The organism is Bosea sp. RAC05, assembly GCF_001713455.1.
Classification (GTDB): domain Bacteria; phylum Pseudomonadota; class Alphaproteobacteria; order Rhizobiales; family Beijerinckiaceae; genus Allobosea.
In genome coordinates this window covers 1350001-1405359 of record NZ_CP016464.1, presented here as the reverse complement: position 1 = coordinate 1405359, position 55359 = coordinate 1350001, and the positions used below count along the sequence as shown (strand labels likewise).

At 68.2% G+C, this 55359-nt stretch carries 53 protein-coding genes, 1 tRNA gene and 1 pseudogene (2 of these 55 cut by a window edge); 25 read left to right on the top strand and 30 right to left on the bottom strand.

All coding sequences use genetic code 11. The annotated features are described in order from the left end of the window. A protein-coding gene (locus tag BSY19_RS10130; RefSeq protein ID WP_067996465.1) for a response regulator crosses the window boundary here: on the bottom strand, positions 1–596 show its 5' portion. Its footprint begins 85 nt before the window's first position; 596 of the gene's 681 nt are visible here — the first part of the coding sequence; its start codon is at positions 594–596; the stop codon falls past the left edge of the window. Positions 597–712: 116 nt separating this feature from the next. Further along, positions 713–2350, bottom strand: coding sequence for a cisplatin damage response ATP-dependent DNA ligase (locus BSY19_RS10125; protein WP_069054061.1), 1638 nt, complete (start codon positions 2348–2350; stop codon positions 713–715). Between the two features lie 122 nt (positions 2351–2472). Here BSY19_RS10125 and BSY19_RS10120 point away from each other — a divergent pair, with 122 nt between their 5' ends. Further along, the gene (locus BSY19_RS10120; RefSeq protein WP_069054060.1) at positions 2473–3240 is read left to right on the top strand and encodes an SGNH/GDSL hydrolase family protein; all 768 of its coding nucleotides are present in this window, start codon (positions 2473–2475) and stop codon (positions 3238–3240) included. 10 nt (positions 3241–3250) lie between these two features. On the opposite strand, the gene BSY19_RS10115 is transcribed toward BSY19_RS10120, so the two are convergent. Continuing rightward, positions 3251–4327 carry a ligase-associated DNA damage response exonuclease gene (locus BSY19_RS10115; protein ID WP_236840504.1) on the bottom strand — a complete coding sequence of 359 codons (1077 nt, stop codon included), beginning with the start codon at positions 4325–4327 and terminating at the stop codon, positions 3251–3253. Between the two features lie 23 nt (positions 4328–4350). Here BSY19_RS10115 and BSY19_RS10110 point away from each other — a divergent pair, with 23 nt between their 5' ends. Beyond that, complete coding sequence (locus BSY19_RS10110; protein WP_069054059.1) at positions 4351–5310, top strand: class I SAM-dependent DNA methyltransferase; 960 nt, start codon at positions 4351–4353, stop codon at positions 5308–5310. 76 nt (positions 5311–5386) lie between these two features. Then, entirely contained in the window at positions 5387–5722 is a 336-nt protein-coding gene (locus BSY19_RS10105; protein ID WP_069054058.1) for a hypothetical protein, read from the top strand. Between the two features lie 23 nt (positions 5723–5745). Here the strand turns inward: BSY19_RS10105 and BSY19_RS10100 are convergent, their stop codons facing one another. Then, positions 5746–6162 carry a hypothetical protein gene (locus BSY19_RS10100; RefSeq protein WP_171905119.1) on the bottom strand — a complete coding sequence of 139 codons (417 nt, stop codon included), beginning with the start codon at positions 6160–6162 and terminating at the stop codon, positions 5746–5748. A 192-nt stretch (positions 6163–6354) separates the two neighbouring features. On the opposite strand from BSY19_RS10100, the gene BSY19_RS10095 reads away from it, so the two are divergent. The 3 genes from BSY19_RS10095 to BSY19_RS10085 all read left to right on the top strand — a co-directional run bounded on the left by BSY19_RS10095 (position 6355) and on the right by BSY19_RS10085 (position 9800). Next, a complete protein-coding gene (locus BSY19_RS10095) occupies positions 6355–8841 on the top strand; it encodes a ligase-associated DNA damage response DEXH box helicase (protein ID WP_069054056.1) in 2487 nt (828 codons plus the stop codon). Then, on the top strand, positions 8838–9548 hold the full coding sequence (gene pdeM, locus BSY19_RS10090) for a ligase-associated DNA damage response endonuclease PdeM (RefSeq protein ID WP_236840503.1): 711 nt from the start codon (positions 8838–8840) through the stop codon (positions 9546–9548). The genes BSY19_RS10095 and pdeM overlap by 4 nt, the downstream gene beginning before the upstream one ends. A gap of 177 nt (positions 9549–9725) precedes the next feature. After that, a tRNA-Thr gene (locus BSY19_RS10085) sits at positions 9726–9800 on the top strand. Positions 9801–9837: 37 nt separating this feature from the next. Here BSY19_RS10085 and BSY19_RS10080 read toward each other — a convergent pair. Genes BSY19_RS10080 through BSY19_RS10050 form a run of 8 tightly spaced genes read right to left on the bottom strand, consistent with a single transcriptional unit; the run spans position 9838 to position 18268 of the window. Continuing rightward, on the bottom strand, positions 9838–10548 hold the full coding sequence (locus tag BSY19_RS10080) for a response regulator (protein ID WP_069054054.1): 711 nt from the start codon (positions 10546–10548) through the stop codon (positions 9838–9840). Beyond that, positions 10545–13262: a sensor histidine kinase gene (locus BSY19_RS10075; RefSeq protein ID WP_069054053.1), complete on the bottom strand. Its 2718-nt coding sequence runs from the start codon at positions 13260–13262 to the stop codon at positions 10545–10547. Before BSY19_RS10075 ends, BSY19_RS10080 begins: the two co-directional genes overlap by 4 nt. Before the next feature lie 18 nt (positions 13263–13280). Beyond that, positions 13281–13871: a potassium-transporting ATPase subunit KdpC gene (gene kdpC, locus BSY19_RS10070; protein WP_069054052.1), complete on the bottom strand. Its 591-nt coding sequence runs from the start codon at positions 13869–13871 to the stop codon at positions 13281–13283. Between the two features lie 11 nt (positions 13872–13882). Further along, positions 13883–15925, bottom strand: a complete 2043-nt coding sequence (gene kdpB, locus BSY19_RS10065; protein WP_069054051.1) for a potassium-transporting ATPase subunit KdpB — start codon at positions 15923–15925, stop codon at positions 13883–13885. An 8-nt stretch (positions 15926–15933) separates the two neighbouring features. Further along, positions 15934–17625 carry a potassium-transporting ATPase subunit KdpA gene (gene kdpA, locus BSY19_RS10060; protein ID WP_083247516.1) on the bottom strand — a complete coding sequence of 564 codons (1692 nt, stop codon included), beginning with the start codon at positions 17623–17625 and terminating at the stop codon, positions 15934–15936. Positions 17626–17640: 15 nt separating this feature from the next. Beyond that, complete coding sequence (kdpF, locus tag BSY19_RS10055) at positions 17641–17730, bottom strand: K(+)-transporting ATPase subunit F (RefSeq protein ID WP_069054050.1); 90 nt, start codon at positions 17728–17730, stop codon at positions 17641–17643. Between the two features lie 8 nt (positions 17731–17738). After that, positions 17739–18050, bottom strand: a complete 312-nt coding sequence (locus BSY19_RS27515) for a hypothetical protein (RefSeq protein WP_150129565.1) — start codon at positions 18048–18050, stop codon at positions 17739–17741. Beyond that, positions 18047–18268 (bottom strand): hypothetical protein, encoded by a 222-nt coding sequence (locus tag BSY19_RS10050; protein ID WP_069054049.1) that lies wholly within the window; start codon positions 18266–18268, stop codon positions 18047–18049. The genes BSY19_RS27515 and BSY19_RS10050 overlap by 4 nt, the downstream gene beginning before the upstream one ends. 58 nt (positions 18269–18326) lie before the next feature. Between BSY19_RS10050 and BSY19_RS10045 the strand changes: the two genes are divergently transcribed. Continuing rightward, entirely contained in the window at positions 18327–18581 is a 255-nt protein-coding gene (locus BSY19_RS10045; RefSeq protein WP_069056977.1) for a hypothetical protein, read from the top strand. A 151-nt stretch (positions 18582–18732) separates the two neighbouring features. On the opposite strand, the gene BSY19_RS10040 is transcribed toward BSY19_RS10045, so the two are convergent. Continuing rightward, positions 18733–19515, bottom strand: coding sequence for an IclR family transcriptional regulator (locus tag BSY19_RS10040; RefSeq protein ID WP_069054048.1), 783 nt, complete (start codon positions 19513–19515; stop codon positions 18733–18735). A gap of 152 nt (positions 19516–19667) precedes the next feature. On the opposite strand from BSY19_RS10040, the gene BSY19_RS10035 reads away from it, so the two are divergent. The 6 genes from BSY19_RS10035 to BSY19_RS10010 all read left to right on the top strand — a co-directional run bounded on the left by BSY19_RS10035 (position 19668) and on the right by BSY19_RS10010 (position 24602). Further along, a complete protein-coding gene (locus BSY19_RS10035; protein WP_069054047.1) occupies positions 19668–20330 on the top strand; it encodes an amino acid ABC transporter permease in 663 nt (220 codons plus the stop codon). After that, positions 20327–20977: an amino acid ABC transporter permease gene (locus tag BSY19_RS10030; protein WP_069054046.1), complete on the top strand. Its 651-nt coding sequence runs from the start codon at positions 20327–20329 to the stop codon at positions 20975–20977. The genes BSY19_RS10035 and BSY19_RS10030 overlap by 4 nt, the downstream gene beginning before the upstream one ends. Then, the gene (locus BSY19_RS10025) at positions 20964–21695 is read left to right on the top strand and encodes an amino acid ABC transporter ATP-binding protein (RefSeq protein ID WP_069054045.1); all 732 of its coding nucleotides are present in this window, start codon (positions 20964–20966) and stop codon (positions 21693–21695) included. The genes BSY19_RS10030 and BSY19_RS10025 overlap by 14 nt, the downstream gene beginning before the upstream one ends. A gap of 39 nt (positions 21696–21734) precedes the next feature. Next, complete coding sequence (locus tag BSY19_RS10020; protein WP_069054044.1) at positions 21735–22517, top strand: transporter substrate-binding domain-containing protein; 783 nt, start codon at positions 21735–21737, stop codon at positions 22515–22517. Between the two features lie 106 nt (positions 22518–22623). After that, the gene (locus tag BSY19_RS10015; RefSeq protein ID WP_069054043.1) at positions 22624–23664 is read left to right on the top strand and encodes a succinylglutamate desuccinylase/aspartoacylase family protein; all 1041 of its coding nucleotides are present in this window, start codon (positions 22624–22626) and stop codon (positions 23662–23664) included. Next, complete coding sequence (locus BSY19_RS10010) at positions 23661–24602, top strand: threonine ammonia-lyase (protein WP_069054042.1); 942 nt, start codon at positions 23661–23663, stop codon at positions 24600–24602. Before BSY19_RS10015 ends, BSY19_RS10010 begins: the two co-directional genes overlap by 4 nt. A gap of 35 nt (positions 24603–24637) precedes the next feature. Here the strand turns inward: BSY19_RS10010 and BSY19_RS10005 are convergent, their stop codons facing one another. Genes BSY19_RS10005 through BSY19_RS09985 form a run of 5 tightly spaced genes read right to left on the bottom strand, consistent with a single transcriptional unit; the run spans position 24638 to position 29053 of the window. Then, positions 24638–25525 carry an NAD-dependent epimerase/dehydratase family protein gene (locus BSY19_RS10005; RefSeq protein WP_150129564.1) on the bottom strand — a complete coding sequence of 296 codons (888 nt, stop codon included), beginning with the start codon at positions 25523–25525 and terminating at the stop codon, positions 24638–24640. A gap of 13 nt (positions 25526–25538) precedes the next feature. Next, on the bottom strand, positions 25539–26324 hold the full coding sequence (locus tag BSY19_RS10000) for an ABC transporter ATP-binding protein (protein ID WP_069054040.1): 786 nt from the start codon (positions 26322–26324) through the stop codon (positions 25539–25541). Positions 26325–26331: 7 nt separating this feature from the next. Further along, positions 26332–27324, bottom strand: a complete 993-nt coding sequence (locus BSY19_RS09995; protein WP_069054039.1) for an ABC transporter substrate-binding protein — start codon at positions 27322–27324, stop codon at positions 26332–26334. A gap of 56 nt (positions 27325–27380) precedes the next feature. Beyond that, positions 27381–28205, bottom strand: a complete 825-nt coding sequence (locus BSY19_RS09990; protein ID WP_069054038.1) for an ABC transporter permease — start codon at positions 28203–28205, stop codon at positions 27381–27383. Continuing rightward, the gene (locus BSY19_RS09985; protein ID WP_069054037.1) at positions 28202–29053 is read right to left on the bottom strand and encodes an IclR family transcriptional regulator; all 852 of its coding nucleotides are present in this window, start codon (positions 29051–29053) and stop codon (positions 28202–28204) included. The genes BSY19_RS09990 and BSY19_RS09985 overlap by 4 nt, the downstream gene beginning before the upstream one ends. A gap of 64 nt (positions 29054–29117) precedes the next feature. Between BSY19_RS09985 and BSY19_RS09980 the strand changes: the two genes are divergently transcribed. Beyond that, a complete protein-coding gene (locus BSY19_RS09980; protein WP_210184420.1) occupies positions 29118–29867 on the top strand; it encodes a hypothetical protein in 750 nt (249 codons plus the stop codon). Then, positions 29867–30643 carry an SDR family NAD(P)-dependent oxidoreductase gene (locus BSY19_RS09975; RefSeq protein ID WP_069054035.1) on the top strand — a complete coding sequence of 259 codons (777 nt, stop codon included), beginning with the start codon at positions 29867–29869 and terminating at the stop codon, positions 30641–30643. Before BSY19_RS09980 ends, BSY19_RS09975 begins: the two co-directional genes overlap by 1 nt. Positions 30644–31063: 420 nt before the next feature. Here the strand turns inward: BSY19_RS09975 and BSY19_RS09970 are convergent, their stop codons facing one another. From BSY19_RS09970 to BSY19_RS09935, 8 genes are all read right to left on the bottom strand, one after another. Next, positions 31064–32053 (bottom strand): zinc-dependent alcohol dehydrogenase, encoded by a 990-nt coding sequence (locus BSY19_RS09970; RefSeq protein WP_069054034.1) that lies wholly within the window; start codon positions 32051–32053, stop codon positions 31064–31066. A gap of 13 nt (positions 32054–32066) precedes the next feature. Continuing rightward, entirely contained in the window at positions 32067–32837 is a 771-nt protein-coding gene (locus BSY19_RS09965) for an SDR family NAD(P)-dependent oxidoreductase (protein ID WP_069054033.1), read from the bottom strand. A gap of 3 nt (positions 32838–32840) precedes the next feature. Continuing rightward, positions 32841–34154: a sulfopropanediol 3-dehydrogenase gene (hpsN, locus tag BSY19_RS09960; RefSeq protein WP_069054032.1), complete on the bottom strand. Its 1314-nt coding sequence runs from the start codon at positions 34152–34154 to the stop codon at positions 32841–32843. 86 nt (positions 34155–34240) lie between these two features. Next, positions 34241–35290 carry an ABC transporter substrate-binding protein gene (locus BSY19_RS09955; protein ID WP_069054031.1) on the bottom strand — a complete coding sequence of 350 codons (1050 nt, stop codon included), beginning with the start codon at positions 35288–35290 and terminating at the stop codon, positions 34241–34243. 33 nt (positions 35291–35323) lie between these two features. Then, positions 35324–36580: a DegT/DnrJ/EryC1/StrS family aminotransferase gene (locus BSY19_RS09950; protein ID WP_069054030.1), complete on the bottom strand. Its 1257-nt coding sequence runs from the start codon at positions 36578–36580 to the stop codon at positions 35324–35326. Continuing rightward, on the bottom strand, positions 36570–37367 hold the full coding sequence (locus tag BSY19_RS09945) for an ABC transporter ATP-binding protein (RefSeq protein ID WP_069054029.1): 798 nt from the start codon (positions 37365–37367) through the stop codon (positions 36570–36572). Before BSY19_RS09945 ends, BSY19_RS09950 begins: the two co-directional genes overlap by 11 nt. A 13-nt stretch (positions 37368–37380) precedes the next feature. After that, entirely contained in the window at positions 37381–38169 is a 789-nt protein-coding gene (locus BSY19_RS09940; RefSeq protein ID WP_069054028.1) for an ABC transporter permease, read from the bottom strand. Beyond that, the gene (locus BSY19_RS09935) at positions 38169–38945 is read right to left on the bottom strand and encodes an ABC transporter permease (protein WP_069054027.1); all 777 of its coding nucleotides are present in this window, start codon (positions 38943–38945) and stop codon (positions 38169–38171) included. Before BSY19_RS09935 ends, BSY19_RS09940 begins: the two co-directional genes overlap by 1 nt. Before the next feature lie 153 nt (positions 38946–39098). Between BSY19_RS09935 and BSY19_RS09930 the strand changes: the two genes are divergently transcribed. After that, the gene (locus BSY19_RS09930) at positions 39099–40124 is read left to right on the top strand and encodes a LacI family DNA-binding transcriptional regulator (RefSeq protein ID WP_083247513.1); all 1026 of its coding nucleotides are present in this window, start codon (positions 39099–39101) and stop codon (positions 40122–40124) included. A 28-nt stretch (positions 40125–40152) separates the two neighbouring features. On the opposite strand, the gene BSY19_RS09925 is transcribed toward BSY19_RS09930, so the two are convergent. Continuing rightward, positions 40153–40929: an SDR family oxidoreductase gene (locus BSY19_RS09925; protein ID WP_069054026.1), complete on the bottom strand. Its 777-nt coding sequence runs from the start codon at positions 40927–40929 to the stop codon at positions 40153–40155. A 14-nt stretch (positions 40930–40943) separates the two neighbouring features. Then, entirely contained in the window at positions 40944–41699 is a 756-nt protein-coding gene (locus tag BSY19_RS09920) for a GntR family transcriptional regulator (RefSeq protein ID WP_083247512.1), read from the bottom strand. 107 nt (positions 41700–41806) lie between these two features. Between BSY19_RS09920 and BSY19_RS09915 the strand changes: the two genes are divergently transcribed. The 5 genes and pseudogenes from BSY19_RS09915 to kce all read left to right on the top strand — a co-directional run bounded on the left by BSY19_RS09915 (position 41807) and on the right by kce (position 48769). Further along, complete coding sequence (locus BSY19_RS09915) at positions 41807–43069, top strand: ABC transporter substrate-binding protein (protein ID WP_069054025.1); 1263 nt, start codon at positions 41807–41809, stop codon at positions 43067–43069. A 155-nt stretch (positions 43070–43224) separates the two neighbouring features. Continuing rightward, positions 43225–44100: a branched-chain amino acid ABC transporter permease gene (locus tag BSY19_RS09910; protein WP_069054024.1), complete on the top strand. Its 876-nt coding sequence runs from the start codon at positions 43225–43227 to the stop codon at positions 44098–44100. A gap of 7 nt (positions 44101–44107) precedes the next feature. Next, positions 44108–46633: a branched-chain amino acid ABC transporter ATP-binding protein/permease gene (locus BSY19_RS09905; protein ID WP_069054023.1), complete on the top strand. Its 2526-nt coding sequence runs from the start codon at positions 44108–44110 to the stop codon at positions 46631–46633. Positions 46634–46757: 124 nt separating this feature from the next. Next, positions 46758–47699, top strand: a complete 942-nt coding sequence (locus BSY19_RS09900; protein WP_069054022.1) for a 3-hydroxyacyl-CoA dehydrogenase — start codon at positions 46758–46760, stop codon at positions 47697–47699. A 138-nt stretch (positions 47700–47837) separates the two neighbouring features. Then, a pseudogene (gene kce, locus BSY19_RS09895) lies at positions 47838–48769 on the top strand (3,5-dioxohexanoate:acetyl-CoA acetone transferase). A gap of 152 nt (positions 48770–48921) precedes the next feature. Here the strand turns inward: kce and BSY19_RS09890 are convergent. Next, positions 48922–50838 carry a methyl-accepting chemotaxis protein gene (locus tag BSY19_RS09890; RefSeq protein WP_257785744.1) on the bottom strand — a complete coding sequence of 639 codons (1917 nt, stop codon included), beginning with the start codon at positions 50836–50838 and terminating at the stop codon, positions 48922–48924. A 548-nt stretch (positions 50839–51386) separates the two neighbouring features. Here BSY19_RS09890 and BSY19_RS09885 point away from each other — a divergent pair. The 3 genes from BSY19_RS09885 to BSY19_RS09875 are packed head-to-tail and all read left to right on the top strand — an operon-like array spanning position 51387 to position 53895. Beyond that, positions 51387–52145 carry a 5-oxoprolinase subunit PxpA gene (locus BSY19_RS09885; protein ID WP_069054020.1) on the top strand — a complete coding sequence of 253 codons (759 nt, stop codon included), beginning with the start codon at positions 51387–51389 and terminating at the stop codon, positions 52143–52145. Beyond that, positions 52142–52876 (top strand): 5-oxoprolinase subunit B family protein, encoded by a 735-nt coding sequence (locus BSY19_RS09880; protein WP_236840502.1) that lies wholly within the window; start codon positions 52142–52144, stop codon positions 52874–52876. The genes BSY19_RS09885 and BSY19_RS09880 overlap by 4 nt, the downstream gene beginning before the upstream one ends. After that, a complete protein-coding gene (locus BSY19_RS09875; protein WP_069054019.1) occupies positions 52873–53895 on the top strand; it encodes a 5-oxoprolinase subunit C family protein in 1023 nt (340 codons plus the stop codon). The genes BSY19_RS09880 and BSY19_RS09875 overlap by 4 nt, the downstream gene beginning before the upstream one ends. Before the next feature lie 19 nt (positions 53896–53914). Here BSY19_RS09875 and BSY19_RS09870 read toward each other — a convergent pair whose 3' ends face one another. Next, a complete protein-coding gene (locus BSY19_RS09870; RefSeq protein WP_069054018.1) occupies positions 53915–54529 on the bottom strand; it encodes a helix-turn-helix transcriptional regulator in 615 nt (204 codons plus the stop codon). Between the two features lie 206 nt (positions 54530–54735). Between BSY19_RS09870 and BSY19_RS09865 the strand changes: the two genes are divergently transcribed. Continuing rightward, positions 54736–55359, top strand: the 5' portion of a protein-coding gene (locus BSY19_RS09865; protein ID WP_069054017.1) for a short-chain dehydrogenase/reductase. It continues 144 nt past the right edge of the window; the window shows 624 of its 768 coding nt (coding positions 1–624); its start codon is at positions 54736–54738; its stop codon lies off the right edge, out of view.

Genomic DNA, 55359 nt, shown 5'->3' with positions numbered 1-55359 from the left:
ACGTCGAGCTTGGTCAGGATCGCCGAGACATGGGCTTTCACCGTCGCTTCGGAGACGCCGAGCTCATAGGCGATCTGCTTGTTCAGCAGCCCTTCGGACAGCATCATCAGCACGCGCACCTGCTGCGGCGTCAGCGTCGAGAGGTTGCGCACCATCGTCGCGGTCTCGGCATCGACGGGCGCCGTCAGATCGACCCCCGGCGGCGTCCAGACGCCGCCGTCGAGCACGGCCCGGATCGCTTCGCCCATCTGCTCGACATCGGCCGTCTTGGGCAGGAATCCGAGCGCGCCGAACTCGATGCAGCGGCGGATCACGGCCGGGTCGTCATTGGCGGAGACCACGATGACCGGGATCTCGGGATGGTCGGCCCGCAGGAAGAGCAGGCCGGAAAAGCCCTGCACGCCCGGCATGGTGAGATCGAGCAGGACAAGATCGGCGTCGCCGCCGCTGTCCAGCGCTTCGGTCAGCGCCTCCAGCGAGCCAACCTCGCTGACATCAGCGCCTTCGAGGGCGGTCGAGACCGCCTGCCGGAGCGCGCCACGAAAGAGCGGATGATCATCCGCGATGACGATCCGTGTCGACGGCTGTCGTTTCATGGGATCCCATCCTCATGCCCGGTCCGCATTGTGCCTCAATCGGACACCGGTTCAAGCCATCGGCGCGAGCGGCCGCCGACCCGGCAGGCTGTGAACCATCGCGTGCCGGTGCGCAATCAGCCATTCGGCGGCAGCAGCGCCTCCAGCGCCTCGATCCGGTCGGCCTCGAGCGGGGGCTTGTCCCAGCGAATCCGGCTGATGCGGGGAAAGCGCATGGCGACGCCGGACTTGTGCCGCGTCGAGCGCTGCAGCCCCTCGAAGGCGACCTCGAAGACGAGCCCGCTGTCGCGCGTATGCGTGACCTCGCGCACGGGACCGAAGCGGTTGAGCGTGTGCTTGCGGACATAACGGTCGAGTTCGACGAGTTCCTCGTCGGTGAAGCCGAAATAGGCCTTGCCGACCGGCACCAGCTCGTCCGCCCCGCCTTCACCGGCGCGCCAGACCCCGAAGGTGAAATCCGAATAGAAGGACGAGCGCTTGCCGTGGCCGCGCTGGGCATACATCAGCACGCAGTCGACGAGCCTGGCCTCGCGTTTCCACTTCCACCAATGGCCCTTGGGGCGGCCCGGCAGATAAGGCGAATCGAGGCGCTTGATCATGCAGCCCTCGACGGCTTCCGCATCGGCGCCGGCGCCCGCAGCCGCAGGGTCGGCGCGCGCGGCGGCCAGCGACTCCCAGTCGCTGAAGGCGATCGGCGGGGAGAGGTCGACGACCGGGCTGGCGAGGCGGGCCACGAAAGCCTCCAGCCGCGTCCGGCGCGCCGAGAGCGGCAGCTCGCGCAGATCGTCCTCACCATCGACGAGCAGGTCATAGGCGCGGATATGCGCGGGGTGCTCGAGCAGCATCTTGGACGTCACGCTCTTGCGGTTGAGCCGCTGCTGCAGGCTGTTGAAACTCTGGACTGCCGCCTCGCGCCGCACCAGCAGTTCGCCGTCGAGCGTGCCATCCAGCGTCAGCGCCTCGACCACGTCCGGGAAGGCGGCCGCGATGTCCTCGCCGGTCCGCGAGAACAAACGCGTGACGCGCTCGCCATCGGGCCGCGTACCGGTGACGGCCTGGACGCGGATGCCGTCCCATTTCCACTCGGCCTGGAATTCGGCCGGGTTCATCTTCTCGAAATCGCCGTCCTCGATCGGGTGCGACAGCATCACCGGCCGGAAGGGGGCAGGATCGGTCGCCTCGGGCCGCGGGCCCCTGCCCTCCAGCCAGGCGAAGAGCGTGGCATAGGGCGGCTCCAGCCCGTGCCAGACCTGCTCGACCTCGTCGGCCGGGATGCCGCCGAGGCTGGCGGCCGCCGTCTTCGCGAGGCGCGCGGAGACGCCGATGCGCAGCGAGCCGGTGATCAGCTTCAGCAGCGCCCAGCGGCCGGTCTCGTCGAGCGCGTCGAGCCAGGAGGCGACGAGGCGCGGCAACTCGGTCTTGCCGACGCTACGCAGGCCCTCGACGACGTCCGGCAAATGGGGCACGTCGTTCGCCCCCCGACGCGCCGGCCACATCAGCGCCACCGTCTCCGAGAGATCGCCGACATAGTCGTAGGAGAGTGCAAACAGCACCGGGTCCGTCCGCTCGGCGATCAGCGCCCGGACGAGCCCGGCCTTGGCGTTGGGAAAGACGAGCCCGCCCGTCATCGCCGCCAGGGCGAGACCGCGGTCGGGATCGGGCGTGCTGCGCAGGTAATCCGCGATCAGCGCGAGCTTGGCATTGCGGCGCGGCTCATAGGCCAGCCGGTCGAGGAGCCAGGCGAAACGGTTCACGAGGCCCGCCGCCGGCGCTGTGAGGCCTGTTCGAGAACGCGACGGTCGGTGCGGCGCATCATTCAGTTTCCATTCATGAACGGGGCGGCACGCTGCTCTCCGCTGAGGGGGAACTGCTGCCGATGCGTATCGCCATCCGGGTCACGGGCCTCGCCATCGCCATGGCGACGGCGCTTGCGGGCGCCGCCCAGGCCGGCTCCTTCATCTGCCGCGAAACGCCGATCGTCGCGCCGAACCACAAGCTGACGGCGCTTGCGCCGCGCGTCGCCGTCGGCGGCAAGCTCGAGATTCTCGCGATCGGCTCGTCCTCGACCGAGGGCGTCGGCGCCACCAGCCGCGACAGGAGCTATCCCGCGCGGCTGCAGACCCTGCTGTCGACGGCTTGGCCGCGCATGCAGGTGACGGTCGCCAATGCCGGAATCGGCGGCGAGATCGCCCCCGAGACGCTGGCGCGGCTGAAGAAGGCCCTCACCGAGCGCCGCTACGACCTCGTGATCTGGCAGGTCGGCACCAATGACGCGGTGCGCGGCGGCGACATGGCGGCGTTCCGGGCGATGATCGCCGACGGCATCGCCGTGGTGAAGCAGGCCGGCGTCAGCCTCGCCTTGCTCGACCCGCAGTATTTCCCCGGCATCCGGGAGCCGGCGCGCTACCAGAGCTATGTCGAGGCGATCGCCGAGGTCGCCAAGCGCGAAAGCGTGCCCGTCTTCACGCGCTACGAGACGATGCGGGAATGGCACGAGGCCGATGCCCAGGCCTTCCGGGCCGCGCTCGCGGCGGACAGCTTCCACATGAGCGATGCGGGCTATGACTGCCTCGCCCGCGACATGGCCGCGGGGCTGGTTTCGCTCACGGCGTCGGGCCGCCCTGTCGTCGCGCAGACGAAGTAGGGCCCCGGCCTCAGACGGCGACTGCATCGGCGCCCTCCGCGACGGCATCCACCTCGCCCTCGTCGCCATAGCCCACCAGATGCAGCGGCTTGGCGCGCAGGCCGACGCTCGTGCACCAGTGGACGAGCGCGTCCGCCTCGCCATGGGTGACCCAGATCTCTCCCGCACCGGTCTCGCGGATGGTGGCCTGGAGGTCGTCCCAATCCGCATGATCGGAAACGATCAGAGGCAGCTCGACGCCCTTCTGGCGGGCGCGGGCGCGAATGCGCATCCAGCCGGAGGCGAAGCTCGTGACGGGGTCGGGGAATTTGCGGGCCCAGAGGTCCTGGATCGCGCTCGGCGGGCAGATGACGATCTCGCCGCCCAGCGTCTTGCGCTCCGCGGCGACGACCTTGCGGACCTCGCCCAGCTGCGCGCCCTCCGACAGATAGAACTCGGTCAGCTTCTCCATCGCGCCATGGAGATAGAGCGGGCGGTCGTATCCGGCCTCGCGGATCAGGGCCATGACGCGCTGCGCCTTCCCCAGCGAATAGGCGCCGACGATGTGGGTCCGCTCGGGAAAGACCCGGACCGATTCCAGGAGCTTGCCGACCTCGGCATGGGCCGGCGGGTGGCGGAAGACCGGCAGGCCGAAGGTCGCCTCGGTGATGAAGATGTCGCAGGGGACGGGCTCGAAGCCGGCGCAGGTCGGGTCGCGCTCGCGCTTGTAGTCGCCCGAGGCGACGATCCTCAGGCCGCCGGATTCGACGACGATCTGGGCCGATCCCAGCACATGCCCGGCCGGCACGAAGGTGAAGTTCACCGCGCCGATGCGGATCGTCTCGCCCGGCACGGCCTCCTGCCGCTGGCCGGTGAAGCCCTCGCCGTAGCGCAGCGCCATGATCGCGAGCGTCTCGCGCGTCGCCAGCACGGCGCCATGACCGGCGCGGGCATGGTCGGAATGGCCGTGGGTGATCAGCGCCCGCGCCACCGGCCGCACCGGGTCGATGTAGACATCGGCCGGAGGGCACCAGAGGCCGGCCGGCGTCGGGATCAGCATATCGGAGGGGCGCATCGTCCCCGGCGCGTTGCGTCTGGCCAGCGTCATACTCCTCAGATAGACCCGCGCGCATGATCGAAAAGGCCCCGACCGCGCATTCTGCCAGTTCCGGCGATCCGACGCTGGACCGCCGCTATGGCTGGGCCGAAGCCGCCTTCAAGGAGGGAGACGCGCAGGCCTGTGTCGAGATCCTCGACCAGACCCTGGCGCAAGCCTACCACTTCACCGCCGCCTGGCATCTCTACGGCCTCGCGCAGGAGGCGCTCGGCCACAGGGAAGAGGCGGCGACCGCCTGGCGGCAATGCCTGACGCTGGACCCCAACGACCATTTCGGCGCGCGGCTCGACCTCGCCCGCATCGGCGCGATGCCGGCGGAGGACGCCACCTCCGAGAATTTCTCCGGCACGCTCTTCGACGGCTATGCCGAGCGCTTCGACAGCCACCTCACCCAGGCCCTGCATTACAACGCTCCCGATCTGATGCGGGCCGCGCTGGCTCGCCTCTGCGACAACGCCGGCCGGCCGATGCGGTTCGCGACCGCCTTCGACCTCGGCTGCGGCACGGGGCTGATGGGCGAGGCGATCCGCGACGCCTGCGGTTTTCTCGCGGGCTGCGACGTCTCGCCCCGCATGATCGAGCGGGCGCGGGCCAAGACGAAAGGCGATGGCTCGCCGCTCTACGACAAGCTCGCCGTGGCCGGCCTGACCGCCTTCCTGGCCAGTCGGCCGGATGCCGGCGCCGATCTCGTGCTCGCGGCGGATGTCTTCGTCTATCTCGGCGAACTCGCGCCCGCCTTCGCCCAGAGCGCGCGCGTGCTGAGCGGCGGCGGCCTGTTCGCCTTCACCGTGCAGAGCCATGAGGGCGAGGGCGTCGTCGTCGGGGCGGATCGGCGGTTCGCGCATGCGGAGACCTGGCTGCGGCTGCGGCTCGAGGCGGCCGGCTTCACCGTCCTGGCGACCGAGGCCGTCAGCACACGGCAGGATCGCGGCGTGGCCGTGCCCGGCCTGCTGGTGGTGGCCGAGAAGCGGTGAGGGGGGTCCGCTTGGGGGCGCAAGCGGTACTAGAATAGGTCGTTTGCCGTTGGCCGGCCGGTGGAGAGTGACGATAGTGAGCGAACGGCAGATATTGATCGATCGCGTCAACGCGGTCCTGCGGCGCCACACGGATGTCGCGTCGCTCACCTTCGCCAGGGTCGGAGACAGCATTGATGCCAGATTGAGGCTGAGCGGATCCGGCCTTATCGCCCTGAGAATGCACCGGCTCAGCGCAACGAATTTCGAAGCCTTGAACACCCATCAAATGTCGCTGTTCATAGCTGATGTCCGAGCCGACCAGCATGATCTGGCCAGCTACCAGATAGCCGACCACATTGACGATAGCGTTCTATGGCGCTGCCAATCCATTATCTTGGTCACGAACGGCGAACGGATCGAATTGCTGTGATGTCCGCAAAGGGTCGAAAGCGGTCATGCCGCGCTGGGTGCCTGCGCGTCCAATCGGGCGACAATCTCTGCAATCATCGGTGCTGTTTTAGCTTCAATCGGATCCTCGCCACATGAGGAGAATTCCCCCGCGTCGAACGCGAGGAATACGTCCCAAAGTAGCGGATGCACGGGTACCCCTTCGCTCGCGCGGTCCACCATCGGCCAATGGAGACCATTGGCGATAAAGTCGCCCAACTCGAACTCGATCTCTCCGCGATGAAAGCCGCGAGCCAGGGCGTCGGCGATGCGTCGAAAGAGTTCATCCACGTCGCCGGCAGTGAACGAAGCGCTCCAGCGTTGAACGTCGGCCTCGGACAGAGCGGCTGCAGAGCTATCGATTTCTCCTCGCTCCAACTTGCGCAGTCGAACTCGCATCTCTTCGATCAGAAGCTGCATCATCTTGACCCGGCCCAATGACTTGGCGTCCGGAAATTAGCTACCCGCACCGCATCAATCAAATGCCCGCCTTGGGTCGATCGCGGCCATCTCGACGTCGCCCGGCGATGCCGCTCTCGACTTTGCGACCCATAGCGGGCCCACCCGCCTTATTCCCCTTTCGTTCTCCCTCACCACCCCCTATCTTTGGCCTGCATGGCCACCCTCCCCGCTCTTCCGCCCGCCTTCACGGGCTGGTTCGCCAGCCGCGGCTGGAGCGCGCGACCGCATCAGCTGGCCCTGCTGGGAGAGGCCCGCGCGGGCCGCTCGACGCTGCTGGTGGCGCCGACGGGCGCCGGCAAGACGCTCGCCGGCTTCCTGCCCTCGCTGGTCGAGCTGTCCCAGCGTGAGGGGAAGCGCGAGGGGCTGCACACGCTCTACATCTCGCCGCTGAAGGCACTCGCCGTCGACATCGCGCGTAACCTCGATGCCCCGATCCGCGAGATGGCCTTGCCCATCACGGTCGAGACCCGCACCGGCGACACCTCGGCCGCCAAGCGCACGCGCCAGCTCCGCACGCCGCCGGACATCCTGCTGACGACGCCCGAGCAGCTCGCGCTGCTGGTCTCGCATCGCGACGCCGCGCCGTTCTTCGCCAGCCTGCGCCGGATCGTGCTGGACGAGCTGCATGCGCTGGTCACCTCCAAGCGCGGCGACCTGCTTTCGCTCGATCTGGCGCGGCTGCGCAGCCTCGCCCCGCAGGTCAGCGCGGTCGGGCTCTCCGCCACCGTGCGCGAGCCGGCCGATCTGCAGCGCTTCCTCGGCGGCAGCGAGACGCCGGCCGGGCTGGTGACGGTGAAAGGCGGGGCGGCGGCCCGCATCGGCATCCTGCAGACGCCGACCCGCCTGCCGATGGCCGGCCACACCACCGGCCATGCGATGGGGGCGATCTACGCGGCCATCAAGGCTCACAAGCTGACGCTGGTCTTCGTCAACACGCGCATGCAGGCAGAATTCGCCTTCCAGGCGCTGTGGACGATCAACGACGACAATCTGCCGATCGCGCTGCATCACGGCTCGCTCGACGCCACCCAGCGTCGCAAGGTCGAGGCGGCGATGGCCGAGGGGCGGCTGAAGGCGGTGGTCTGCACGGCGACGCTCGATCTCGGCATCGATTGGGGCGATGTCGACCTCGTCGTCAATGTCGGTGCGCCGAAGGGCGCAAGCCGGCTGATGCAGCGCATCGGCCGCTCCAACCACCGCATGGACGAGCCCTCCCAGGCGCTGCTCGTCCCTTCCAACCGCTTCGAGCTGCTGGAGTGCCGCGCGGCGCTCGACGCCGTGGCGGAGGCCGCGCAGGACACGGCGGATGCCCGCATCGGGGCGCTCGACGTGCTCGCCCAGCATGTTCTCGGCGTCGCCTGCTCGGACGGGTTCGACTCCGAGGCGCTCTATCGCGAGGTCTGCACCGCCTCGCCCTATGCCGGGCTGGAGCGGGCCGATTTCGACGCGGTGGTGAACTTCGTCGCCACCGGCGGCTACGCGCTGAAGAGCTATGAGCGTTTCGCCAAGCTGCGGCAGGACAAGGCCGGGCATTGGCGCGCCAGCAACGCCCAAATCATCCAGCAATACCGCATGAATGTCGGCACCATCGTCGAATCGACCATGCTCAAGGTGCGGCTCGGACGGGCGCGCGCCGGGAAGCCCGGCCAGCCATCGCAGGTGACGCGCGGCGGGCGCGTGCTCGGCGAGGTCGAGGAGTATTTCGCGGAGACGATGACGCCGGGCGACACCTTCATCTTCGCCGGCGAGGTGCTGCGCTTCGAGGGCATCACCGGCAATGAGGCGGTCTGCTCGCGCGCCCCGCCCGGCACCGACCCGAAGATCCCCTCCTACAATGGCGGCAAGTTCCCGCTCTCGACCTTTCTCGCCGCGCGCGTGCGGGCCATGCTGGCCAACCCGAAGGAGTGGGACAGCCTGCCCGATGAGGTTTCCTCCTGGCTGCATGCGCAGCGGCTGAAATCGCGCCTGCCCCAGCCCGGCGAGCTGCTCGTCGAGACCTTCCCGCGCGGCGGGCGGTTCTACCTCGTCGCCTATCCCTTCGAGGGGCGGCTGGCTCACCAGACGCTCGGCATGCTGCTGACGCGGCGGCTGGAACGCGCGCGGATGCGGCCGCTCGGCTTCGTCTGCAACGACTACGGCATGGCCTGCTGGGGGCTCGGCGACATGTCCGCGGCGATCGCGCGCGGGGCCTTGAGCCTCGACGAGCTGTTCTCGCAGGATATGCTGGGCGACGATCTCGAGGAGTGGCTGGCGGAATCGGCGCTGATGAAGCGCACCTTCCGGCAATGCGCCGTGATCGCCGGCCTGATCGAGCGGCGCTTTCCGGGCCAGGAGAAGAACGGCCGGCAGGTCACCATGTCGACCGACCTGGTCTACGACGTGCTGCGCCGGCACGAGCCCGAGCATGTGCTGCTCAAGGCCGCACGCGCAGATGCCGCGACGGGCTTGCTCGACATCAAGCGCCTGGGCCAGATGCTGACACGGATCAGCGGGCGAATCGTGCATCAGCCGCTGGATCATGTGTCGCCGCTGGGCGTCTCCGTCATGCTCGAGATCGGCCGCGAAGCGGTCTATGGCGAGGCGGCCGACGAGATCCTGGCGGAGGCCGAGGCGATGCTGACCGAAGAGGCGATGGCGTGAACGCAGTGGCGGCGAGCGACCAAGGAGCGACCGAGGCGGTCTTCCTGCTCGGCCGGCTCGTGGTCGTGCCCGACCATTCGGGCGCGCTCTGGCTGCCCGACGAGCGCACGCTCGTCGTCGCCGACCTGCATCTCGAAAAAGGCTCCTCCTATGCGCGGCGCGGCGTCTTCCTGCCGCCCTATGATTCGGCGGCGACGCTGGCCACGCTGTCGGCCGCGATCGCCCGCCATGCGCCGGCCCGCGTCATCGCGCTCGGCGACAGCTTCCACGACCGCGAGGCGGACATCCGCCTCGGCGAGGACAACCGCGCGACGCTGCAGCGGCTGCAGGCGGGCCGCGACTGGCTCTGGGTGACCGGCAATCACGACCCGCAGATCGGCGCGGCGATGGGGGGCGACAGCGCCGCAACGGTCGATCTGCGCGGCGTCACCCTGCGCCATGAGCCCGACGCCCAGGAGACGGGCTTCGAGATCGCCGGCCATCTCCACCCGGCGGCCAAAATCAGGATGCGTGGGCGGGCGCTGCGGCGGCGCTGTTTTGCGCTGTCGTCCCGGCGCTGCGTCATGCCGGCGATGGGCGCCTATGCCGGCGGCCTGAACCTGCGCGACGAAGCCTTTCGCCCGCTGCTGGGGCCGGGCTTCAGCGCCCATCTCCTGGGCGACGCCCGCCTCTTCCGCATCGACCCGCGGCGGCTGCTGCCGGATTGAACACAGGCGGCCCGGCCTCGCGCCGACGGCGGACCGCAGGGCCGGGACCATCTCGTGTGCGCTGCGACGATGTGGGTTGCGTCCACCCGGCGCTTGTGGCATCAGGACGCCGCTTCGGAACGACGCCCGCCCTGCCCCTCGCCCCGGCGACCGCAGGACACCCCGGCCGACGATCCTGCTGCGGTAGCTCAGTGGTAGAGCACACCATTGGTAATGGTGAGGTCGAGAGTTCAATCCTCTCTCGCAGCACCAGCATTTTTGCTGGTTTCCCAAGACAATTGAGATCAAGTCAGCCGACGGGGCTGCGGGTATCGACGAGCCGGTAGCCAACACCGGGTTCGGTGACGATGAAGCGCGGATCGGCGGCATCGTCGCCGATCTTCTCGCGGATATGGCCGACAGCGATGCGCAGATAATGGGTGTCGGCCGCATGGGCCGCCCCCCAGATGGTCGTCAGCAACTGCTTGTGACCGACCAGCTTGCCGGCATTGCGCGCCAGCAGCGCGACGACGTCGAACTCCTTGCGCGTCAGCTTGACGGCCAGGCCGTCGACGCTGACCGTGCGGCTTGCCAGATCGATCTCGAGCCCGCCGATGCGGATCGCCGCCGGTTCGGCGCTGCGCTCGCCGCGGCTGCGCAGCAGCGCCCGCAGCCGCGCCAGCAACTCGCCGGTCGAGAACGGCTTGGTCACATAGTCGTCGGCGCCGGCATCGAGCGCCGCGATCTTCTCGGTCTCGGCATCGCGCACGGACAGCACGAGGATCGGCACGCTCGACCATTCGCGGATCGCCTGGATCACCGCCTTGCCGTCCATGTCGGGCAGGCCGAGATCGAGCAGCACTGCATCGGGCGCCATCGTCGCGGCCCGCTCGACGCCGAGACGGCCGCGATCGGCCTCCAGCATCTCGAAGCCGCCGGCGCCGAGCACGATCGCGAGAAAGCGCCGGATCGGCGCCTCGTCGTCGATCACCAGGATGCGGGCGGGCTTGGGCTCGGTCATTCGGAGAGGTCGCTGCAGGCAGGGGCGAAGGGCAGCCTGATCACGATCGCGGCGCCGCGTCCACCGGACCCCGCCTCGGCCCGAGCCGTCCCTCCATGGGCCTCGACCAGTCCGCGCACGATGGACAGGCCGAGCCCTGTGCCGGCCGGACGCGAATCCCCCTCCGCGACGCGGTGGAACAGGTCGAAGACGCGCTCGCGCTCGGCCTCGGGGATGCCCGGCCCCTCGTCGGTCACGGCAATCTCGGCCATGGCGCCGTCGGCCCGCGCGGTGATCGTGATCGACGTTCCCGCCGGCGCGTATTTGGCGGCGTTCTCGACGATGTTGGCGATGGCCTGGCCGATCAGCACCGGGTCGACATGGAGCGGCGGCAGGTCGCGTGGCGTCTCGATGACGAGGCCGTGGCTGGCGAGCACGCGCTTGAGATCATTGCGGACGACGCCGAGGATCTCGCGCAGATCGACCGCCGCGCGCTTGGGCGCCAGCACGCCATGGCCGAGCCGGGTCATGTCGAGCAGATTCTGGACATAGCGGTCGAGCCGGCGCGCCTCGTCGAGGGCCGTCAGCGTCAGCTCGCGGCGGTCGGCCGCGCCGAGGACGCCATCGGTCTCGGCCAGGCTCGACACGGCGCCGATCACCGTCACCAGCGGCGTGCGCAGATCGTGGCTGACGGAGTTCAGGAGCGCGCCGCGCAGCTTCTCGCCCTCGGCCGAGACGCGGGCATTCGCCAGTTCGCCGGCGAGCCGCGTCCGCTCCACCGCCACGGCGACCTGATCCTCGACCGCCAGCAGCAGGCGCCGCGTCTCGGGGTCGAGCCCGCGCTGCCGGTCGCGGAAGCGCACGCCGATCACACCCAGAATGCTGCTGGCGGTGGCGAGCGGCACGAACAGCCATTCGGCCATGGGCAACGTCGCAGTGCCGGCTCCGGCCGGCTCGTTCTTCTCGAAGGCCCAGCGCGCGGCGCCCTCGGCGCGGGCATCGAGATCCTCGATCGTGGGGTGGCCCTGCACCTGCTGCAGCGCCCCCGCCGCATCCGGCATCAGGATCAGCGACTGGCAGTCCAGCGTCGCGGCGATGTGGAAGGCCGCCGCCCAGAGAACGTCGTCGGTCTGCGTGGCCGAGGCGATCTTGCGGGCGAAATCGTAGAGGGTTTCGGTGCGCCGCTGCGCGGCGCGCATCGCCTCGACCTGGGCCTTGAGGCGCCCGGCCAGCGTGCCGGTGAAGAGCGCGCCCAGCAGATACACCAGGATCGACACCACATCCTCGGAGCGGCTGATGTGCAGCGAGTAATAGGGGGGCGTGTAGAAGAAGTTGTAGGCCAGCGACCCCAGCGCGCCCGCCGCCAGCGAAGGCCCCAGCCCCCAGCGGGCTCCGACCATCAGAACCGCGATCAGGTAGATCGCCGAGATCGCGCCGCCCGGCACCGCCTCCCAGATCGAGATCGGCAGGGCCAGGATGGTCGCCACGGCGATCGCCCCGAAGGCCGTCGCGTAAGCCTGCCAGGGTCCATGCAGCCAGGGGCCGGCGACCGCCTTGCGCCGCTCGATCCGCGCATGCGGCGTCACGACGGTGATCTCGAAATCGGTGGCGTCGTCGAGGAGACGGTCCGCGACGGGCTCGCGGAAGGCGCCGGCCAGCCGCTGCCACCAGGAGCGCTGCGAGCGCGGGCGCCCGATCACCAGCCGCGAGACATTGCGCTGGCGAGCATAGCGCAGGATCTCGCCGGCGGCATCCGTCTCCGCCCGCAGCACCACCGTCTCGGCGCCGAGCGATTCCGCCAGGCGCAGCGCCTCGACCGTGACGGCGCGCGCATCCGAGGGAAGCGCCTCGTGCCGGGGGGTCAGGACCGTCGCGACGATCCAGGGCAGGCGGGCGCGCTCGGCCATGCGCTTGCCGGCGCGCACGAGACTGCGGGCGACGGGCGCCTCGTTGATGCAGACCAGCAGCCGCTCCTCCGCCGGCCACGGACCTTTGACGGCATGGGCCTGCATCCAGTCGAGCATCTCGGCATCGACGCGGCTGGCGGCCGTGCGCAAGGCGAGCTCGCGCAGCGCCGTCAGCTTGCCCTTGCCGAAGAAGTTGTCGAGCGCCCGGCCGATCTGCTGGGGCACATAGACCTTGCCGTCCTCGAGCCGCTTGATCAGCTCCTCGGGCGGCAGGTCGATCAGCTCGATCTGATCGGCCCGCTGCAGGATCTGGTCCGGCACCGTCTCCTGCACGCGCACGCCGGTGATGCGGGCGACGACATCGTTGAGGCTCTCGACATGCTGGATGTTCAGCGTGGTGACGACGTCGATGCCGGCGTCGAGCACCTCGACGACATCCTGCCAGCGCTTGGGATGGCGCGAGCCCGGCGCGTTGGTGTGGGCCAGTTCGTCGATCAGGGCGATCGCCGGCCGGCGCGCGAGCAGGGCGTCGAGATCGAGCTCGCTCAGGACCTGGCCACGATACTCGACCTGCCGCCGCGGCAATTGCTCGAGGGTGTCGAGCAGCGCCGCCGTCTCGGCCCGGCCATGCGTCTCGACCAGTGCCACGACGACATCGCGGCCCGCGCGCTGGCGCAGGCGGGCTTCCTCGATCATCGCGAAGGTCTTGCCCACCCCCGGCGAGGCGCCGAGGAAGATCTTGAGCCGGCCGGCGCCCGCCTCCTCCTCGCCGCGCGCCCCGGCGAGGAAGGATTCGGGCGGGGGCCTATCGTCTTGCGGGCTGGGCATGCGCGGGCAACCAGAGCATCAGCGCGCGAGCCTGTCGAGCGCGAGATTGAGGGCCAGCACATTGACCCGCGGCTCGCCGAGGACACCAAGCAGCGGCGGCTCGACCTGCTCCTGAACGAGGCGGCGCAGGCTGTCCTCCGGCAGGCCGCGGGCCTTCGCGACGCGCGCCACCTGGGCGAGCGCCGCCTGCGGCGAGAGGTCGGGATCGAGGCCCGAGCCCGACGCCGTCACCAGATCGGCCGGCTGCGGACCGCCACCCAATGCGGCGACCCGGTCGATGATCGCTGTCTTCAGCGTTGCGGAGCCCGGCCCGAGATTGGAGCCGGTCGAGTTCGCAGCGTTGTAGGGGCTGTCCACGGTCTTGGATGCATCCTGCGGATCGGGCGCGGAGGTCGCCGAGGGGCGGCCATGGAAATAGCGATCCGATGTGAAGGACTGGCCGATCAGCGCCGAGCCGATCACGGCGCCGTCCTTCATCACCGGCGAGCCGTTTGCCTTGGCCGGAAACACGGCCTGGGCGACCCCGGTGACGGCGAGGGGATAGGCGGCGCCCGTCAGGACGCTGAACAGGCCGAGCAGGACGAGCGAGGGACGCAGATAGGAGGTCATGATCTCTCTCCTCAGGCGAGGTGGAGCAGGTCGACGATCAGGTCGATCGCCTTGATGCCGATGAAGGGCACAATCAGCCCGCCAAGCCCGTAGACGAGCAGGTTGCGGCCGAGCAGCGAGGCCGCGGAGGCCGGGGCATAGCGCACGCCCTTCAGCGCGATCGGGATCAGCGCGACGATGACGAGCGCGTTGAAGATGATGGCCGACAGGATCGCCGATTGCGGGGTGCCCAACCCCATGACGTCGAGCACCGCCAGGCCCGGATAGGCGGTGACGAACAGCGCCGGCAGGATGGCGAAATACTTGGCGACGTCGTTGGCGATCGAGAAGGTCGTCAGCGCGCCACGCGAGATCAGGAGTTGCTTGCCGACCATGACGATCTCGATCAGCTTCGTCGGGTCGCTGTCGAGGTCGATCAGGTTGCCGGCCTCCTTGGCGGCGGGCGTGCCGGAGTTCATGGCGACGCCGACATCGGCCTGCGCCAGAGCAGGCGCGTCGTTGGAACCGTCGCCGCACATCGCCACCAGCCGGCCGTCCGCCTGCTCCTTGCGGATCAGCGCGAGCTTGGCCTCCGGCGTCGCCTCCGCCAGGAAGTCGTCGACACCGGCTTCCGCCGCGATGGCCGCCGCCGTCAGCGGATTGTCGCCGGTGATCATCACCGTGCGAATGCCCATGCGGCGGAGTTCCGCGAAGCGCTCGCGGATGCCGGGCTTCACCACATCCTTGAGATGGACGACGCCGAGCACGTCGTTGTCGCGCGCCACCACCAGCGGCGTACCGCCCGAGGAGGCGATCTTGCGCACCGCCTGCTCGACGGTGGCCGTGAGCGCGCCGCCGGTGAGCTTCGCCATCGTGTCGGAGGCGCCCTTGCGCAGGGCGCGGCCGTCGGGGAGATCGACGCCGGACATGCGGGTCTGGGCGGTGAAGGGCACGAAGACGGCGCCCTGCCCGGCTGAGGCATCGAAGCCGAAGCGCCTGGCGGCGAGTTCGACGATCGACTTGCCCTCCGGCGTGTCGTCCGACAGCGAGGCCAGGAAGGCGGCCTCGGCGAGATCGCGCTCGCTGATGTTGGCCGCCGGCTCGAAGGCATGGGCCATGCGGTTGCCGAAGGTGATCGTGCCGGTCTTGTCGAGAAGCAGCACGTCGATGTCGCCGGCGGCCTCGACCGCGCGGCCGGATTTGGCGATGACATTGGCCTTCACCAGCCGGTCCATGCCGGCGATGCCGATGGCCGAGAGCAGCCCGCCGATCGTGGTCGGGATCAGCGTAACGAACAGCGCCGCGAGATAGATCACCGGCAGCGTCGTCCCCGACCAGGAGGCGAAGAAGGGCAACGTCACCACGACGAAGAGGAAGACCAGCGTCAGCGCCGCCAGCAGGATGTCGAGCGCGATCTCGTTGGGGGTCTTCTGGCGCTTGGCGCCCTCGACCAGCGCGATCATCCGGTCGAGGAAGGTCTCGCCCTGGCGGGCGGTGACGCGCACCACGAGCCAGTCCGACACCAGCCGCGTACCACCGGTGAGCGAGGAGCGGTCGCCGCCCGATTCACGGATGACCGGGGCGGATTCGCCGGTGATGGCGCTTTCGTCGACCGAGGCGACGCCCTCGATGATCTCGCCATCGGTCGGCACGATGTCGCCGGCCTCGATCAGGATGACCTCGCCGGGCTCGACGAGCTCGACCTCCTTGGTGCCGTAGACGACGCGGTTGGCCGGATCGACCAGCACTTTGGCCAGCGCCGAGGAGCGGGTCGAGCGGAAGGCGTCGGCCCGCGCCTTGCCGCGCCCTTCCGCGACGGCCTCGGCGAAGTTCGCGAAGAGCACGGTGAACCACAGCCAGATCGCGATCTGCAGGCCGATCCAGAAGACAGGCCCCCCGGTCAGTCCCTCGCGGATGACGAGGACCGTGGCGAGCACGCAGACCAGCGCCGTCGAGAAGATGACCGGGTTGCGCGCCAGGCTGCGCGGATCGAGCTTGCGGAAGGCCTGCAGGATCGCAGGCCTGAGGATGACGGGCGAGAACAGGCCCATCTCGGTGGGAGCATGCTTGCTCATGGGGACCTCTAGAAGCTCTGCCCGGCCCGGATCGAGACGTGTTCCGCGATCGGGCCCAGAGCGAGGACGGGGAGGAAGGTGAGCGCGCCGACGATCAGGATCGTCGCCACCAGCAGCGTGACGAAGAGCGGCCCATGGGTGGGGAAGGTGCCGGCCGTCTCGGCCGCGGGGCGCTTGGCCGCGAGGCTGCCGGCGATCGCCAGGATTGGGATGATGTAACCGAAGCGACCGAGCATCATGGCGATGCCGAGGAAGCTGTTGTGCCAGGGCGTGTTGGCGGTAAAGCCGGCGAAGGCCGAGCCGTTGTTGCCCGTCGCCGAGGTGTAGGCGTAGAGCAGCTCCGAGAGCCCGTGCGGGCCGGCGTCCTGCACCGCGCCTTGAGCCTGGCCGGTCGCGATCGCCAGCGAGGCGAAGACCAGGATGCCCAGCGGCATGACCAGCAGGGTCAGCGCCGCCAGCTTGATCTCCTTCGCCTCGATCTTCTTGCCGAGATATTCCGGCGTGCGCCCGACCATCAGCCCGGAGAGGAAGACCGTGATGATGACGAAGAGCAGCATGCCGGTCAGGCCGACGCCGACGCCGCCGAACACGACCTCGCCGAGCTGGATGTTGAGCATCGCGACGAGCCCGCCGAGCGGCGTGAAGGAATCGAGCATCGCATTGACGGAGCCGTTCGAGGCCGCCGTCGTCGCCGCCGCCCAGAGCGTCGAGGCGAGGATGCCGAAGCGGACCTCCTTGCCCTCCATGTTGCCGGCGGTCGGATCAATGAGCCCGGCATGCAGCGGGTTACCCAGCCGCTCGGCGCCATAGATCGCGGCAAAGCCGGCGAGGAACAGCACCGCCATGGCGGCAAACAGCGCGCGGCCCTGTCGGCGATCCCCGACCAGCCGGCCATAGGTGAAGCAGAACGCGACCGGGATCAGCAGGATCGAGATCGTCGTCAGCAGGTTCGACAGCGCATTCGGGTTCTCGAAGGGATGCGCCGAATTGACGTTGAAGAAGCCGCCGCCATTGGTGCCAAGCTGCTTGATTGCGATCTGGCTGGCGACCGGGCCGATCGCGAGGCTCTGCTTGGCGCCTTCCAGCGTCGTGGCGTCGAACGAACCGGCAAGTGTCTGCGGCAGGCCGAGCGCGACGAGCACGAGCGCCAGGACGAGCGCGGCCGGCAGCAGGATGTAGAGCGTGGTGCGGGTCAGATCGACCCAGAAATTGCCGAGCACGCGGGTCTGCTTCGCGGCGAAGCCGCGCGCGACGGCCGCCGCGACCGCCGCGCCGCTGGCGGCGGAGACGAAGTTCTGCGTCGTCAGGCCGAGCATCTGGCTGAGGTTCGAGAGCGTCGTCTCGCCACCATAGGACTGCCAGTTGGTGTTGGTGACGAACGAGATCGCCGTGTTGAAGGCGAGATGCGCCGGCATCCCGTCGAAGCCCTGCGGGTTGAGCGGCAGCAGGTTCTGGTAGCGCAGCATCAGGAACAGCAGCGCAAAGCCCGCCGCGTTGAAGGCGAGGAGCGACAGCGCATAGGCCTGCCAGCGCTGCGGCTGCGGCCTGGTCTCGCCGGTGAGGCCAAGGATGGCGTTTTCGAGCGGCGCCAGGAACTGCGCCTCTCCGGTGAAGACGCGGGCCATGTAGTGGCCGAGCGGCAAGGCGAGGGCCAGCAGCAGGGCACAGAGGATCACGAACTGGACGAGGTCGAGGGTCATCAGCCGGTCCCCCGTTCAGAAGGATTCGGGGCGCAGCAGCGCCTTGAGCAGATAGGCCAGCAGCAGCACCGCCACCGTCAGCCCCAGGATGATGTCGAGCGGCATGACGCGCCTCACAGCCGCTCAGTGGCGGAAACCGCGAGGCCCGCCAGCCCGAACAGCGCAAGGCCGCCCAGAAGGAAGAGGAAGTCGATGATCATGGCGATGCTCCGATCGTGCGGTCGATCCGAGCTAGGGGCGACGCCCGTAAGGCCGCCATGTCGAATGAGAGGGCGAGACGTAAGGTTTGCGTAAAGTGATGCGGCGCGCGCCACGCCGACGGATCCGATTGATCGTTTCCCGGCTGGATCGTCCGCTCGGCTCTCAGCGCCGTTGAAGCGCGATCGGGGATGCCATGAGCGGCGGTGCGACAGCAGCTCGCTCAAGGCTCCTCATCGGTCGCCATGGGCCGCGCGCCGTGAGAAAACAGGCCGCGAAGATAGCCGCGCGACACAGATCGATCGGCATCGACCATGAGCACAGTGAGATCGTGAAGCAGCGCCCGAATCGCAGCGCGCTCGCTGCCGTGTTCGGCGATCAGATCATCGATCTCGCACTCGATTTCCGTGGCCGGATCGGTGTCTTCCTGCCGTTCTGCTGACATCGCTTGCGCCTCTCAAAATGAGAACGTAATAAGAACATCAATGCAGGAGAGTCAAGCCGTGGCCACCGTCGATACGTTCTTCATCCAGCCGTTCAGGACGCACCGGAAGCGGCTCGTGCCGGGGCAGCGGGTGCTCGCCAAGACGAAGCATCATGCCCTGCGAGACGGCGAGCGCCTGGGGCGAACGGCGGAGGGGTTGGCGGTCATCCACGTTTCCGCAGACGACGAGACCGGCGAGGTCAGCGCGCTGGATGTGCTGGCGCGGCACGGCCTGATCCCCGAGGAGTTCGAGGAGCAGATCCGGGCGCTTTGATCTGCCCCAACCGACCTGCCGCCCCGCGGCAAAAAGATCCACCGGAACAATCCGAGGCGGGCTCGAGCGATGGCGCTTGCCGATCGCAACACGCTGGATGCGCCCATGAGAACCCGGCGATTTTATCTGCGCGGGGCCCGATCTGGTGGAATCACAAGGCGAGTTGCGCGCCCGCCTCACTGCAAACCGCCTTCAGCGTTTCGAGAATTGCCACTTCGTCCGTGACCCAGCCGTGCCGCTGGAGCGAGGGCACCAGGATCGCCGCTTCGGCATGCCCGGCCGGCCCGATGACCGGGCAGGCGATATCGGTGACCGCCATGATGTCACGGCTTGGGGCGATGCGGTGACCGAGCGCTCTGATCTCGCCCAGGACTTGCTCCAGCGCGGGATCGTCGAGCCGCTCGTGGTCGGCGGGGCTGCCGTCCCGCATCAGCGCCCGCCGACGGGTTTGCGACTGGAAGGCCAGAATGAGCAGGCCGGAATTGGCTTCCAGAGCGGGGCGGCCATAGCCTGGTCGGACGGTCACCGTCGCATCGAGATGGCCCGACGTCGTGGCGATGATGACGGTCTGCCCGCGGCTCAGCACGACCAGATGCGCCGCCTGGCCGCTTTCCTCACTGAAGCGCTCCATCAGAGGCAGCACGATCGAGGTCAGTTGTCGTCCGCGCGGCGTCCTGATGCCGAGATCGAAGAGACGGCGCGACAGCGCCAGCCGATCGGTGCCCGCCTCGCGCACGAGATAGCCGCGCTGCTGCAGGACGAAGACCATGCGAAAGATCTCGCCCTTGGAACGCTCGAGACGCTCGGCAATGGCGCGCGTCGACAGGGGCTCGCCGGCCTCTGCCAACAGCTCGAGGATATCCAGGCCCTTCTCCAGTGCCGGTGCGGCGTAGGTGGTTTTGTCCTCGCCGGGCGGTTCGAGAAACTCAGTCATGTCACCCTGTTTCATATATGAAGCTTGACATCAAATAAGAAGCCAATCTAGCCTTGCCGTAAAGAGGGGCTAATGGCACTGCTTCCGACCGTCCAGTCCAGGCATCTCAGGCCGCCTGCCGCGCCGCCGCGAACCCCACAGGGCGGCGCACGATGAAATATGGGCTCCAGTTTCGCGACGTCTTTGCGGCCTGGGAGTCCCTTCTCGACGGCGTCTGGATCACGCTGCTGCTCTCGGCCTGCGCCATGCTTGGCGGCCTCGTCATCGGCGTCTCCTGTGCAGCGGCGCGGGTCTACGGGCCGGCCTGGCTGAAGCGCATCGTGACCGCTTATGTCGAGGTCATCCGCAACACACCGCTGCTGGTCCAGCTCTTCCTGATCTTCTTCGGCCTGCCGAGCTTCGGCATCCGGCTCGACGGCCTGACGGCGGCGATCATCGCGCTGGTCATCAACCTTGGCGCCTACACGACCGAGATCGTCCGCGCAGGCTTCGAGGCCGTGCCCAAGGCGCAGGTCGAGGCCGGTCATTCGCTTGGTCTCTCGGGGCTGCAGGTCTTTCGCTATGTCGTGGTGTTCCCGGCGCTCAAGGCGATGTTTCCGGCGCTCGCCAGCCAGTTTGTCCTGCTGATGCTGGCGACGAGTGTCGTCTCGCAGATTTCGGTGGAGGATCTGTTCCACGCGGCCTCGATCGTGCAGTCCCGCACGTTCCGCGACTTCGAGGTCTACACCGTGATCGGCGTGCTCTATCTCGGGCTCGCCTTCGCCTTCCGCGGTCTGTTTGCCGGGGTCTATTACTGGGCGTTCGTCAGGCGATGATCCGGACCTTCTCCTACATCGACGTGATGTATCTGGTCGCTGCGGCCCGCTGGACGCTGGCCCTGACCGCAACGGCCTTCGCCGGCTCGGCCCTGCTCGGCTTGATCCTCGCCATCGCCCGCATCTCGCCGATCGCGCCGCTGCGCTGGCTGGTCGCGACCTATATCTGGATCGTGCAGGGCACGCCGCTGCTGGTCTGGCTCTTCCTGATCTTTTTCGGCCTGCCGCTGATCGGGATCTCGGTGAACCCCTGGCTCGCCGCGGCCGTCGCCTTCTCGATCTATGGCAGCGCCTTCCTGGGCGAGATCTGGCGCGGTGCGCTGGTCTCGATCGCCAGGACGCAATGGGAGGCAGGCGCCTCACTCGGCCTGTCGACGGCCCAGCAGCTGCGCTACGTGATCGTGCCCCAATCGATCCGGATCGCCATCCCGCCGACGGTCGGTTTCCTGGTCCAGCTCATCAAGAACACCTCGCTGGCTGCGACGATCGGGCTGGTCGAGCTGACGCGTGAAGGCCAGCTCACCGCGGCCGGCACCTATCAACCCTTTGCGGTCTTCATCACCGTCGCCTGCATCTATTTCGCCCTCTGCTTCCCTCTGACCCAATGGAGCCGCTCGCTCGAGCGGAGGCTCGATGTCGCTCGTTGAAATCCAGGGGATCAACAAGAGTTACGGTGCAGTGCCCGTGCTCAAGGATGTCTCGCTCGACATCGCCAAGGGCGAGGTCGTGGCGGTCATCGGGCGCTCGGGCTCGGGCAAGAGCACGCTGCTGCGCTGCATCAACGGGCTGGAGCCGATCCAGGCCGGAACCATCAGCGTCGACGGGGTGCGGGTCAACGATCCCAAAACCAACCTGCGCAAGCTCCGGCAGGAGGTCGGCATCGTCTTCCAGAGCTTCAACCTGTTCCCGCATCTGTCCGTCAGCGAGAACATCACCCTGGCGCCGCGCGTGGTGAAGAAGCAGCCGCCCGAGGAAGCCCGTGAGCTCGCGCGTGAAGTGTTGCGGCGCGTCGGCCTCGAGGACAAGCTCGACGCCTTCCCCGCGCAGCTCTCTGGCGGCCAGCAACAACGTGTCGCGATCGCCCGGTCGCTGGCGATGCGGCCCAAGCTCATGCTGTTCGACGAGGTCACCTCCGCGCTCGACCCCGAGCTGACCGGGGAGGTTCTGAAGGTGCTCGAATCCGTGGCGCAAGAGGGCATGACCATGATCCTCGTCACCCACGAGATGGGCTTCGCGCGTCGTTTCGGCTCGCGCGTCGTCTTCATGCATGAAGGCCGAATTCACGAAGAGGGTCAGGCTGCGGCGGTGCTCGCCGAGCCCAAGACGCCGGAACTGCAGACCTTCCTCAGTGCGGTCCTGCACTGAGGAAGCCACCAACCTGCTGCTCAACGAGGGGAGACAAACATGCGTTCATTCTTCACGGGCCTGGCCGCGCTGGCCATCGCCGTCGTCGGCTCCGCGGAAGCCCGAGCCGACAAGCTCCAGGACATCCTGTCCAAGGGTGTCGTCCGCATCGGTGTGCCGCTCGACGCACCGCCCTTCGGCTCGCAGGACGCGAACCGCAAGGCGATCGGCTTCGACATCGAGATGGCCGAGATGGTGGCAAAGGGCCTCGGCGTGAAGCTCGAGATGCAGCAGATCACAGGCGCCAACCGCATCCCGTTCCTGCTCACAGACAAGGTCGATATCGTGATCTCGGTGATGGGGCTGACGCCGGAACGGGCCAAGCAGATCCAGTTCACCGCGCCCTATGCCAACACGTTCCTGGCCGTTTATGGGGCGAAGTCCTCGACCGTCAGCAGCCCGGAGACGATCGGCTCGGCCCGGATTGCCGCCGCCAAGGGCACGACCCAGGAACTGGCGATCAGCGCTTCCGCGCCGAAAGCGAACCTGATGCGCACCGAGGACGACGCGACCGCCGCAGCCGCCTACATCACCGGCCAGGCCGATCTTCTCGCCACCAACAGCATCGTCGCGCAGGCGCTCGCCAAGCAGAACCCGGGCAAGGAGTTTGAGCGCAAGTTCACCATCCGACGCAGCCCGGCCCATATGGGCGTGCAGATGGACCAGCATAACCTCGTGCGCTGGCTCGACGGCTTCATCTTCTTCAACACGATGAACGGCGAGCTCGACCGCCTGCACCGGAAATACCTGGACATGCCGATGGATCCGCTGCCGACGCTTTGAATTGAACCAACGCCGGCCGGGCGCGAAAGCGCCCGGCTTTCTCCCTTTCGAACACAGGTGACCGGAGTCCCGGCTCCGTACCCTTTGTCATGCCCGCGAGCCCGCCATGAGCCCCACACGCCCAAAGCCCACGCCGCGACCCTCCAGCGCCTTCCTGACGGTGGATCCGGAGCGCGAGGGCAAGCAAACCGGCTTCCTGATGATCCCCCATTCGCCCGACGACGACGCCTGGGGCGCGACGCGTGTTCCCATCGCTGTCATCAAGAACGGCTCGGGTCCGACCGCCATCCTCGAAGGTGGCAATCATGGCGACGAGTATGAGGGCCCGATCACCATCTGCGACATGATCCGCGATCTCGATCCCGGTCGTGTCCAGGGCCGGCTGATCCTGATGCCGGCCAACAACGTTCATGCCGTCATCGCCGGTAAGCGCACCTCGCCGATCGATGGGCTGAATTTCAACCGCACCTTCCCGGGCGATCCGCGCGGCACCATCACCCAGCAGATCTCGGCCTTCGTCAGCGACCATATCCTGCCGCTCGGCGACGCCTTCCTCGATCTGCATTCCGGTGGATCCTCGCTCGACATCATCCCCAGCGCGATCGTCGAGCCGACCGACGACCCGGCGCTGCACAAGCGCAATGTCGCAGCGGTGCAGGCGTTCGACGCGCCCATGACCGTGGTGATCAGCAATCTCGGCGAACCCCGAACCGCGACGGCCACCGCATGCCGTGCGGGGCTCGTCACGGTCGGCACCGAGATGGCTGGTGGCGGCACGGTCTCACTCGATGCCTTGCGGGTCTGCCGGCGCGGGGTCGCCAATGTGCTCGATCATCTCGGGATCGTCTCGCGCGACGCGCCGGAGCCGCGGCGCGGTGACGGCGTTGTCCTCGAGCTGCCTGGCACGGCGGCCTATGTCTATGCCTCCGCGGACGGCGTTTTCGAACCCTTCCATGCCAACGGGGACAAAGTCAGCGCCGGCCAGCCGGCTGGCCGCATCCATTGCACCTGGGATCCGACCCGCCCTCCCGATCTGCTGCACTATGCCGCTGACGGCATCCTCTACGGTCGTCGGCAGCCCGGCCGGGTCAGGCCGGGCAACTGCTGCCTGATCGTGGCAGCTCCCTATCGAGGAGCCCTGTCGTGATCGACCTGGCCGACATCGAAGCCGCACGCCTGCGGATCGCACCCCATATCCGCAAGACGCCGACGCTGGCTTACACGCAGCTCAAGGACGGTGGCGCGGGCGGCATGTCGGTGACCCTGAAGCTCGAGCTGCTGCAGGCGGCCGGGTCGTTCAAGGCGCGCGGCGCGATGAACCGCCTGATGACCCTGAGCGAAGGCCAGCGGGACCGCGGCATCGTCACCGCCTCGGGCGGCAATCACGGGCTCGCCATCGCCCGCTCGGCGCATGTTCTCGGCGCCCGGGCACAGATCTTCCTGCCGTCGAACGTCGTTCCCGACAAGGTGGCGAAGCTGAAGCAATGGGGCGCATCCGTCGAGATCGTCGGCGCTGTCTGGGACGACGCCAATGCGGCCGCCCTGGCGTTTGCCGAAAAGACCGGCGCGACCTATGCGCATCCGTTCAGCGACCCGGTCGTCGTGGCCGGGCAAGGCACGCTCGGCCTCGACGTTCTCGACGACATGCCGGATGTCGACGTCATTCTGGTCGCCATCGGCGGCGGCGGACTCATCAGCGGCCTCTCGACGGCGGTGAAGGCCAGACGGCCCGCAACGCGCATCATCGGCATCGAACCGGTCGGATCGCCGACTTTGCATGCCTGCATCCAGGCCGGCAGGCTGGTGGCGCTGGACCGGCTGGAAACGCGCGTCGCGACGATGTCGTGCCGACAGACGGACCAGGCGATCTTCGAGGTCGTGCGCGACAAGGTGGATGAGATCATCCTGGTCAGCGACGAAGAGATGGAAAGTGCGGCCCGCCAGCTCTGGTTCGAGTTTGGCATCGGCGCCGATCTTTCGGGCGCGGCGGCCCTCGCCGCGCTGAACTCGGGACGGGTGACCATCGCGCCGGGGTCCCGGGTCTGCGCCCTGGTTTGTGGAGCCGGCACGGACGGCATGTCCTGAGGTTGTGCTTCGCGCCATGGCAATGAGTCGACGGCCTAGACGAGGCCGTCGATCATTTGATCGATACCGCCCTCCATCTTTGTATGAGGCGTGTAACCCAGTGCCGCTTCCAATCCATCGTTCGCGAAATCCCAAGCTGACGGTGGTGTCTGTGCACTTTGAGGGATCGTCGTCAGTGAAGGATATCGCTGCTTCAGATGGTCCGCCGCTTCTCTCATGAACCGCTTGTCGCCAACGACATTGAAGACGTGGTGACCAGAGAGTGGAGCCGTGACGGCACGCGCCGCGACCTCAGCAGCGTCTCCTATCCACGTCCAATCAATCGGTTGAGGAAAATCCGGGTAGAAGAGGCGCGGCACCCCACTGACCGCCTGTTCGACCAAGGTCTGGATCGCCCGCCATCCGCGCGCACGTCCCGGGCCATAGACGGAGCCGTAGCGAAGCCCAATCAGCGTCATCTCGGGCGTATCGGCGACGCAAGCGCGAGCGAGATGCTCGCAGAATGCCTTCGTCGCGCCATAGACGCTGGCCGGACGCGGCGTGGTCGCGTCGCCCGCACGGGTGTCGGCATCGCCTAAGGCCGCAACGGAGCTCGCATAAACAACGCGTCGCGCGCCGCAAGTCTGCGCGGCGGAGAAAACAACAGCCGTGCCCAGCGCATTGACCCGTGTGGCCGCTACGATATCAGCCTTGGAGTCCAGGGTCAGCAACGCAGCAAAATGAATAACGACATCGGGTTCGAATTCTGCAAAAGCCGAGTCAACATCATTATCATCTGCGATATCGCAACTTCGAAAGTCTATTCCTGCCGGAAGCACATGCTCGCCTCGATCAAGTGCCATGATCCGGTGGCCGTCGGCAGAGAGCCTCAGCCCGCACGCAAGGCCGAGAAACCCCGCTCCTCCGGTGATGGCGATGCGCATGGCCACCAACGCTCTAGTATTTGATGACGCCAAAGCGCCGGAACGCGTCGTGTATGCGGTCGGAATAGGTATTGAAGCTGGGATAATCGCCGAGATGGGCCGGCCGGGGCCGCGGCAGGTCGATGGCGATCTCGTCGACCACGCGTCCGGGCGTGGGCGACATGACCAGCACACGGTCCGACAGTCCGATCGCTTCCTCAATCGAATGGGTGATGAAGACCACGGTCTTGCCCGTTTCCAGCCAGAGCATCTCGAGGTCGTGCCGGATCTGCGTCCGGGTGATCGCATCCAGCGCGCCGAAGGGCTCGTCCATCATCAGAACCGACGGATCATGGATCAGAGCCCGTGCAATCGAAACGCGTTGGCGCATCCCGCCTGAAAGCTGCTTGGGATAGCGGTCCACCGCGTGACTGATGCCAAGTTTGGCGAAGAGTTCGAGCGCGCGTGTCTTGGCCGGGCCGATCGGCAGGCCTCGAAACTCGGCCTGCAGCATCACATTGTCCAACGCAGTCCGGAAATCGAGCAACAGATGGTCCTGGAAGACGATGCCGATATCGGTCAGCGGCGCGGTTAGCACCTTGCCGTCGACGAGCAGTTCGCCGCCGCTCACCGGGATCAGCCCTGCCGCCATCAACATGAAGGTGCTCTTGCCGCAGCCGGACGGTCCGATCAGGCTGACGAACTCACCGCTCCTGATGTCGAGGTTCAGACCATCGACGGCTGTAAAGCCGCCGAAGGTCTTGACGATGCCGCGCCCCGTTATGGACGCAGCCGTGCCAGTGCCGGCAGCGACAGTCATGCCATCCTCACGAGCAGGACGGGCCCGAGGCCGGCAGCAGTTCAGTGCTGTAGTAGTCGGTGATCGGCTTGTCCTTGGGCAGCCCGAGGAACTGGGTCAGCAGGTCATAGCTGACCGTCCAGTTCTTCTCAGGCACTTTGCCGAGCGACGTCGCCCCCGGCGCGCAGAGCAGCTTGTTGACGACGTCGAACTGGGCGAGCACCTGCGCCTTCTTCACCGCCGGGAACTGCGCCACGACGGCGTCGGCCGCGGCATCGGGGTTCTTCCGCGCCGCATCCCACCCCTGCAGGCTCGCCTCGACGAACTTCTTGTACAGCTCGGCATCGGCCTTGATCCGGTCGTCGCGGGCGATGATCGAAAGGCCGACCGTCGGCACACCAACGTCGCGGTAGAAGATGTCGGTCACCTTGAAGCCACGCTCGCGGATCTGGATCGAGTGGAAATCGGCGCCGCCCAGGATCGCATCGACCTTCTTTTCGAGAAGCGCGCCGACGAAGGCTGCGGGGTCGATCGCGATCACGTCGACCTTCGACTTGTCGATCTGGTTGCTCGCCAGGATGGCCTCGAGCAGGATCGTCTGCGCCGTGCCGGGCTGCACGGCGACCTTCTTGCCGGCGAGATCCTTCGGCGTAGCGATGCCGCTCTCTGCCAGCGAAATGATGGCGAAGCCGTTGGTCTGCAGGATGGGCGCAATGATCTTCACCGGGGCCCCCTTGCTGCGCAGCTGCATCGCAGCCGGCGCGTCGGCGAAGCCGACATCGGCCTGGCCGGTTGCGACCATCTGCGCCGTGGTGCCGGAGCCCTTGCCTTCCTCGATGGTGAGGTTGATGCCCGCCTTCTCGTAGAGCCCCATCTGCTTGGCCATCATGAACCCGGCATTGGGCGCGGCCGCCAGGAAGTTCAGGGTGATCTTCATCGGCTTTCCGCCAGCCTGGGCGAAGCCCTGGCTCGTGCCCAGCGCGAGCATGGCGACGGTGGCGATCAGTGTGCGTCTGTTCATGGTCGTGATCCTCCCGGATGTCCCGGTTGAGCCCGGGTTGTGATGATTGCGGTGGTTCAGGTCTTGCGCTGCCAAGGCATCAGCAGCACCTCGAGCCCGTCGACGAGGTAGCTGAACAGGATGCCGACGAGGCTGAGCGCAACGAGGCAGGCGAAGATCAACGGCATGTCGAGGAAACTCGTGCCGCGCAGCAGAAGGTAGCCGAGCCCCGAATTGGCGCCGACGAACTCGCCGACGATCGCGCCCGTGGCAGCGAAGACGGCCGAGACCTTGAGCCCGGAGAAGATGTAGTTGAGCGCGGCCGGCACCCGCACCTTGCGGAAGGTGTCCCAGCGCGTCGCGCCCATCGAGCGGGTCAGATAAAGCACGCGCTCGTCGAGTGCGCGGAAGCCGGTCATGCTGGCGACCAGCGTCGGGAAGAAGCAGAGCAGGAAGGTCAACAGCACCTTCGGAAACAGGCCAAAACCGAACCAGACGACGAAGAGCGGCGCGATCGCGATTTTTGGCACCAGCTGGAAGAAGACGATCACCGGATAGACCGCCTTCTCCAACAGCCTGACCGAAACGATGATGTAACCGAGCGGGATCGAGATCACCGCCGCCATCAGGAAGCCGAGCACGATCTCGTTGGCGGTGACCAATGTGTGCTGGAAGATCAGGGCGCGATCGGTCCACAGCCGCTCGAAGAAAGCGCTCGGCACGGGCAGGATGTATTCAGGCACGCCGGCCAACGGGACGAGCCACTCCCAGGCGAGCAGCAGCACGGCGAAGCTCGCCAGCGGCCAGGCGATGGCGGATGCCAGCGTGGCCAGCCGGCCGGGGGCGGCATCGGCGTGGCCGGCTGCGCGCGCCGTGGGGGCGGGTGCGACGTCGTTCGTCATGCGCTGGTTCCCACGGGATGGGCGGCGTCGGCCTGCTGTCTGGCGACAGGCTTCGCCGGCACCTGCATCTGCCGGCGCCGCAGCGGCCAGATCTCGGCCATCTCGCGGGCCGCCTCCTGCAGGGCCAAAGCCATCTCCTCGCGCCGCGGCTCGCTCATGCGCGAGGATGGGCCCGCGACACTGAGCGTGCCGGCAACGGGCGCATCCTCCGCGGGACCGGCGCGAAAGACTACCGCCATCGCGACTGTGCCGATCTCGCCCTCCTCGACGGCGAGCGCCCAGCCTCGACGGCGGGTTTCCACGAGATGCTTCCGCAGCATGTCGACATCCATGATGACATTGGGGCCAGCGCGCTCGCTCGCCGCGAACCCGCGCGAGCAGACGATCCGAAGGGCCTCCGCCTCTGGCAGGGATGCGAGCCAGGCCTTCCCGGTCGCAGTCGCGTGCAGCACGATCCCGGCCCCCATCGGCGGGTCGTAGCGCAGTCCCGCCGTGGCGCCCTGGGCACGGGCGATCCAGACGAGATCCTCGTCTTCGACCACGGCAAGCCGGCAGTATTCGCGGGTCCGCCGTGCGAATGCGTCGAGAACGATCTGGCCGACATCCGGAAGGCCGCGAAGGTCCAAATCACGGAAGGCGAGCTGCGCCAGCTTGAGGGACAAGCCATAGGCGCCTGTTGCGGCATCCTGGCTGACGAAGCCGCGCTCGACGAGCGTCGCCAGAAGTCGGTGCGTCGCGCTGACAGGCAGATCGAGGCGGCTCGCCAGGATGCTGAGATCCACCCCGTCAGGCTCGCCCGATAGGGATTCCAGCACCTTCAGCGCACGCTCCACCGCTGCGATCGTCACGCACCGCCCTCCGACTTCATGAAATGGAAATTGTTTCCATTTCGGAATTGGATTTCGTATATGGGTGCCGACAGGCGGTGTCAACGCGCCTGCATCTTGGGCGGAGGGATCGCAGGTGAGTTTGTCGGGAGAAGGCGCAGTCGCGATCTGGCATGACATCGCGGCAGAAGGGCGCGACGAATTCTACGCTTGGCACGGCCGGGAGCACATGCCCGAGCGGGTCGGCATCCCCGGATTCCAGCGGGGCCGGCGCTTCGTTGCCATCGAGGCCGATCTCGAGTTCTTCAATCTTTACGAGGCCCTGAGCGTCGAGGTGCTCAAGGGCCAGGACTACACGGCGCGGGTCAACGCGCCGACACCCTGGACCCTTTCGGCCGTGAAGCACTTCCGCTCGGTGGCACGCTCGATCTGCCGCGTCGCCCTCAGCACGGGGCCGGCTCAGGGCGGCCTGATCGCGACCTTGCGCTACGATGTGGCCGAGGCGGATGCGACAGGTCATATGGCGACCTTGCAACGCCGGACCATTCCCGATCTGCTCGCCCGGCCTGGCGTCGCGGCAGTGCATCTCCTGACAGCCGACGCCGAGGCGAGCGGTGTTGCCACCGCCGAGCAGAAGGCGCGTGGCGTTGCCAATACCGTGCCGCGCTGGGTGCTCCTGCTCGAGGGCTGGGGCGACGAAGCCGCCTTCGTCGCGATGGCGAAAGCCGAACTTTCGGCAGGCAAGCTCGATGCGATCGGTGGCCAGGCCCCCTATTCGCTCGGGCTTTATCGCCATCAGATCACCCGGACCAAGACGGCCTGGAGTGCCGGCTGATGGGCGCGATCTATAACCTGTCCGGTCGGTTCGCGATCGTCACCGGCGGCGCCGGCGGGCTGGGGCTCGGTATCGCTCGCGCCCTTCTCGACGCCGGCGCAGGGGTCGAGCTCTGGGACGCCAATGCGGCCGGCCTCGCCGAGGCGGCAACCGAGCTGGGCGCCAGCATCCGCACCGTCGACATCACCGACCGGTCAGCGGTCGATCGGGCCACGGCGGCGGCTTTCTCCGCACATGGCCGGATCGACATCCTGATCAACAATGCCGGTGTGCTCGGAGAAGTGAAGCCGATCTGGGAGACCTCGCCCGAGGACTTCCAGCGCGTTCTGCAGGTCAACCTCTTCGGCGCCTATCTGGTGACGCGTGCCGTCGTCGGGCGCATGCGCCAGCAGGCATCGCGACCATCGCGCGTGACACCGCATCCGTTGCGCGGCCATGTCGTCAACATCGCCTCGATCCAGGGCAAGGAGGGCATGGCCAGCGCCGTCGCCTACAGCGCCTCGAAGGCCGGGCTGATCGCGCTGACCAAAAGCGTTGCCAAGGAGACGGCTCGGGACGGCATCATCGTCACAGCGATCACCCCGGCAGCGGCCGAGACGGCGATGGCGCGCGAAATCTCGGCGGAACGCCGCGCCGATATCCTCGGACGCATCCCGATGGCGCGCTTTGTCGAGGTCGAGGAAGTGGCGCGAATGGTGCTCTGGCTGTCATCCGACGAGTGCTCGTTCTCGACTGGCGGGATCTTCGACCTGTCAGGCGGCCGGGCGACCTATTGACTGCTCTCGGTGTGCCCCGCCCGTTGATGAGACCCGCCACAAACGAGCAGGCGACGCGGATCGTCCGTCGGCTCACATCTCACTCCGGACCCTGCCGACCCAGCCGTTCCTGTTCCCGCTTGCCCACAGGCTGCCTTCTCCAAAGCCCCCGTCAGTCGAGAGCGTAACGTCTTCTGGCGCGTCGCAGCGTCACAAACAACGCCTTAATCCGTTGTTTTCATTAGTTTGCAGGCCAGCTCAATCCCCTCTCGCAGCACCAGCCCATCTCCTCGATGCGGCTGACGGTTCTGGCGGGTCGGGGCTGCCGAGCATTACGACGTCCAATTCGTGTCACGAACCAGACCGTCGCCAAGCCGATGTCCGGGACCGTGATCCCCTTCAGCGGGGGCCGCGGCCCATCCTCACCATCGGGACGGTGCTTCAGGTCTCGAAGATGATCTTGGCGGCGCCGACGCGGCCGGCGTCGATGTCGGCGAAGGCCCGGGCGCCCTCATGGAGCGGACGGTGCTCCGTCCAGCCGAGGGCGCCGAGGCGGCCTTGAGCCAGCGCCTCGACGGTCTGGCCGAAATCGGCGGGCGTGTAGCAGTAGACGCCGGCCAGCGTGATCTCCTGGAGGGTGATCTTGCGGATGTCGAGGCCGCCCTGCCCGGGCAGCAGGCCGACATGGACGATGACGCCGCCGGGACGCGCCATGCGGCAGGCGGCCGCCCGGGTCGCATCGGCGCCGACCGCGTCGATGACGAGATCGGCGCTGTTGTCCTCCGGCTCGTCCTCGCCGGGCCGATAGACCGCGATGCCTTCCGCCGCCACCGTCGCGCGGCGCTGCGGGTTGGTTTCGCCGATGACGAGGTCGCGGGCGCCGAACAGCCGCGCGACCAGCCCGGCGGCCAGCCCGATCGCGCCGCCGCCGAGCACCACGACCCGGCAGGCCGCGAGCGGCTGGTGCAGCCGCTGCAAGCCGGTCCGCACCGCATGCCAGGAGACGGCGACGGGTTCGGCCAGCGCCGCATGGGCGATCGGCATGGCGTCGGGAACCGGCGTCAGGTTGCGCTGGGGAATTCGAACCAGCTCCGCGAAGGCGCCGGGCCGTGGCGGCATCGAGATGATCTGCCGCGTCGGCGAGAGATGCCAGCGCCCCTCGATCGCATAGGGGCAGGCCGGGTCGACCACGAGCGGGTTGATGGTGACGCGCTCGCCCGCACGCGGCCCCGTCGCGATGCGCCCCGCCGCCTCGTGGCCGAGGATCAGCGGCGGCGGGCGGCGCGCATCGAAGCCGTGATAGGCATGCATGTCCGAGCCGCAGATGCCGACCGCCTCGACCCTGACCAGAACCTCGTCGGCCTGCGGCACGGGGTCCGGCTCGTCGCGGAAGACGAGGCCGTTGGGACCGGTATAGACCAGCGCCTTCATGCGGCGACCCTCCTCATTTGGCGGTGAAGCCGCCATCGACGGCCAGGGTCTGGCCGGTGACATAGGCCGAGGCCGGCGAGGCCAGGAAGACCGTGGCGCCGGCGAGATCGTCGAGTTCGCCATTGCGGCCGATGGCGGTCTGCGCCGCGTTCTTGGCGGCGCGCGCGGGATCGGCGAAGACGGGGGCCGTCAGCGGCGTCGGGAAGAAACCCGGCGCGATCGCGTTGCAGGTGACGCCATGGCGCGACCATTCCTCGGCGATGGCCCGCGTCAGCTGGACGACGCCGCCCTTCGCCGCGCCATAGGGCGCGCAGTCGGGGAAGGCGCGGTAGCTCTGTAGCGAGGCGATGTTGACGATGCGGCCATAGCCGCGCTGCGCCATCCCCGGTGCGAAAGCCTGGGTCAGCAGGAAGGGCGCGCGCAGATGCACCGCCATATGCAGGTCGAAAGCCTCGGCCGAAACCTGCATGAAGGGCTGGCGCAGATTGAGCCCGGCGACATTGACGAGGATGTCGATGGTCCGCCCCAGCCGCTCGCAGGCCGCCGCCAGAGTGGTGCCCGCCTCCGGCGAGGCGAGATCGGCGGCGATGATGTCGGCCGCGATGCCGTCCGCCCGCAGCCCTTCGGCCGCCTCGCGCAGTGCGTCTTCCCGTCTTGCGACGATGACGAGATGCGCGCCCGCCAGCCCCAGCGCGCGGGCCATGGCGAGCCCGATGCCGCTGTTGCCGCCGGTGACCAGCGCCGTCTTGCCGGTGAGGTCGAAGAGCGAGGTCAGCCGGAACATCGCTCAGACCTCGACCGGTTTGCCGAGATCGACATTCGAGCCCGGCGCGTATTTGGCCATGCGCGCATCGCTGGTGCGGGCATGGGCCTCCATGCCCTCCAGCCGCGAGATCCGGGCCGAGACGGGGGCGATGCGCTGGCAGGCGGCGCGGTCCATGCGCTGCCAGGTCAGGGGCTTCAGGAATTTGTGGACCGACAGACCCGCCGAGTAGCGGGCGGCGAATTTGGTCGGGAGGATGTGGTTGGGGCCCGAGACCTTGTCGCCGAAGGCGACATTGGTCTCCTCGCCGAGGAAGAGCGAGCCGTAATTGCTGAGATGGGCGTGCCACCAGTCGAGATCGCCGCAGTGCACCTCGAGATGCTCGCAGGCATAAGCGTCGGAGACCGCGACCATCTCCTCGCGGGTGTCGCAGAGGACGATCTCGCCATAGTCGCGCCAGGCGGCGCCGGCGGCATCGCGGGCCGTGGGCGGCAGGGTGGCGATCAGCTCCGGCATCAGCCTGGCGACCTCGTCGGCAATGCGGCGCGAGGAGGTGATCAGCCAGGCCGGGCTCTCATGGCCGTGCTCGGCCTGGCCGACGAGATCGGTCGCGACGATCAGCGGGTCGGCGCTGTCGTCGGCGATCACGGCGACCTCGGAGGGGCCGGCGAAGACGTCGATCCCGACCTTGCCGAACAGCATGCGCTTGGCCTCGGCGACGAATTTGTTGCCGGGCCCGACGATGATGTCGGCCGGCTTGCCGGTGAACAGGCCGAAGGTCATCGCCGCGATCGCCTGGACGCCGCCCAGGCACATGATGATGTCGGCGCCTGCCACCGTCAGCGCATAGAGCACATGCGGGTGGATGCCCTGGCCGCGGAACGGCGCCGAGCAGGCGACGACGGTCTTGACGCCGGCGGCCTTGGCCGTGGCGACGGACATATAGGCCGAGGCGATATGGGCGTAGCGGCCGGTCGGCACATAGCAGCCGGCCGTGTTCACCGGCACGAGCTTCTGCCCGAGATGCAGGCCGGGCGAGATCTCCAGCGAGAAGTCCTGGCAGGAGGCGCGCTGCGCCTCGGCAAAGCGACGCACCTGCCCTGCGGCGAAGCTGATGTCGTCCTTCACCGCTTGCGGCACGTCGCGGATGCGCTCGGCGATGGCGGCCTGGTCGAGGACGATCGGCCCGTCCCATTTGTCGAGCTTGAGGGCGTAGTCCTTCACCGCCTGCTCGCCCCCGGCCTCGATCGCGGCGAGCATCTCGGTGACCACCGCGCGCGCGGTGTCGGTTTCCGTTTCCGGCGTCTTGGTCGCGGTCTTGAGATGGGTGATGGCCATGGCTTTAGGTCCGCTTCGGAGCGCAAAGGGTGGTGGCGGTGACGCCGGGGGGCGTCACCGCAGCGGTCGGTCGATCGTGAGCCCGGTTACTTCTTGTCGAACTCGGTCGCGAAGGCCTTGAGCTTGGGGTCGGCCGCGACGCGCTTCAGGAAGTCGTCGGTGACGTAGCTCTTGGCGTCGGGGTTGGAGGGAATCGTCCCGACCTCGGTGATGAACTTGCCGATCTCGGAGAACCAGCCATCCACCGTCGAGGCGCCTGAGCCCCGCGCCATCAGCTTGAGCTGCTCGTCGAGGCCGAAGGTCGGCCGCAGCGCGAACTCCTGGTCCATCGCCTTGGGCGTCACCTCGAGCCCGCCCTGCTTGTAGAAATCGAGCGCCAGCGTGCGCGCCTCGGCCGGGTTGGCCTTGGCCCAGGACCAGCCGCGCAGGAAGACGGCCAGGAACTTCGCGACGTCCTCGGGCCGCTCCTTGGCGAAATCGCCGCGCACGATCAGCGCGCCGGGCACGATCGCGCCGGCATCGGCGCCAGAGCAGAGATATTTGGCGTTGGCGCGCTCCTCGAGCGTGTAGGTGTTGGGCGCCCAGACGCCGGCGACATCGCCATTGTTGGAGGTGATCGCGGTGATAATCTGGGCCTGGCCGAGATTGACGAACTGCATATCGCTCTGCTGCAGGCCGAACTTGGTCAGGCATTTGCGTGCCGCGTAATCCACCGTGGAGTTGGTGGTGAGGAGCAGCTTCTGGCCCTTCAGCAGCTTCGGATCGGCCTTGATCGCGTCGAACTTGTCGCCGCGCACCATCATCGCATTGGTCTTCGACTCGTCGTTGGTGATGCCGATGGTCAGGATGTTGAAGCGCACCGCGCCGAGCACGGCAGGAACCGAGCCGGTGCCGCCGACATCCCAGGATTTGGCGGCGGAGGCCGCAATCTGCGGCGCGCCGGCCGGGAAGGTCGAGAAGTTCGGCGTCAGGCCGACATCCTTCCACCAGCCCTTCACGGTGGCGTAGTGGAACGGCAGCGCCCAGTAGAGCGAGGGCTGGTAGCTGACGCCGATGGCGGTCTGTGCCTGGCCCGGCGAAGGCGCGGCAAAGGCCAGCGCGGCGGCGATCCCCAATCCGGCAACGATGCGTTTCATCTTCGTTTTCTCCCTGTTGTCGTTAGCCCGGTCTCAGCCTGTTGCAGCCCGCCCGGTTTTCCCTGTCTCCGCCCGGGCGGAGACGACGGTCTCGATGGCCTCGCGCAGAATGTCGGCGACGAGGTCGCAATCTTCATCGGTCAGCGAGAGCGGCGTGCGAATGTCGCAGAGCCCGGCCAGGATGGCGTGGGTCTGCGCCATCGGCCCCTGCTCGCCCGCATAGCGCCAATGGCGCGGCGCGCTGGTGAAGCCGCGCTGCCGGCCGGCGCCGAACCATTTGATCGGCAGGCCGCGGGCGGCGCAGCGCTCGAGGACCGCAGCGATCTCGGAATCGTCGAAGCCCAGCAGCGAGAACTGGACCGAGGTCGCGCCATAGCGGTCCTTGGGCGAACGTGGTGGCAGCCGGACATGCTGCGAGCGCGCGATGGCCGCGCCGATCCGGTCATGGATGGCGTTCCAGCGCGCTGCACGGCGCGGCAGGTCGTGCAGTTGCGGCCGCAGCAGCGCGGCGGCGAGCGCCGTCATCCGCATGCTGAAATTGGGGGTCCGTTCCTCCCAGGCGGCGATGACCTCGGCGGGTGGCGCGCTGCGATGCTGGGCGTGCAGCATGTAGCTGCCCGAATGCAGGATGGCCCGGGCGATGCGGTCGTCATCGTCCAGCAGGAGGAAACCGCCCTCGCCGGCGTTGAGATGCTTGTAGGTCTGGGCGCTGAAGGCGGCCGCTGCGCCGAAGGTGCCGATGGCGCGGCCGTCCCAGGCGGCGCAGAGCGCATGGGCGCAATCCTCGACCAGGAGCAGCCCGAGTTCGTCGCAGGCGGCCATCACCGCATCCATGTCGGCGATGTGCCCGCGCATGTGAGACAGCATCAGGATGCGGGCGCCCGAGGCGCGGGCCTTGGCCCGCAGATCCTCGCAGTCGATGACGTAGTCCGGGCCGACCTCGACCAGCACCGGCCGGCCGCCGGCATGCAGGATGGCGCCGGGCACCGGCGCCAGCGTGAAGCCATTGACCAGCACCGGTTCGCCCGGCTGCAGGTCCAGCACCTTCAGCGCCAGGCACAAAGCGGCGCCACCGGAGTTGACGGCGACGCAATAGCGCCGGCCGACGAAGGCGGCGAATTCCTGCTCCAAGAGGGCGACGTCGTTCTGGTCGGCGCCCATCTCGCCATAGCGGAACAGCCGGCCCGAGCGCATCAGTTCGCAGGCGCGCGCGATGCCCGCCTCGGGAATCGGCTCCGGTTCGGTCAGGTCGCGCGCGAGGCGCGGCAGTGTGGCGAGGTCAGACCCCATGGGCGCCCTTCTCCTCGCGCAGCGACTTCCAGATCTGGGTGCGCAGATGGACGAAGGATTCGAGATCCATCACATCCTCGATGCGCTCATGGCGGTCCCAGTTCTCGGCCTGCCGCACCGAGCGGATGTCGAGCACCTCCTTGATGCGGCCCGGGCGGCGGGTCATGATCGCGACCCGGTCGGCGAGATAGACCGCCTCCTCCACCGCATGGGTGATGAACAGCACGGTGCGCGGATTGACCCGCGCCAGCCGCACCAGTTCCTCCTGCATGACGACGCGGGTCTGCGCGTCGAGCGCGCCGAAGGGCTCGTCCATCAGCAGCACTTCGGGATCGAGCACATAGGCGCGGGCGATGGCGACGCGCTGCTGCATGCCGCCCGAGAGTTGATGCGGGAAGGCATCGGCATGGCTCTCGAGGTTCATGAGCTTGAGCGCGCCGGCAACCAGCCCGTCGCGCTCAGCCCTCGGCAGGTTCTTGTTGCGCAGGCCGAGCTCGATGTTCTCGCGCACCGTCTTCCACGGAAACAGCGCGAATTGCTGGAAGACCACGGCACGATCGGGGCCCGGCTCCGTCACCGCCTTGCCGTTGACGCTGACGATGCCGGCGCTGGGCGGCTCGAAGCCGGCGACCATGCGCAGGCAGGTCGTCTTGCCGCAGCCGGAGGGGCCGACGATCGCGACGAACTCCTTGTCGGCAATCTCCAGATTGATGTCGTCGAGCGCCTTCACGCCGCCCGACACCGGACCGAAGACCTTGTCGACCTTGTCGAAACGGATCGAACCCATCGCCTTCGTTCCCTTACGCCTGGAGGCCGCGGCGGCGGCGAAGCCAGGCTTCGCCCTGCCGCAGCATCACGTCGATCGCCATGCCGACGAGGCCGATCGCGACCATGCCGGCCATCACGGTCGGGGTCGCGACATTGGCCTGCGCCTGCACCATCATGAATCCGACCCCGGCCGCCGCGACGATCAGCTCCGCCCCGACCAGCGACTGCCAGCCCAGCCCCGCCGAGACGCGCAGGCCCGAGACGATCGAGGGCGTCGCCGCCGGCAGCAGGATTTCGAGGATCATCCGCAGATGCCCGGTGCCGAGCATGCGCGCCGCCTCAATGAGGCGGGGCTCGACGAAGCGGGCGCCGCGATAGGCGTTGATCAGGCAGGGCGGGAAGGCGCCCGCGAAGATGATCAGGATCGGCCCGCCGATGCCGACGCCGAACCACAAAGCGGCGAAGGGCACCCAGGCGATCGGCGCGATGAAGCGCAAGCCGTCGAAGAGCGGGGTGACGACGTCGTCGAGCCAGCGGAACCAGCCCATCAGCAGGCCGAGCGGCACGCCGATGAAGGCCGCCAGCAGCACGCCATAGGCATAGCGCTGGAAGCTCGAGGCAAGATGCTGCGGCAGCGTCGCCCCGGCGAAGGGGTTGGTCAGCAGATGGACGAAGCGGGTGAGGACATCGAGCGGCGAAGGCAGGAACTGGCGTGGCACGATGCCGAAGGCCGACAGCGCCGCCCAGAGCCCGATGAAGCCGACGAGACCCAGCGCGCCCCAGACGCATTTCTCGCTCAGGCGAAGCGGGATCGTCTGCATCAATCCCTCCCCGCCACATTCCAGGCGAGCGCGCGGCGCTCTACCCGGCCGAGCGCATAGGTCGTCGCCCAGCCGAGCACGCCGACCGTCACCATCCCCACCAGGATCATGCCCGGGTAGATGTCCTGCTGGGCCATGTTGAGCACGAAGCCGATGCCGGCGAGCGCGCCGACGAGTTCGGCCGCGACCAACGTCGTCCAGGAGGCCTGGAGCGACAGGCGCAGGCCCGTGAAGATCATCGGGGCGGCGGCCGGCGCGATCACCTCCGTGACCATCCGCCAGCGCGGCGTGCCCAGCATCTGCGCCGCCTCGATGATCGGGCGATCGATGTTGCGCACGCCGGCGAAGGAGTTGATCACCGAGGGCACGAAGGCGGCAAACCAGATCACCATGATCTTGGCGCCGTCGCCGAGGCCGAGCCAGAGGATCGCGAGCGGGATCCAGGCCAAAGGCGGCATTGGCCGGATGATCAGGAAGATCGGGTTGATTGCGGCCTCGGCGCGCCGGTCCCAGCCCATCCACAGGCCGAGCGGCACGCCGGTGGCGACCGCCACGGCAAAGCCCATCACGACCAGCTTGACGCTCTGCAGCGCATGGGCCGCCAACCCGCCACCGGCATAGCCGCGCGTGCTAATCTGCTTCAGCGAAAGCCAGAAATCGGCAGGCGAGGGGAAACGACCGGGCGACACGAAGCCCGTCGCCGTGGTCAGGCCGAACCACAGCAGCAGCACAGCCGCCACCGAGCCCAGGCCGACCCATCCCCGTCTTCCAATCATGGCGTTCCCCGGCGCGCTCTTCTGATGAAAGCGCTTTCACTCAACGTTCCAGAACATCGCACCCGTGTCAACGTTCTCGTATAAGAGTACGATTTTGGTGGCTCAGCTTGCCGTTCATGGCGATATGAGACTAGATCGAATGAAAGATTTTTCATGGGGACGATGGTGAGCGCAGCGCGCGTCAAGCTGAGCGATGTGGCCCGGGATGCAGGCGTGTCCGCCGCGACCGTGTCGCGTGCCATCGCCCAGCCCGAGCTTCTCTCGCCAGAAACGCTCGCCCGCGTCAGGGCCAGTGCCCAGCGCCTCGGCTATCTGCCCGACGGGGCTGCACGGGCGCTCGCATCCGGCCGGTCCATGACCATCGGCGCGATCGTTCCAACACTCGACAGCGCCATCTTCGCCCGTGCCCTCCAGGCGATGCAGGCGACCCTGGCGCAATCGGGCTATCTGCTGCTGGTCGCCTCGCACGAGGCGAGTCCCGCCGCCGAGACGCAGGCTGTGCGCGCCCTGCTGGGGCGCGGCGTCGACGGGCTGATGCTGGTCGGGGCCGAACGGGCGCCGGAGACGACGGCCCTGCTGCGTACCTCCGGCCTGCCGGTGGTGCTGACCTGGTGCGGCGATGGCCATTTCACGGCCGTGACCATCGACAACGCCATGGCCGGCCGCCTGGCCGCGCAGCACCTGATCAGCCTCGGCCACCGCCGCATCGGCATGATCGTCGGCCATCTGCAGTTCAATGATCGGCAGAGGGCGCGGCTCGCCGGCGCACGCCTGGCCCTCGAGGAGGCCGGCCTGTCGCTCCCTGACTCGCTCGTCGTCGAGCAGTCGCTGACTCTCGCCGGCGGGCGGGCCGGATGCGCGATGCTGCTCGACCTCGACGACCGTCCGACAGCGCTGATCGGTGGCATCGACCTCTTCGCGATCGGCTGCCTCGAGGAGGCGCATGCGCGCGGCATGGCCGTTCCCGATGATCTCAGCGTCGTCGGGATCGACGGGCTGGACATGTCGGCCCATGTCTCACCGGGCCTGACGACCGTCCATGTCCCCACAGCGCGGATCGGCAACCTCGCCGCACAGACCCTGATCGCCATGGTGGCGCGTCGGCCCGTGGAGCGGGAGACGCTACTGCCCGTCGAACTGGTGGTGCGGCGCTCCTCCCAGACACTCCCGCCCCATTGAGGCGGAGCCGGGAGGGACGCCGTCCCGCTCAGGCCAGCATGCGCGTGTCACCGCAGACCGAGATCTCCTGTCCCGAGATCGTCCTGGCGAAGGGCGAGGCAAGGAAGACGATCTGTTTGGCGATGTCGGCGGGGTCGACGAACTGCTTGATCGAGACGCCGGCGAAGAGGCGCTGCGTCATCTCCTCATGCGAGACGTTGAAGCTGCGCGCCTTGTTGGCGATGACGCTCTGGATGCGCGGCCCCTCGACGAGGCCTGGGCAGATCGCGTTGGCGCGGATGCCGAATTCGCCGAGCTCGGCGGAGAGCGCCTTGGTGAAGCCGATGACGCCCCATTTCGCCGCGGCATAGGGCGAGCGCAGCGGGAAGCCGTGCTTGCCGGCCTGGCTGGAGAGATTGACGATCGAGGCGTTCTTCGACTGCTTGAGATGCGGGACCGCGAGCCGCGTGCAGTTGAACTGCCCGGTCAGGTCGATCGCAACGCAGGAGTCCCAGTCCTCCGGCGCGATCTCGTCGACGCGGCCCGTCGGGCCGGCGATGCCGGCATTGTTGACGAGGCAGTCGAGCCCGCCCAGCGCCGACAGCGCCTCCTCCATCAGCCGCGCGACGGCGGCCCGGTCGGAGACGTCGCAGACCGACTGCGTCATTGCCGGGTCGCTCCTGGCCATGTCGGCGAGCGCGGCGCGATCCACGTCGCAGATATGGACCTTCGCGCCCTCGGCCGCGAAGGCACGCGCCGTGGCGCGGCCAATGCCGTTGGCGCCGGCCGTCACCAGCACGCGCAGCCCCTCGATCTGCAGATCCATCCCGTCTCTCCCCGTCAGGCCCGAAGCTGGCCCGTTTCCTCGATATGCGCGGCGGCGGCCGCGATGTCGTCTTCCAGCGCCGCGCGGGCGGCCGGCGCGTCCCGGCGGCGCACGGCCTCCAGCAGGCGGGCATGGGCCTGCATGGCGCTGCCGCCCTCGAGCCTCCGCGGGTCGTGGCGCATGTCGAGATTGAGGATCGGCCCGGCCTTCAGCCAGAGCCGCTCGATCATTTCGATGAGGCTCGGCATGGCGGCCGCCTCGTAGAGAGCGAAATGCAGATCGCGATTGGCCGCAACGGCCGCGGCGCTGTCGGGCGGCTCGGCACTCGCCGCCTGGCGAAAGGCCGCGTCGAAGGCCACGATCCGGTCGATGTCGGCGGGCGTCGCCTGGCGTGCCGCCTCCTCCGCCGCGAAGCCCTCGACGACGAGGCGCAGCCGCGTCAGCTCGCGAAACTGCGCCAGCGAGAGCACGGGCACGCGCACCGCCCGCCCCGGCAGCACCTCGAGCGCGCCGTCGGCGGCGAGCCGGCTGACCGCCTCGCGCACCGGCATCATCGAGACCCCGAGCGCCTCGGCGACGCGGCGCAGCGACAGCTTCTCGCCCGGCGCAAGGCGGCCCGCGACGAGAAGCGAGCGCAACTCGCCCGTGACCCGCTCGCCAAGCGTCTCGCGCTGCAGCGCGCCGATGGCGTCGAGCGCCGAGGCGTCGGTCTCCCCCAGGGGAGCCGACTGCTCGAAGGCGGTGCGCGAGGGCTGGACAGCGGCGGTCATGTCTGCCAACCTAACTGTGATCACAGATCACGACAAGCGGCGTCAGACCGCTGATCAACATCCGCCGACGCCACAACGGCGCGGCGCTCGTTCTGGGAGGAACGCTCATGTCAGACCTGTTGAAGACGACCCGACTCTCGCGCCGGCAGGCGCTGGTGGGTCTCGGTGCCGGCACGGCCGCCGGCCTGATCGCCAGCCCCTCGATCATCCTCGCACAGACGCCCGACGCGATCCGGTTCGGCCATCTGACGCCGCGGACGGGCTTCCTCGGCCCGCTCGGCGAATACGGCGTGATGGCGGTCGATCTCGCGGTCGAGGAGATCAACGCGGCGGGCGGCGTCAACGGCCGCAAGCTCGAGGCGCTGAAGGAGGATTCGGTCAATCCGCAGACGGCCTCGACCAAGGCCGAGCGCATGATCGAGCGCGACAAGGTCACCTGCATCCTCGGCGAAATCTCCTCGGCCTCCTGCCTGACGATCTCGCAGGTCGCGGCGCGCAACAAGACGCTCTTCGTCAACACCGGCGGCAATTCCGACGCGCTGCGCGGCGAGAGCTGCAACCGCTACATGTTCCATGTCGAGCACCAGAACTCGATGTATGTGAAGAGCTGCGGCCGCTCGCTGATGGCGCAGGGGCTGGTGAAGGGCAAGAAGTGGTTCTCGCTGACCGCCGACTACGCCTTCGGCCATGACCTGCTCAAGGTCGCCAAGCGCTTCATGGAGGCCAATGGCGGCCAGTTCGCCGCCGACAAGCTGGTGCCGACCGATGCGACCGACTTCTCGGCGCTGCTGCTCGAAATCCGCGCCGCCAAGCCCGACCTCGTGATCTCGAACCTCGCCGGCAACCAGATCACCAACTTCCTGAAGCAGTATTCGGAGTTCGGCCTGACCTTCCCGGTCGCCGGCTTCGGCTTCGACACGGCGCTGGCCTGGGCGGCCGGCAAGGACAATTTCGCCGGCATCTGGCCCTGCGTCTGGCACCATCTGATCGACACCCCCGGCACCAAGGCTTTTGTGGCCGCCTTCACCAAGAAGTACGGCAAGCCGCCGGAGAACCAGGCCTGGGGCGACTACATGGCCGTGAAGATCATGGCGCAGTCGATGAGCGAGCTGAAATCGACCGAGACGGCCAAGATCCTCGAATACTGGGAAAAGGGCGCCAAGTTCGATGTGCTCAAGGGTCGGCCGGGCTATTTCCGCGCCTCCGACCACCAGCTCATCAGCGAGATGTACACGATCACGGCGCTGCCGGCCGCGCAGGTCAAGAACCCGTGGGATCTCTTCACCTCCTCGCCGGCCGTGCCCGGCCCGAACGAGGACATGGAGGTCATCGCCACCAGCGGCGACGAGGCCGTCTGCAAGATGAGCTGAGGGTCCATCCGTCATTCTCGGGCGGCGCGTAGCGCCGACCCGGGAATCTCATGACGAGAGAGCTCTGGTTTCCGAGATGGTCGGGTCAAGCCCGACCATGACGCACCACGCTGAAGGCCTCTTCCTGCAGCGCGCATTCCGATAAAGGCCAATCCTTGCTCACCCTCTTCATCCAGCAGGTGCTGAACGGGCTGCTCGACGGGGTCTATTACCTCCTGATCGCGCTCGGCCTGTCGCTGATCTTCTCGCTGGGCGGCATCGTCAACCTGGCGCATGGCGCCTTCTATGCGATCGGCGCCTATCTCACGATCGTGCTCGCCCCGCATATCGGCTTCGGCGGTGCCATGGTGGCCTCGCCCGTGCTGGTCGCGCTGATCGGCATCGTCGTCGAGCGCGGGCTGTTCCAGCGCTTCTACCGCTCGGACCCGATCCTCTCGCTGCTTTTGACCTTCGGGCTCGCCATGGTCGCCGAGCAGTCGCTGCGGATGATCTTCGGCGCGCCGCCGCTCTCCTTCTCGATCCCGCCGGCGCTGCGCGGCCAGATCTTCATCGGCGACTTCATCTATTCGCGCTACCGGGCGATGCTGCTCCTGATCGCGGCGGCCTGCGTGCTGGGCCTCTGGTTCCTGCTGCAGCGCACCGCCTTCGGCCGCGTCGTGCGCGCCGGCGTGCAGAACCCCGACATGGTCGGCGCGCTCGGCATCTCCTTGCAGCCCTACATGGTCGCGGTCGCCGGCATCGGCATCGGGCTGGCGGGGCTGGCCGGCGTGCTGCTGGCGCCGATCTATTCGATCCATCCCGCCATGGGGCAGGAGATCATCACGCCGGCCTTCGTCGTCGTCGTCATCGGAGGCCTGGGCTCGTTCTGGGGCGTGGTGGTGGCCGCGCTGATGGTCGGGCTGGTGAAGGGCATCACGATCGGGCTTGGCTACACGCAATGGTCCACCGCCGTGATCTACCTGATGATGCTGCTCGTCCTGCTGTTCCGGCCCCGCGGCCTGTTCGGCGAACGCATCCAGCGTTTCGAGTGAGGCCGCGATGACACCCGCACAGCGCGACCACGCGCCGCTCTTCATCGCCGCCGCCGGCCTGCTCGCCCTGCCCTTCCTGATGGATGTCATCGGGCTCGGCACGACCTCGGCGACGGAGATCGTCGTCTTCGCCATCGCCTGCATGGCGCTGAACATCCTCGTCGGCACCACGGGCCTTGTCTCCTTCGGCCATGGCGCCTGGTTCGGGCTCGCCGCCTATGCCGCCGGGCTGATCCAGCGCAACTGGCTGCCGGGCCAGTTCGCCCTGCCGATCCTCCTGGCTGTGCTGTTCGTCGGCCTGATCGCGTTTGCGTTCGGGGCGCTGATCCTGCGCCGCAAAGGGGTCTACTTCTCGCTCCTGACGCTGGCGCTGGCGGCCATGACCTATTCGGTCGCCTTCCGCTGGACGGCGGTAACGGGCGGCGAGGACGGGCTCGGCGGCATCAAGCGGCCGCTCTTCCTCGGCATCGATTTCGAGCAGGCCTCGTCGTTCTACGTCCTCGTGGCGCTGATCGGCATGGCGGTGGTCTACGGCCTCTGGCGCTTCCATCGCTCGCCCGTCGGCACCGTGCTGGTCGCGATCCGCGAGAACGAGCAGCGGGCCCGCTTCCTCGGCTATGCCACCGACCGCTACAAGCTGATCGCCTTCACGCTCTCGGCGGCGCTGACGGGTCTCGCCGGCTCGCTGCTGCTGTTCAACAACCGGATGACCTCGGCCGAGCCGATCTCGGTCGCCTTCTCCGGCGAATTGCTGGCGATGGTGGTGATCGGCGGCATGCGCTCCTTCCTGGGGCCGGCGTTGGGCGCGCTGTTCTTCGTGATCTTCCGCGACTACCTCTCCAGCATCACGCCGAACTGGCTGTTCTGGTTCGGCCTGCTCTTCGTCGGCTTCATCGTGTTCTCGCCGACCGGCATCGTCGGCTTCGGCGAGCGCCTCCTGCGGCCCTTCCGCAAGTCGGTCGTGGGCGATGCGGCGATGTCGGAGCGCAAGGCGGGCACCGTGACGCTGCCGGCCTTCATGAAGCCGAGCGATCCGACCGACGGGCCGATCCTGACCGCGCGGGGGCTCGCCAAGAGCTTCGGCGGCATCAAGGCGGTCGAGGGCGTCGACATCACCATGGCCGATCGCCGGCTGCATGCGCTGATCGGCCCCAACGGCGCCGGCAAGACCACGGCGTTCAACCTGATCTCCGGCCTGTTCCCGCCCGATCGCGGCGAGGTGCGGCTGCGCGAGCGCGCGATCGGCGGGATGTCGCCCGAGGCGATCACGCAGGCCGGCATCGGGCGCGCCTTCCAGATCACCAATCTGTTCCCGACGCTGTCGGTCGAGGAGAATGTGCGGCTCGCCGTCCAGGCCCGCGCCGAGGCGCGCTTCGGCTTCTGGCGGCCGGCCGGCGCGCTCGACGAGGTCAACGACCAGACCGCGACCGTGATCGACACGATGGGCCTGCGCGGCATCGAGACGGCGGAGGCCGGATCGCTGAGCTATGGCGGCCAGCGCCTGCTCGACATGAGTCTGGCGCTCGCCACGAAGCCGCGCGTGCTGCTGCTCGACGAGCCGCTGGCGGGCCTGGCGGCGGCCGAGCGCGAGCGCGTCGGCAATCTGATCAAGTCGATCTCGACCGACCTGCCGGTGCTGCTCGTCGAGCACGACATCGACCGTGTCTTCGCCATTGCCGACCATGTGACGGTGATGAACGAGGGCTCGGTGCTGGTCGACGGCACGGTCGAGGATGCGCGCTCGTCGCCGCGCGTGCAGGAAATCTATATCGGCTCGGGCGCGCATGCGCTGGCCGAGAAACCGCGCCAGAGCGCCGCGCGCAGCCCCGTGCTGCTCGGCCTCGACAAGGTCGACACCTTCTACGGCAAGAGCCACATCCTCAGGCAGGTCACGCTCGACGTGCATGAGAACGAGATCGTCGCGCTGCTCGGCCGCAACGGCGCCGGCAAGTCGACCCTGCTCAAGACCATCACCGGCATCGCCCCGCCGGCGAGCGGCACGATCACGCTGGCGGGCCGCGACATCGCCGGCCAGCCGCCAGCCTCAATCGCGCGCGCCGGCATCGCCTATGTGCCGCAGGGCCGCGGGCTGTTCGCGGGCATGAGCGTCAAGGACAATATGGAGCTCGGCCGGCTCAAGCGCGTCACCGGCAACGGCACGCATTGGGACGACGACAAGATCTTCGCCTTCTTCCCGCGCATCAAGCAGCGCTGGCATTCGCCGGCCGACTACCTGTCGGGTGGCGAGCAGCAGATGGTGGCGGTGGCGCGCGCGCTCTCGGGCGACACCCGCATCCTCCTGCTCGACGAGCCTTTCGAGGGGCTGGCGCCGGCCGTCGTCGAGGAGTTGTTCGAGGCCTTCGACAAGCTCCGCCAGGAGATCGGCATCGTCATCGTCGACCACCATCTCGACCTCGCGCTGGCGCTCTCGGACCGCACCGTCGTGCTCGAGCGCGGCAGCGTCGTCCATACCGGCCCGTCGCGGGCGCTGAGCCAGGATCTCGCGCTGCGCCGGCAGGTGTTGTGGCTGTGATGGCAACTCAGCCTGTCCGTCATGGCGAGCGCAGCGAAGCAATCCAGCCCGCGCGCTCCACACCGTCTGGATTGCTTCGCTGCGCTCGCGATGACGATAAGCGCTTCGCCAAGGACTTCATTACATGACCAGCATCGCCATCGTCGGTTCGGGCCTGATCGGCCGCGCCTGGGCCACCGTCTTCGCCAGCCATGGCTGTTCCGTCGCGCTGCATGACGTCGCGCCCGGCGCGGCGGAGGCGGCGCGCGCCCATATCGGCACCAATCTCGAGGAACTCGCGGGCCATGGGCTGGTCGAAGACCCCAAGGGCTCGCTGTCGCGCATCCGCGTCGCCCGCGACCTCGCCGATGTCCTGACCGGCGCCGACCTCGTGCAGGAGAACGGGCCGGAGACCGTCGCGGCCAAGCAGCAGCTCTTCGCGGAGATGGATGCGCTCTGCCCGCCCTCGACCATCCTGGCGTCCTCGACCTCCTTCATCATGGCCTCGGTGTTCAGCGAGACCCTGGTGGGCCGGGCGCGCTGCCTCGTCGCGCATCCGGTCAACCCGCCCCATCTCGTGCCGATCGTCGAGCTGGCGCCGGCGCTCTGGACCGACCCGGCGGTGGTCGAGCGGGCCAAGGCGATCTACGAGCAGGCCGGCCAGGTGCCGATCGTGCTGCGCAAGGAAAAGCCCGGCTTCGTTTTGAACCGCCTGCAGGCCGTGCTGCTGGCGGAGGCCTTCCGCATCGTCGGCGAGGGCGTCGCCAGCGCCGAGGATGTCGACAAGACGATCCGCGATGGCCTGGGCCTGCGCTGGTCCTTCATGGGGCCGTTCGAGACGATCGAGCTCAACGCGCCCGGCGGCATCCCCGATTACTGCGCGCGCTATTCGGCCTCGCTCGATCGGATGGTGAAGTCGTCCGAGGGGCTCGGCAATCCGTTCGACACCGCGACGGTCGAGACCGTGATGAGCGAGTGGCGCGGCGCGCAGTCGCCCGAGCGGGTGAAGCGCCTCAGCGACTGGCGCGACACGCGGCTGGCGGCGCTGCAGGCGCACAAGCGCGCCTCGGTCGCCAAGCCGGAATGAAAAGCCTCAGCCGTCATTGCGAGCGCAGCGAAGCAATCCAGGGGCGGCCGCGCTCGACGTCCTCCTGGATTGCTTCGCTGCGCTCGCAATGACGATGAGCCGACAGACGATACGAACAGCCGAAAGGACACCTCCGCCATGGCGAAGAACCGCAAAGTCATCATCACCTGCGCGGTCACCGGCGCGATCCATACGCCGTCGATGTCGCCGCATCTTCCGGTGACGGCCGAAGAGATCATCGACGCGGCGGTGGGGGCGGCCGAAGCCGGCGCGGCTTTGGTGCATGTCCATGCGCGCAACCCCGTGACCGGCCAGCCCGACCAGTCGCCGGAGGCCTTCGAGCCGTTCCTGAAGGTGATCAAGCAGCGCTCGAACTGCGTCATCAACATCACCACCGGCGGCGCCCCGACGATGGGCGTCGAGGAGCGGCTGGGCCCCTGCGCGCATTTCAAGCCCGAGGTCGCCTCGCTCAACATGGGCTCGATGAATTTCGGGCTCTACCCGATGCTGGCCCGGTTCAAGGACTTCAAGCACGACTGGGAGAGGCCCTATCTCGAAGGCTCGAAGGACCGGATCTTCAAGAACACCTTCCAGGACATCGAGAACATCCTCACCACCTGCGCGGAGAACAACACGCGCTTCGAGATCGAGTGCTACGACATCGGCCATCTCTACACGCTGGCCCATTTCGTCGACCGCGGGCTGGTGAAGCCGCCCTTCTTCGTGCAGTCGGTGTTCGGCATCCTCGGCGGCATCGGGCCGCATCCGGAGGACGTCATTCACATGAAGCGCACGGCCGACCGGCTGTTCGGCGACCAGTACCAGTGGTCGGTGCTGGGCGCGGGCGCCATCAGCTGCCGATCGCCGCCATGGCGGTCTCGATGGGCGGCAATCTGCGGGTCGGTCTCGAGGATTCGCTCTGGCTCGGCCCGGGCCAGTTCGCCAAATCCAACGCCGACCAGGTCAGGGCGGCCCGCATGATCATCGAGGGGCTCGGCCTCGAAGTCGCGACCCCCGAGGACGCTCGCGAAGTGCTGCAGCTCAAGGGCGCCGACAAGGTCAATTTCTAGCCGGGGAGAGGCATACTGGACCGGGGGCCGGCCGCTCCCCGCGCTTCAGGATCTGCGCCGGCATCGAGGTCTGCGCTCGGCTTCAAGACAGCAACGGCCGGGGCGATGTCTCGCCCCGGCCGTTTGTTGATGTCGTCAGGCCAGCGACGGGCTCAGAACTCGGCCCAACCCGCATCGCCGCCACGGCTGTTGGCGACCTTCTTGGCCGGGGCCGGAGCGGGCCGGCTGCGCGGGGCCGACTTCGCCGCGGAGAAGGCCGATTCGGCGAGCTGGCGCAGGCGCGCGGGCTCGCTCGACAGGGGCGCGGAGCGAACCGCGGATCCACCCTCGGTCCTGAACGCGGCGACGAGGTCGTTGAGCTGTCCGATGCGGTTGGAGAGCGAACCGGCGGAGGCGGCGCTCTGTTCGGCGAGCGCGGCGTTTTGCTGGGTCATCTCGTCGAGATGGGCGACGGCCTGGCTCATCTCGTCGATGCCATTGGCCTGCTCGCCCGACGCCGCCGAGATGTCGGCGATGGTGGCGGCGACCTTGCGGGAGGCGCTGAGGATCTGCTCCAGCGCCTCGCCGGCCTGGCGGACGAGCTTCACGCCCTCGCCGACCTCGGTGTTGGAGGAGGAGATCAGGGCCGAGATGTCCTTGGCCGCCTCGCCAGAGCGCTGCGCGAGCGTGCGGACCTCGGAGGCGACGACCGCGAAGCCCTTGCCGGCATCGCCGGCGCGGGCCGCTTCCACGGCTGCGTTCAGCGCCAGCAGGTTGGTCTGGAAGGCGATATCGTCGATGACGCGGATGATGTCCGAGATCTTGGTCGAGGCGTCCTCGATCCGGGCCATCGCGTCGACGGCCTTGCCAGCGATGGCGCCGCCGGTCTGCGCCGCCTTCATCGCCTCGTCGGCGATCGAGGCCGCCTCGCGCGACGCCTGGGCCGAGGCCTTCACCGAGGCCGCGAGCTCTTCGGTCGTCGCCGCGGTCTCCTCCAGGGAGGAGGCCTGCTCCTCCGTGCGCTTCGACAGGTCGTCAGCGCCCATGTTGATCTCGCGGGCGGCGAGACCGACATCGGCCGAGGTGACCTGGATCGTCTTGACCGTCGAGGAGAGCCGCTCGACCGTCTCGTTGATCGCGCCCTTGAGCTCGGCGAACTTGCCGCGATAGGCGGCATCGACCCGCACCGTCAGATCGCCGGCGGCGACCGCCGAAAGCGTGCGGGCGAACTCGCTGGTGGCGGAATCCACCACCGCGTTGATCTCGTTGATGCCGGCGACGAGCTTCTGCATCTGCTCGTCGGCCTGGTCGATCTGCAGCCGCGCCGAGAAATCGCCCGCCGCCGCTGCCGCCACGACCTCGCCGACATCGCTGACGACCGCTTCCATCGACTGGGCCCGGGCCAGGCGCCGCTCGGCTGCGGCGCGCTCCTGCTCCTCGAGCGCGCGAACCTTGACCAGGCTCTCGCGGAAGATCTCGAGGGCCTTGGCCATCGTGCCGATCTCGTCCTCGCGGTCGGCGTGGCGAATGGTCGTGTCGAGATTGCCCTTGGCGAGTTCGTTCATGGCCGCGGTGGTGGCGACGATCGGGCTGGCGATGCGCCGGATGACGATCAGGATGGCGCCGACGCTGACGAGGGCTGCGAGACTGGCCAACGCGATCAGCAGGTAAAGGCTGCTGCGGTATTCGCTTTCGGCCGAGACGATGACGCTATTCGCACGACCGGCGATGTGGCCCGTCAGGTCTGCGATCGCCTTCTCCATTGAAGCGAGCACCGGTCGCAGCTCGCGCAAGCGGACAGCCGCTGCGGCCTTGTCGCCCTTGCGGGAGAGTTCGAGCACCTGCTCCATGCCAGTCCGGTAGGTCGGCACGAGGGCTTCATAGCGCTTCAATGCCTCCCGGCTCTGCGCCTGCACCAATACCGGTGCGAGCTTCACCCGCATCGCCTCGATCTCTGCGGTTTCTTTGCGGATGTCGTCCTCGTATCCCGCCAGTACAGCGGCATCGGTCGAATTGACATGCATGTTCAGGCGCAGATGTCGGCGGAGCAGTTCGGCCTCGATGTCGTTGCTCATCTGGACGGTGGGCAGGATCTGATGGACCGAGGATCGTCGTGTCGTCCCTCATGTCGCTCATGGTGTTGAGCGATTTCGCAACCGTCAGGGCCAGCACGGCGGCGAAGCGCCGCCACGATCCCGATGAGCGAGCTGCGGATGGTGATCTTCTTGAACATGGTGCGACTCCGAGGCAGGTCGTGATCGCGAGTCCCCGCTCCCGACGGCCACAACGAAAGGCATGTCTTGAAGCGACACGTGTCGCTACGGACAGGCTTGGATATTCCAGAGGACTTAAAGAACGATAAACCATGTTGTTCGCGATCACCTGTTACTGACGCTGAGTCAGACAAGAACTCGATGCGGGTCCATAAAGTGGAACGCGATCGACCGAACAACGCGCAGCGCCACTTCCCTTTGGCCATGGACGGGGCGAAGGGCGCGCGTGTCGTGCTTCCTCTGGTGGATCGCGTGTTTCCAGTGGCGTCCCAGCCAGCGATGCTCCCCCCAGCGGCGATCGCGCCTTCTCCGGCCGATGCGATGCGCTTATGGTCCCCGGTCAAGGGACCCGGGTGGATGCTGCCATGACGACCGTCGATCTCAATGCGGACCTCGCCGAAGGCTTCGGCGCCTATCGCTGCGGCGACGACGCCGCCATGCTCCAGATCGTGACCTCGGCCAATGTTGCCTGCGGGCTGCATGCCGGCGATCCCGAGATCATGGCGCAGGCCTTCTCGATCGCCAGGGAGCGCGGGGTCGCGGTCGGGGCGCATCCGGGTTTTCCGGATCTCTGGGGCTTCGGCCGGCGGCGGATTCCCTTCTCGACGGGCGAGATCGAGCGGCTCGTCGCCTATCAGATCGGCGCGGCGGCGGCACTCGCCAGCTATGCCGGCCATCGCATCACCTATGTGAAACCGCATGGCGCGCTCGGGAACATCTCCTGCGAGGAGCGGCCGGTGGCCGATGCGATCGCGCGGGCGATCAAGGCGGTCGATCCCGGCCTCGCCCTGCTGGGCACGGCGCTGACCGCCCAGGTCGCGGCCGGCGAGGCGGCCGGGCTGCGGGTCCATCAGGAGATTTTCGCTGACCGGGGCTACACCGAGGAGGGGCAACTGGTCGGGCGCCACCTGCCGGGCGCGATGATCACGGATGCACGGGAAGCCGCCGAGCGCGTCGTCGCGATGGTGCAGGAGGGGGCGCTGATCACGCTTTCCGGGCGACGGCTGCCGACGGGGATCGACTCCATCTGCGTCCATGGCGATTCCGACCATGCGGTCGCGACGGCGCGCGCGGTCCGGGCGGCGCTGGAGCAGGCCGGCATCCGCATCGCCGCCTTCAGATGAGCGACATGGTGGCCGCCGGCCCCGTCTTCCTCGATGCGGGCGAATCGGCGCTCGTCGTCGAGTTCGGCCGCAGCGTCGATCCCGCGCTCAGCGACCGCGTCCTGGCGCTCGATGCGGCGCTGGCGGCCGCGCCTCCCGAGGGCCTGCGCGAGCTGGTGCCGACCTATCGCTCGCTGATGATCCATTACGATCCGCTCCGGCTCGATCGCGCCCGGCTCGTCGGCCTGGTCGAGGAGCGGCTGGGAGCGGCGTCGGCCGACCTCCGGCCGGGCGCGCTCTGGACCATCCCGTGCTGCTATGCGCCGCCGCATGGCGAAGACCTCGCCGAGATGGCGGCGCTGCTGGGGATGCCGCCTGAGCGGGCCGCCGATCTGCACGCCGCGGCGCGCTACCGCATCTACATGTACGGGTTCTCGCCGGGCTTCACCTATCTCGGGGGGCTGCCGGAACCGCTGGCGATCTCGCGGCGGGCCCGGCCTCGCCCACCGCATGACAGCAAGGTGGTGCTGGTGGGAGGCGGCCTGAGCGCCATTGCCAGCTTTGCGATGCCGACGGGCTGGTATGTCGTCGGCCGCACGCCGGAGCGGCTCTATGCTCCGGAGCGGGCGAGCGCCTTCCTGTTCGAGCCGGGGGACAGCCTGCGCTTCGAGGCGATCGATCCCGCCACCTTCGCGGCGCTGGAGGCGCGCGCGGAGGCGGGCGAGGTCGTGGCCCGGCGGACGCCCGCATGACGGCCCTGCGCATTCTCTCCTGCGGGCCCGGCATCACGGTGCAGGATGGCGGCCGGCACGGCTATCTCCGCTATGGCGTGACGGTGGCCGGCCCGATGGACGCGCTTGCTCATGCCGTCGCCAACCGCGCCTTGGGGAACCGGGAGGACGCCGCGGCCCTCGAGGTCTCGCTCGGCGGCATCGAGCTCACTGCCGAGGAAGGCCCGCTGACGATCGCTGTCGCAGGGGGGGCCTTCCAGACGACACTCGACGACCAGCCCCTGCCGGCGGCGGTGGTCGCCACGCTCGAACCCGGTGCGAAGCTGCGGCTGCGCGCCGGCGCGGCGGGCATGTGGTGCTATCTGGCCGTCGCAGGCGACCTCGATCTCCCCGCCGTTCTCGGCTCGCGCGCGACGCATGCGCGCACGGGCATGGGTGGCCTCGACGGGCGGATGCTACAGGTCGGCGACCGGATTGCGGTCTCGCCGCCGGGCCGGGGCGCAGCGGATGGCGGGGCGATCGTCGCACCGCTGCTCGACCGGCCGGCCGACATCGTCAGGGTGCTGCCCGGCCCGCAGCAGGACTACTTCGCCGAAGACCAGGTGGCGGCCTTCCTGGCCGGGCCCTGGCGAATCTCGCCGCGCGGTGACCGCATGGCGTGTTTTCTCGAAGGCCCGGTCCTGCGCCATGCGGGGGGCTTCAACATCCCCTCCGACGGCGTCGCCATGGGCGCTATCCAGGTTCCCGGCGAAGGCCAGCCCATCGTGCTGATGGCGGACCGCCAGTCGACCGGGGGCTACCCCAAGATCGCGACCGTGATCGGCGCCGATCTCGGCCGCCTCGCCCAGGCGCGTCCGGGAACCGAGATCGCCTTCAGGGCCGTGTCGCATGGCGAGGCGGTCCGCGCCCTGGCGGAGCAGCGGGCGTTCCTCGATGCGCCGATCGCGATCGAGCCGCTCAGGCGGGACCGGTTCAGCTCCGAATTCCTGCTCGGCCGGAACCTCGTCGGCGGCTGGATCGACGCGCGGCGGCCCGGCTGAACGGGCGCGCCTCCGCTCCTCAGGCGGCCTCTTCGATGAAGGTCGCGACGAAGCGCACGAGTTCGCTCTGACGCGCCGTCCCGGTCTTGGCGAAGAGGCGCTGGAGATGGGTGCGGGCGGTCGTCCGGGCGATGCCGAGCTTCTTGGCGGCGACGACGGTGTCGAGGCCCTTGACGACGAGGCCGAGCATGCGCGCCTCTGTCGGGGTCAGCCCGCAGGCCTCGGCGACCTCGTCGACCTTGCGGTCGATCATGCGCTGCGGGTCGTCGACGGTCAGCACGAACACATCCATGCCGGCGCCGGCGAGATGAACGGCATCGACGATGGTCTGGCGGCCGCAGCGCAGGACGAGCGGCAGGCGGATCTCTTCCGAAGCCGCCCCGGAGCAGCGACGCTTCAGCCAGGTCTGCAGCCGCGCCGCGAAGAGCTTGTCCGAGCAGATCAGGCGCCCATTGCCGCCGAGGCCTTCGCGCGCCAGAGCCGCCGCGCTTGGATTGCTGAAATGGACGCGCAGATCGGCGTCGATGATGAAGAGCGGCTTGGCGCTGCCCGGCGCATGATCCTGCCCGAGTTCGGCAGGCGGCGGGAGCGGCTGCAGCGCCGCGGCGGAGGGGAGGCTGAAGATCATTGACATGCGAGGAGCATCCCCGAATGCGAGCATCGGCGCGGTCTCCTGGGGAACAGCAGGTTGGGATCCACCATGGCATTCCGTCTGGTTGGGCTTCCATCATTGGTCGCGGCGGGGCACGGCGCGGTTCAACGGGCCCGTCGATCGATCCTGCGCGCGCGCCGAATCGGCTAGCCTTCGCGTGCCCCCCGCTGGGCGAGAGGGAGAGACCGATGGATCTGAAACTGTCCGGGCGGCGCGTGCTGATCACCGGGGGATCGAAGGGAATCGGCGCGGCCTGCGCGCGCGTCTTCCTGGCCGAGGGTTGCTCGGTCGTGCTGGTTGCGCGCGACGCCGCGCGCCTGGCCGCGACGGCATCCTCGCTGGGCTCGGCCAACCGGGTCACGACGCATGCGGCGGATCTGTCGGCGGCGGCGGAACGGACGGCCCTGGCCGCAGCCTTTCCCGAGATCGACATCCTCGTGAACAATGCCGGCGCCATCCCCGCCGGCGGCCTGCTCGACCTCTCGATGGAGACCTGGGAGCAGGCCTGGGCGCTGAAGGTGATGGGCTATATCCACCTGACGCAGCTCTACCTCGCCGCCATGAAGGACCGGGGAACGGGCGCGATCGTCAACATCATCGGCGGCGCCGGGCGCAGCCCGCGCTATGACTACATCTGCGGCGGGACGGGCAATGCCGCGCTGATGGCCTTCACCGGCGCAGTCGGTGGACGCTCGGTCGAGTGGGGCGTCCGGGTCTTCGGGATCAACCCCGCCCAGACCCGCACCGACCGGATCATCTCGCTAAGCCGGACCCGGGCGCAGATTCGGTTGGGCGACGCGGAGCGCTGGGAA

What these genes read in the sequence shown, in the direction of transcription:
- kdpA (WP_083247516.1), bottom strand. Translation starts at nt 17,625, where the DNA reads ATGACCCTCGACCTCGTCCAGTTCGTGATCCTCTGTGCCCTGCTGCTG.
- BSY19_RS09975 (WP_069054035.1), top strand. Translation starts at nt 29,867, where the DNA reads ATGGGCGCGATCTATAACCTGTCCGGTCGGTTCGCGATCGTCACCGGC.
- BSY19_RS09870 (WP_069054018.1), bottom strand. Translation starts at nt 54,529, where the DNA reads ATGTCAATGATCTTCAGCCTCCCCTCCGCCGCGGCGCTGCAGCCGCTC.
- BSY19_RS09900 (WP_069054022.1), top strand. Translation starts at nt 46,758, where the DNA reads ATGACCAGCATCGCCATCGTCGGTTCGGGCCTGATCGGCCGCGCCTGG.
- kdpC (WP_069054052.1), bottom strand. Translation starts at nt 13,871, where the DNA reads ATGACCTCCTATCTGCGTCCCTCGCTCGTCCTGCTCGGCCTGTTCAGC.
- BSY19_RS10005 (WP_150129564.1), bottom strand. Translation starts at nt 25,525, where the DNA reads ATGCGCATCGCCATCACCGGAGGAGCGGGGTTTCTCGGCCTTGCGTGC.
- BSY19_RS10015 (WP_069054043.1), top strand. Translation starts at nt 22,624, where the DNA reads ATGAGCCCCACACGCCCAAAGCCCACGCCGCGACCCTCCAGCGCCTTC.
- BSY19_RS10115 (WP_236840504.1), bottom strand. Translation starts at nt 4,327, where the DNA reads ATGACGCTGGCCAGACGCAACGCGCCGGGGACGATGCGCCCCTCCGAT.
- BSY19_RS10050 (WP_069054049.1), bottom strand. Translation starts at nt 18,268, where the DNA reads ATGTCAGCAGAACGGCAGGAAGACACCGATCCGGCCACGGAAATCGAG.
- BSY19_RS09955 (WP_069054031.1), bottom strand. Translation starts at nt 35,290, where the DNA reads ATGAAACGCATCGTTGCCGGATTGGGGATCGCCGCCGCGCTGGCCTTT.
- BSY19_RS09915 (WP_069054025.1), top strand. Translation starts at nt 41,807, where the DNA reads ATGTCAGACCTGTTGAAGACGACCCGACTCTCGCGCCGGCAGGCGCTG.
- BSY19_RS10040 (WP_069054048.1), bottom strand. Translation starts at nt 19,515, where the DNA reads ATGACTGAGTTTCTCGAACCGCCCGGCGAGGACAAAACCACCTACGCC.
- BSY19_RS09880 (WP_236840502.1), top strand. Translation starts at nt 52,142, where the DNA reads ATGAGCGACATGGTGGCCGCCGGCCCCGTCTTCCTCGATGCGGGCGAA.
- BSY19_RS09940 (WP_069054028.1), bottom strand. Translation starts at nt 38,169, where the DNA reads ATGCAGACGATCCCGCTTCGCCTGAGCGAGAAATGCGTCTGGGGCGCG.
- BSY19_RS09875 (WP_069054019.1), top strand. Translation starts at nt 52,873, where the DNA reads ATGACGGCCCTGCGCATTCTCTCCTGCGGGCCCGGCATCACGGTGCAG.
- kdpF (WP_069054050.1), bottom strand. Translation starts at nt 17,730, where the DNA reads ATGCCGCTCGACATCATCCTGGGGCTGACGGTGGCGGTGCTGCTGCTG.
- BSY19_RS09965 (WP_069054033.1), bottom strand. Translation starts at nt 32,837, where the DNA reads ATGTTCCGGCTGACCTCGCTCTTCGACCTCACCGGCAAGACGGCGCTG.
- BSY19_RS09950 (WP_069054030.1), bottom strand. Translation starts at nt 36,580, where the DNA reads ATGGGGTCTGACCTCGCCACACTGCCGCGCCTCGCGCGCGACCTGACC.
- kdpB (WP_069054051.1), bottom strand. Translation starts at nt 15,925, where the DNA reads ATGAGCAAGCATGCTCCCACCGAGATGGGCCTGTTCTCGCCCGTCATC.
- BSY19_RS09920 (WP_083247512.1), bottom strand. Translation starts at nt 41,699, where the DNA reads ATGACCGCCGCTGTCCAGCCCTCGCGCACCGCCTTCGAGCAGTCGGCT.
- BSY19_RS09990 (WP_069054038.1), bottom strand. Translation starts at nt 28,205, where the DNA reads ATGACGAACGACGTCGCACCCGCCCCCACGGCGCGCGCAGCCGGCCAC.
- BSY19_RS09995 (WP_069054039.1), bottom strand. Translation starts at nt 27,324, where the DNA reads ATGAACAGACGCACACTGATCGCCACCGTCGCCATGCTCGCGCTGGGC.
- BSY19_RS09885 (WP_069054020.1), top strand. Translation starts at nt 51,387, where the DNA reads ATGACGACCGTCGATCTCAATGCGGACCTCGCCGAAGGCTTCGGCGCC.
- BSY19_RS10025 (WP_069054045.1), top strand. Translation starts at nt 20,964, where the DNA reads ATGTCGCTCGTTGAAATCCAGGGGATCAACAAGAGTTACGGTGCAGTG.
- BSY19_RS10035 (WP_069054047.1), top strand. Translation starts at nt 19,668, where the DNA reads ATGAAATATGGGCTCCAGTTTCGCGACGTCTTTGCGGCCTGGGAGTCC.
- BSY19_RS10000 (WP_069054040.1), bottom strand. Translation starts at nt 26,324, where the DNA reads ATGACTGTCGCTGCCGGCACTGGCACGGCTGCGTCCATAACGGGGCGC.
- BSY19_RS10110 (WP_069054059.1), top strand. Translation starts at nt 4,351, where the DNA reads ATGATCGAAAAGGCCCCGACCGCGCATTCTGCCAGTTCCGGCGATCCG.
- BSY19_RS09970 (WP_069054034.1), bottom strand. Translation starts at nt 32,053, where the DNA reads ATGAAGGCGCTGGTCTATACCGGTCCCAACGGCCTCGTCTTCCGCGAC.
- hpsN (WP_069054032.1), bottom strand. Translation starts at nt 34,154, where the DNA reads ATGGCCATCACCCATCTCAAGACCGCGACCAAGACGCCGGAAACGGAA.
- BSY19_RS09930 (WP_083247513.1), top strand. Translation starts at nt 39,099, where the DNA reads ATGGGGACGATGGTGAGCGCAGCGCGCGTCAAGCTGAGCGATGTGGCC.
- BSY19_RS10030 (WP_069054046.1), top strand. Translation starts at nt 20,327, where the DNA reads ATGATCCGGACCTTCTCCTACATCGACGTGATGTATCTGGTCGCTGCG.
- BSY19_RS10080 (WP_069054054.1), bottom strand. Translation starts at nt 10,548, where the DNA reads ATGACCGAGCCCAAGCCCGCCCGCATCCTGGTGATCGACGACGAGGCG.
- BSY19_RS09905 (WP_069054023.1), top strand. Translation starts at nt 44,108, where the DNA reads ATGACACCCGCACAGCGCGACCACGCGCCGCTCTTCATCGCCGCCGCC.
- BSY19_RS09945 (WP_069054029.1), bottom strand. Translation starts at nt 37,367, where the DNA reads ATGGGTTCGATCCGTTTCGACAAGGTCGACAAGGTCTTCGGTCCGGTG.
- BSY19_RS10100 (WP_171905119.1), bottom strand. Translation starts at nt 6,162, where the DNA reads ATGATGCAGCTTCTGATCGAAGAGATGCGAGTTCGACTGCGCAAGTTG.
- BSY19_RS09925 (WP_069054026.1), bottom strand. Translation starts at nt 40,929, where the DNA reads ATGGATCTGCAGATCGAGGGGCTGCGCGTGCTGGTGACGGCCGGCGCC.
- BSY19_RS10095 (WP_069054056.1), top strand. Translation starts at nt 6,355, where the DNA reads ATGGCCACCCTCCCCGCTCTTCCGCCCGCCTTCACGGGCTGGTTCGCC.
- BSY19_RS10020 (WP_069054044.1), top strand. Translation starts at nt 21,735, where the DNA reads ATGCGTTCATTCTTCACGGGCCTGGCCGCGCTGGCCATCGCCGTCGTC.
- BSY19_RS10120 (WP_069054060.1), top strand. Translation starts at nt 2,473, where the DNA reads ATGCGTATCGCCATCCGGGTCACGGGCCTCGCCATCGCCATGGCGACG.
- BSY19_RS10075 (WP_069054053.1), bottom strand. Translation starts at nt 13,262, where the DNA reads ATGCCCAGCCCGCAAGACGATAGGCCCCCGCCCGAATCCTTCCTCGCC.
- BSY19_RS09935 (WP_069054027.1), bottom strand. Translation starts at nt 38,945, where the DNA reads ATGATTGGAAGACGGGGATGGGTCGGCCTGGGCTCGGTGGCGGCTGTG.